Origin of the sequence: Nocardia sp. NPDC050799, assembly GCF_040654015.1 — a bacterium.
Classification (GTDB): domain Bacteria; phylum Actinomycetota; class Actinomycetes; order Mycobacteriales; family Mycobacteriaceae; genus Nocardia.
In genome coordinates this window covers 1-55,379 of sequence record NZ_JBFAHF010000042.1, presented here as the reverse complement: position 1 = coordinate 55,379, position 55,379 = coordinate 1, and the positions used below count along the sequence as shown (strand labels likewise).

The window sequence follows — 55,379 nt, the reverse complement described above, 5'->3', positions numbered from 1 at the left end:
TCAACCAACTACCGGAGACCTCGCCACATCACCAACTTCTCAACCCGGACAACGGGTTCCATCCCACACCATCGGGCTTATGAAACGCGGCCTAGTGTTCCGCGCCTGAAATCCGTTGGCTAGTCGTAGGATTCGTCGGTGGCGAGGACGGGGCGGCCGAGATCGGGTCCGGAGTTGGTGGTGACCGAGGCGCAGCGTCGGGAGTTGGTGCGGGGTGCGCGGTCGGCGACATCGACGCAAACGTATGCGTTGCGGTGCCGGATCGTGCTGGCGTGTGCGGAGCCGGGTGCAGCGAACGCGCATGTGGCGGCAGCAGTAGGTGTCACGCCGATGACCGTGGCGAAGTGGCGTAAATGGTTCATCGAACACGGCTTGGCCGGGCTCGCCGACGAGCCCCGGCCGGGCCGGCCGCCGTCGATCCTGCTGGACCGGGTGGAGCAGGTGCTGGCGTTGACCCTGGAGCAGACTCCGCGTGATGCCACGCATTGGTCGCGGTCGTCGATGGCTGAGCCGATGTGGTCTACGTCGAGCCGGTCGAGGGTGGTTGAGCCGGTTGGCCGCGGTGTTCTCGACCGACAAACCCCCGGTGATCGGACCTGTCCGAAGCGTGCGGGAAACGGATCTGACGTTGTTGGACCAGTTCGGCAACCCGACGTTGGCATCCTCTGGTGCCGCACCTGAGCTGGTCGCCGCCGTCGATCGCTCCTCGCTCCAGAACGCCTCGGCCGATCGGAAAGCCTGCGGCGTACTACCGCGACTACAGTCGTGAGGCTCCGCACAACTTGTTCGTTCGCTCGGATCAGTTGCCGGTAGGGGGTGGATGGCCGTCGGCTTCGCAGCTGCATTTCGGTCCTGCGCCTGCAGGTGGCACGCCCACGCAGTATCAGGAAGCGCGGTATCCGGGCGCGCGCATCGAGGACTTGACCTCTGAGCTCGGCCCCACGACGACCAGGTCATGGTCTGCCAGCGCAGGCTCGCCGAATGCGTTCTCCACCTCGGTGGGAAAGTGGAGGCACTCGACCGTCTGGAGCGGTTGCGCGGACACATGGAGTCGCGCTACGGCGAGTCGGATCGACGGGTGGTCGAGCTGGCGGGAACCATTGCGGCTATCCGGTCGTGACGTCGCTGCCCGTGGATCCGCCTTTACGAAGCACCAGCAGGCACGCGCCGCTGCGGTGGGCCAGCACCGTGGGTGCCGCCACTCTCTTCGGCGCGGTCGGTCAAGCGTTCGCCGACGTCGAATATGCGGTGAAGGCCTTCTTCGAACGGGATGGCGGAGGGGGATGAGAATAATCCCGCTGAACGATGGAACCGATCGGGGTGCTCCGATGTCCAACCGGATGAAGGATCGAAGATTCCGTCAACTGGGGGTAGGCGAATGGCGAAGCCCCTTCTGGGTAGCGCCGACCTGCTGGACATACCGCTGAATAGCGGCTCGATCAACGGAAGTGGGGAATTTCAGCGGTCGAATCACGATAGAGCCGGGCGTTTTCCGCACGCCGCACCCAGGTGGGGGAGGTCGCCACACTCTTGTCTGTACTCCGTGGCCGGCCATCCGAGCCTGGACAGATTGACCGGAATCGCAGCTACCGGCGCGTGAACAAGGGGTTATCCGGGCCCGGTGTGAGACCCGGAGTGGGCGTGCGGCGAGGGCCCCGCCGTGGTCACAGCGGCGGGCGGCGGTCGATGCGACCCCGAGGATGCGGCCTGTGCACTGGTGACAAGAGAATGCTGTCGAAATGTCGTGGGAGCACAAAGTTTTAACGATGCTCAACGTATTCGTTGCTGGATATGAACCGCTTCAGTATTGTGATTCGCGCCGACTTGTTTCGTAAATCGACGACTGTGCCGAGAATGTGGAGTGTCCTGCTGATCCGCGTTCGACGTGTGAGCCGACTCATCGGTGAGACGCCCTCCGGGTCCGGAATATCGATAAATGGGAGTGTGTCAGATTGGGGGGCGAGATGTCCCGACACGGCGCGGAGCTCGCGGGCATGGTCGACGCGATCGCGCGAGGACTGCCGGCCTTTGCTCCCGTCGGCTGGCGGCGGCTCGAGGCGTGGTTCGCAATGACCGTCGTGTGCCGGTCTGCGGTCCTGCTGGCCGATACGGATGCGGGGCCGGTGCGGTGTGCTGTGCCGGAGACGGTGTGGGATGCGGTGCGGCAGCATCGGGCGGTATCGGCCGAATCCGGCGACGGGCCGTGGTGGCGGTTGCTGGTGCGACTGGACGGGGAGGACGTCGAGACCCACCGCGACGACGGTGCGGAACCGTTCCCAGGGGAGCAGCTGTTCGCCCCTGAAGCCTATCTAACCGATCTGGAACGGTACCCGCGGCAGCGGCTGCCGGTGTGGCTGGCGGCCTACCTCCGGCGCGGCGCCGGACCGGCCCGGACACCGGAGCGAGCGGCGGCGGCCGTAGAGAATGACCGCGGCACCGGCGTGCGCGCGGCTGCGGTGGGCGGCGAATTGCCCGACCTCGCGGTGCTTTGGGCGCGGTGGGTGGTGTTGTCCGCTGCCTTCGTGGCGGCCGGGCTGGAGCTGGGGCCACGGGTGGGGCCGTCGGTCGGTGTGTTCGAGGGAGCGGGGCGCAGTGGTTCGACACTGACTCTGCTGCCCCACGATCGGGCGGTGCTCTCGGGTGGTGTGTGGGAGGCGCCGATGCTCGACGCCGTCTACAATTTCGGCGCCGAAATGCCGAATCTCTTCGCCGGCGCACCGAAATGGGTGGCCGACCCGGTACTCAACCCACGGGCTGCGACCGGGCTGCTGACATTCTGTTATTGGTGGCACGATGGGCGCTGGCATCGCGGCGAATCCGACCCGGTCCCGCAGTGCGTACCGGCGATTCCGGCGGTGTGGACGGTGGAGGCGGTGGCCGGGGTCATCGGCAGTGTGGCCGGCGCCGGGGCCGCCGGGGCCGAGGAACTGGTCCTCGCCGGGCAAGACCGGTCGGTGACCCGGGCCGTCGTCGAGCGGGCCTTCGGATCCGCGGATCGGGTCGATCTCGACGGCGCCCTGCTCCAGTTCACCATGGCGGGGCTGGAGGCTGCCGATGGTGATGGGAATCCCCGGGCCGAGCCGGAAGCACCAGCGGCGGAGGATGTTCGGGACAAGGATGCCACCGGTGCGGAGGCGACCACTCGTCACGGGGCCGAGAGTGCCGGGCCGGGAGAGGAACGCGCCGCCGCGGCCGCGGGCGCTGCGATCTCGGCGGAGACCGCTATCGGAACGGTGCGGCAGCACATTCGACGGCATGGCCACGATACGACCGGCTATCCGCTATCGACGCTGCGGGCCGAGCGTGTCGGCATGGTGTGGGTGGTGCGGGCGCCGGCGCCGGACGGTGACATCGCCTTGGACCGTGCGGTGTTCTATGTCGCCCCGGATGCCGTGGTGGAGCGTTCGACCTCGTCGGTGCCGTGGGCGGTATTCGCGCCGCGGGTCGAGGAACGATTCCGGCGGCGCCGGGCCGGTCCGGCGGATTCGGGCGAGTAGCGGTATGGCCGGCGAAATCGAGCTGGATCCGGGTGAACTGCTGCGGCAGTCTGCCCGGCTGGCCGAACTCGGCGCGCAGGTCGGCCGTGCCTGCGCCGACCTGCGTGATTCACTGGACTTCGCCCACGGGTGCTGGGGTGACGACTATATGGGCGACGCGTTCGCGAAGGACTTCACCCCCAATGCCGAGCAGTTGCTGGCCGGTCAGCAGGCCATGGCGGACGGCTTGCGCGATACCGCCGCGGCGATCCGCAGTGCCGCTGACCGATTCGCGATGGACGATCGGGAGTCCGGTCGGCGCATAACGCAGACGCCCGGCCCCGGCGACGAGACGCGTTTCGCGTCGGCTCGCGATACCGAGCCTTCCCTGCCCCGGACGGTGACCGAGCCCCAGGCGGCTCCGGACCGCCGAGCGCCGGCGGAATCGGCGACCCCGTCGTGGACGGAGCCCGGTATCGGTGCCGCGCCACCGGAGACAGCACCGACCGGGGTGTCGAATTCCCCTGCCGCTCGAGTGCCGCCGCGGAGTGACAGGCCGTCGGCCCCCGCTACCCAGGCCCCCGGTACCCAGGCCTCCCCTATCTTGGCGCAGCCGCGTGGAACCGGCCCCGTGAACGCACCGAGTCGTAGCAACCCATCCCGCTGGGTATCGGCTCCCGGGGCGACCGGTCTCCCGGCGCCGCGGAACCCGGCGCCGGCCGGACCCAACCGAGTCGACACCGGACCCCGTGCGGAGTCCGCCCGTCCGACGCGTCTCGGTTCCGGCGGAAGCCCCTGGAGCGAACGTTCGCCGAATATGCCGGGCCGGCAGCCGCCGGTCGGGGCGAATCCGCAAAACGGTTCGCCCCCGCCGGGATCCCAGCCGCCGCGTGGCAACGGCCGCCGTCCCGCCAACGAGCGACCTACGGAGAACCTCGATCGTTCGCCCGTGTCGGCCTGGCTGGCGCAGATGCTCGTGCGGTCGCACGGTGTCGAGGTCGCCGGGTTCGATCTGCCGGACCTGGCGGAGCAGCCGGTGCGGGAGTTCGCCGCGGCCGTCGACCGAGTGCTGACGGACTATCCGATGATCGTTGTCGATCGCGTCGCCGTGGCCGAGCTGGGCGACGATGCGGAGCCGGTGCAGTGGCGGCAGGAACGGCGAATATCGGCGACGATCCGGTCGATCATCCTCGACCGCCGTGCGGCGTGCACACCGGGCGGCCCGGTTACCGCGGCGTCGAGCGATATCGCCGCTGCGCAACCGGACAACACCGGCGGCGTGCTCGACGACACCGCCGACGCGCGATCGAGTGATTCTGCTCGAGCACAACCGGAGGACGCCCCTCGCGAGCAATCGGGTGGCACTGCTGTCGGGGAATCGGGTGGTGCTGTAGATGGGGAACCGGCAGCGATTGCCGCCCGGGAACCGGATGGCACGGCCCCCGCCGTGCTGGATGATCCGGCAGCAGGATCCGGTGGTGCGGGGATCTACGCGGAGACCGTTCGTGCTCTCGGTCCGGCGCTGGACAGCGCCGGTGGCGGCGCCGCCGGGGCCGGTGCGCGGCGGGCGCTGGTGGCCGACTACATGAGAGCGGTCGAGGGCCGCTACACGACGCTGGCCGAGCTGGTACGCGGATATCGCCAGTGGCGTGCCGAATTGGCCGGCGCGACGGACGACGCAGGCCGATTCGACGTGCAGCTGGCCATTCGTGCGGGATTCGCCGAGGTCGTACTGCGGGGCGGCGAGGCGAGTGCGCCGGCGCAGACGCTGCATGCGCTGTTGGTAGACGCCGCACATCAGCGGGACTAGGTGGCGCGGGTGTTCGAGTCGACATTGCTGAATCCCGTGGTGGCGCTGCGGGATGAGTTCGAGGGGCTACCGGATTTCGTGCGGTTGCCGATCGAGATGGTGGTGTTCGGGGGGATGCTGCCGAATACGGATATCTCGCAGATGCGGTGGATGGCCGAGGAACTGCGCACCGATGCCGCCGCGCTGGGCGAACATGCCGAGGACGTGAAAAACATTCTCGCGCAGGAGCATTCTATCGGCAGGTTCGGTGACGGGTTCCGCGATGCGTTGGATCAGCAGCAGGACGGCGCGGGCAAGCTGAGTGAGCAGGCTGTGGCGCTGGCCGATCAGGTCGATGCGGCCGCCAATGAGGCGGAGAAACATCTGTGTGTGATGTTCGTCTTCGCGATCGATCTTGCGGTGCGCCTCGTCGGGATGATGGTGGCGGCGTCGGCGTCCGGTCCGGCCGGGGTGGTGGCGGCGGCGCCCTCGGCGCAGGCCAGTCTGCTGGCCGGGCGGGCGCGGGTCGCCGCCATGCGGGCGGCGTGGAAACAGACGTATGAGCGGATCGCGGCGAATACTGCGGCGCGGATGCCGAAGGTAGGCCCGGGGCGGTTCGCGGTGGTGGCGGTAGCCCAGGCGGCGGGGTTCACCGCCGGGGTGGATGCCGGTGTGCAGGGGCTGCAGGTGGCGGCCGGGCATCGCGACCCGCTCCTGATGGGCGCGGACGGTACCAACCCGACCGGGATCGACCTGAGGTCGATCGGATTGGCCGGCTTTGCCGGTGCGGCCGGTGCGGCGGGCGGTATGTTGGCGGCCCGGCACGCGCACACAATCTTCCCGGCGGTGGGCTCCAGCCCGATGCTGGCGGGTCTGGTGCACGGCACCGCGGGTGCGGTGTCCGGTCTGGGTGCCACGGCGCTCGTCGCCGGCTGGCCGCAGCATTACACAGAAATACTGGGCACCCTGGTCAACGGCGGATTCTCCGGTGCGGTATATGGCCGCGCCGGGACGCCGAGACCGGGAGGTGTTGCGCAGACGGTGGACGGCAGCGGGGGTTTTGTTCACCCGGCCGCCGGTTCGTCCTGGGACGTGGGACCTTCGGTAGCGCGCGGGATTTCCCAGCAAGCCCGGGCGGAGTGGGCGGGCGCGGAAGCGGCGTGGACGTCCGGGGATCGGACCGGGGCGACGGTGCGGGATTCGGCGGTCTCGGCAGACGGCATATCCGGTGCGCCCGCGGCGCGCTCGGCTGCCGTGACCACGTCCGCCCCGGATTCGGTTCCGGGAGGCGAGCCGGGGCACGCCGAGAAGCCCGGGTCGGCCGGTCGTACCGATCCGTCCGCGGTGGACCGTCCCGCGTCCGCGTCCGCGGCGGCCCAGCCGGCGGGATCGGTTCCTGGTGTGGTGGAGCGCGCGGAGCCGGTGTCCGCCGCGGCGCGCGCGGAACCGGTAGCCGCCCTGGGCCCTTCGGGTCGTGAGGCCGTGGCCGACCCGATCTGGGCGTCGCCGGATGAGCGGGGAACCGAACCGGGGGTGGCCGCCGCGCACCCGAATCAAGCGGCGGTGGCAGCTGGTCCGGAGTCCGTGGCCGTCCGGGTCGAATCATCGGGCGCCGCAGCAGGTGCAGATGCTGCCGGGACCGGGGGACGCCCCGAGACCACAGGTGCTCCGGGCCGCCCCGCGACGGCGATGCCGGCAGTCCGGGTCGACACGCCGGCAGTCGACGGTGCTCAGCGCAGTCCTGCGGGGGACCGGATGCCGGGGGAGGCGCCCCGGACGGTGTCGGCGGCCGGGGAAACCGCACCACCACCGAGGGGCACGGACACCGCCGCGAACCGTCCGCACGCCTCGACTGCTACTGCCTCGACCAAATCTGCCTCGGCCCGTCCCGCGGCCGAGGCAGGCGCCGCGGGCGATCGCCCGGTGCCGCGTGGCGCGGACGGCGGTACCGATGCCGGCCGGAATGGGATGGGCACCGATGCCGGTCGGGTTCGCTCGTCCGACGACGGACACACCATCAGCGCACAGGCGGGCACCGACGGCGTCGGAAGCGAACTTGCTACGGCGGGTGGGGAGAACACCTCCGGTGAGCGGGTGGGTCGGGCCTTCGATTCGGGCGAAACCATCCGTGAGCCAAGCGCTTCCGTTGACCCCGCCGTCCCGGGTGAGTCGGATGCTTCCGGTGACCGTGCACCCGCCGGCGATGCCGAGTCGGCGGGGGCGGCCGGCGATCGAGTCCCGGAGGGGCCGACGTCGCGCGAGCGCGCCGAGGAGGTCCTGGCCGATTTCCATGCCCGCTCGGCCGAGCACCTTCCGGCGAAACTGCGCTTGTCCAACCTGTCCGACGAGGCGGTGGCCGCGGGGCTCTTCCACGGGGGTGAGCGGGATTCGCTGATCGCGGGGATGGAGATCATCCGGCGCCAGACCGTGAGCGAGCAGATCCCCGGCGGCATGGTGGTGCGGCACACCCAGCTCGAGGGTGCGCTCGAGCTGGCGGCCGGGCGACCGGTGGAGATGCTGCCGGGGCAGGGCAAAACGCTGATGTTCATGCTGCACGCGATGCGGCAGGCGGTCAGCGAGGGATCGGTGCTGCTGGTGACGACCGCCGACGGGCTGGCGCATCGTGAGTTCACCGAGTACCGGCGGGTGCTCGAGCCCTTCGGTATCGATGTGCTGCGGGCCGATCAGGAGTCCGGGTTCGGACATGAGCCCGGTCGCCCCACGATCGTGGTGGCCACTGGCGAGACGGTCGGGCATCTGTGCAATTCCGGTCGGGAGGCGCCGCCGCGCAGCGTGGTGATCGATGAGATGGACGCCGTCGTCGACCGCGGCGAGAAGACGTTCATCCGTTCGGAGAGCCAGTCCGAGGCGGCCGCGCGGCCGACTGCTCGGGCAGTGTTCGATGCCCATGATTTTCTGGCCGACGCGCTGGCGAAGGGGCAGTTGTCACATGCAGATTTCGGTCTGAAACGCCTCGTCGAAGAAGTCGATGTCGAACTGCCCGGCGGAACCTTCGAGATCGGGGCCGACTACTGGTACGACGGGCAGGCGAGTCTCACCCCTGGTGGGGTGGAGAAGGTGCAGGCGCTACCGGGCGGGCAGCGCTGGCTGCAGGACATGGGGCGCTCGCGGCTGGAGATGGCTGCCGCCGCCGAGTTCACCACCCGCAACAAGACCCACTATGTGATGGATCAGGGCAAGATCGTCATCATCGATCAGGGCGAACACGGCCTGCAGCGCAATCCGAAGACCTCGAGTGAAACCCGGTGGAGCGCCGAGGAGGGCAAGGCCGGTCTCGCCCAGGCCGTGGAGGCCAAGGAAATCCGCGCCGCCGAGGCGATCGGGATGAGCGCCGAACAGCACGGGATCGTGCTCCGCGCCGACACCGACTCCGCCACAAGTATCACTGCCGCCGAGATCTACGGCACCGATCGCTTCTTCGACCACGTCACGGGCGCCTCGGGCACCCTCGCCGACCTCGGTGGCGTCCTGAAAACCGTTTACAACCTCGACGCACCGCACCGCGTCGACCCCTACAACCCCCTTCGGCTGGTCGAGGGCACCCCCGAGGTGCACGAGAACACCCGGGCCAAACTCCACGCTCTCGCCGAATCCGCCCACACCATGTGGGACGGCGGCCACGGCCGGTTCCAGGAAATCCTGTGCCACCGTAACGATCTGGTGGAAAAGCAGGTGAACGCGCTGGTGCGGGCCGGTGTGCCGCGCGAGGCGATCGAAGCCGTCGACGCCACCCGGATCGCGAAGTGGGGTGCGGACTGGGAAACTCGGCTGCAGAACGTTTTCGACGCCGCCGGTGCGCAGGGCAAGATCCTGGTGATCAACCGGCAGGGCCAGCGCGGCGTCGATATCTCTCCCTCCGACGAGGTGCTCGCCCAGGGCGGCATGCACGTCTGGATGACAGAGGTCCCCGAACAGTCCTACATCTACGAGCAGGGCAAGAACCGTACCGCGCGCAACGGCGCACCCGGCAGCGCGCAGGCATTCATGTCCCCACAGGACGGGATCATCCGCAACGCCGTGCACCTGACCGGGGTCCGCGAAACCGTGGTGTCCTACGAACAGGCCGTCGGTGCACACCGCGCGGACCCGACCTCCGAAACACACCACGCCGTAGTCGAGTCCGCGGACGCGCTGGCCTCGCTCGTACCCGGGCTGCAGGAACGCGCCCACCATCAGCAGACCGCGCAGTTCCTGCTCCGCTACGCCCCCATCGCCGAGCCCGAGGCGCTCCTCGAGGCGGTCACACCGTGGCATCCGGACAACGCCGACCGCGCGGGGCCCGACACCCCCGCCGACCGCGTGCGCAGGCTGGCCGGGCTGCTCGGTGTTCCCTCTTCCGCACTTGCCGCTGCGGCAGCGTCCATGCCCGAAGACGACGCGATCAGCGGGGACAACGATTCCCACACCGACAGTACGCATGCCGACACCACCGACGCCGTCGGCGCACATCGTGGCTCCACCCCTGTCGCCGATGCTGTTCGGGACACAGGCGCAGCCGCGGACGAAGCTACTCGCATCGCCGGAACTCGTACCGCCGAGCAGGCTGATCCGCTTCGCGAACTCCTGCAACGCGCCGCGGTCCCACCCGCAGCGGTCGAAGCTCTGCACCAGTACATCGACGCCACCGCACCCGGCCGAGCCGTCCGGTACGCGCTGCTCACCGACGAACAGGCCCTCGACCGCCTCACCTCGCGCCGCGCACAGCTCGCCGCAGCCCTCGGCTGGGATGCTGCGGATGTCGAAGGCGCCGAGGGCCTGCGCCAGGTCGGCGATGCCGCAACCGCCGCCCAGCGCGAACTGGCCCGGGCGCTGACGGCGGCGGCCGATCCCGGGCCAGCCGCCGAGCGAGGCCCCGGACTCTCCTCCGACGTGTCTCCCGCACTCGCCGAGGTCGGCATTGCCACGGCCCGCGACGTCCTGGGCGAAGCCCTCATGGTCGAGGTATCCGGCGGAGCGGCGAACCGGCAGTACGGCCCGGAAGCCCAAGCGGCAACCGCCCGCGCCGACCGAACCGTTCCCGACGCGGACGTCGTCGAAGCGGCCGCGCACTATCTCGCCACCACCGCCCTGCTCGACCTGATCACCGCGATCCACCGCCGCAGCCCCAACAAGTGCGTCGACAACGGCGTCACCGGTATGCGCGTGCTCTTCCCCGACAAAGCCGACCACTTCACCATGCCACCGGGCGGACTCGCTTTGCGGGGACGCGACTGGGACACCACTCGACGATCGTTCCGCAACGGCGCACCGCAAGAGTCCCGCTCGCTCGACGACGCCGTCGCCTCGTTGAACCAACGCCCCGGAGGTGCCCAGGTCCTGGTCTACCGGTGGAAGAATTCCGAGGGCCGCAGCACCGACGCCGACAACCATCTCGTCGTACTGGTCAACGACAGTAGCGACCCCGCCCGGCCGAACCTGAAAGCGGTCGACCTCGCCGCATCGCCGGACGGCGACTACACAGGCGATTTCGGCCCCGAACACCTCGCCGACCGCCGCGCCCTGCTCAACCGGGCCGTCCCCTTGGCCACCTGGCAGCGTGAGCAAGAGCGCTACCTCGGCAGGCTGCCCACGGCCGACCGCCGCTTCTGGACCATAGACTTCGACGCGGCCGGTGAACTCGTGCCCACCAGCGACGCCGGCACCGCAGCCAGGACCGAGCGGCCGGAAGCGAGTCCGGAACAGGAGCGGGCAGTCGAGGAAGCGCCGGCGCCCGTGACCGATGCCCGGACACCACAGCAACCCGACCGGCCACCCGGATCGAGCATCGACGCTTCGAACTCCGTACGCGGCGCGGAGCCCGCCCTTGTCGGTACCCGTCCATCCGAGGACGCAGCCCCTGGCGAGCCCGCGGCAACCGCACGACAGTCGCAGTCCGCGGACGCCGAGATCGAGGCCGGGGCCGATGCCGGTGAGCCGAACTGGCGGGTGCGACGCCTGCGGGACGAGATCGAGCTGACGCGGTACCTGTATCACAAGGAGGAGACCAAGCAGGCGGCGCGGGCGATGATCGTCCGCATGCGCGAGGTGCTCACCGCATTGCACCCGGATGCCACCGCGGACCAGATCGAACGTGCATTCCTCGCACCGGAGCGAGTCATGGACGGGATGGTGCCGCGCTCGGTGTCGTTGGATGAGCTGCTGGCGGACGGAAACCTCCGACAGCTGATGCAGGCGTTGTACAACCCCCTCGTGCGCCGGGGTGATCTGGTGCCGGAGTTCGAGGGGACCGAGTTCGCCGTGCCGATGCTGTATGCCGGTCTCGCGCGCTTGATGAACGAACGCGGTAACCAACAGAGCTGGGAAGAAAGAGCCCGGGAGCTGGGACTCGATGATGTCGCCCTGCGGGAGGTCCGAGACCGGATCACCGGTGGCGACCCGCAGCGTGATGTCGGCGAAGGGGAGCTGAAGGACATTGTGAATCAGGCCCACGATGCCCCCGATCTCGACGACATCGTGGCCGAACGCGCCTGGAGCAGTGCGGAGGAGCGCGAGTTCGGCCTGCGGCAGCAGGCGCGCCTGGGGATCACCGTCCAGGACTGGGCGCTGCTGGGAATGCCATTGTCACCCTGGGAAATCCAAGTGATACCCGGTGAACTGGTGGCACTGCGCAAGAGCCGGCTCGACCCCCGCCGGGAACTGCGCCGCGACGAGCACGGACTCGTCCGCGAGGATATCCTCGAAGACCGCCTCCGCTTCGAGGATCGGCTCCGCAGTGGCAGCGGAATCACCGATACCGTCAGGCCCGTGCGCTTTGTCATTGCCACGTACGCCTATGACGACAACGGTCGCCGGATGCGGGACGAAACGGGCGATGCAGTGGTCACCGATGTCTTCGTCTACCGCGACGCCGGAGTGGTCGATGCCGAAACCGCCCTGGCGCTCGACCCCGGTGAGTTCGCCGTTCCGCTCCCCTGGGGAACCGGTTCCTCGAAGGTGACGTTCGACAAGGAAGGCCGGTTGTTCCGGGAACTCGCTGTCGAACAGGGCATCCCGCTGCTGGCCGGGATCTCGGGCACTGCCGCCCGGTTTGCTTCCGCATTCCGGTGGCTACGACCAGCGGGCGTCGGCCCCGTGGATTTCGCCGGGGCGATTCTGGCCAAGCTGTCACCGATCCACCATTCGATGTACGAGCAGCTCCGCGGTATGCAGTTGGCCGGTCTGCGGCTGCCGCTGGTCGACGAAGCTGTATCACGGGCCCGCTACGGCGCTATGAACGAGATGTTCGCGGCCCTGTCCGAACAATTCGACCGCCCTCCGCTACACCGTGTCCCCGAGATCGCCCCGTTCACTCCGCCCGATGACGACGGCACACCGCGAGCGACGACCGAACGCGATGAGATCGGGTCCCCCGGAGCGATCGGACGCACACGGAACGAGCCGGGTGGGGACGATGCCGGGTCACCTGGGTGGATCGGGAGCAGACCCTCCGATTCCGCCCCTCGTCCGGAGGAGTCGTCGAGTGGTGAGTCGCGGGGACTCGATCCGGTGGGACCGGTCGATGCGCGATCGGGACTGCCGGCTTATGTCGAGCCCGATGACGACCTGTATCGGCGGGCGAAGGAAATTCTGGCGGATCACTGGGGGAGTGGAACCGATCCCGGTGATCTTGTACCACTCCGGCAGGTGAATCGGCGTGCGGGTCGCTCGGCGCGGGTTGCCGGTGCCACGGCGAGCCTCGCGGCCAGGAATGCCCTCCACGTCCAGAATCTGAGCGGCAACGAGCTGCGGACCCTGTTGCGGGCGTGGCCCGAATTCGTCGGTAGAGCCGGCGGGTTTCCGCGAGAGGTACGCGATCAGGCCAATCGGTGGGCCCTGGCCAGGGCGATTGCCGGGTTCGAGGATGCGGAGTCCGCTGATCGGCTGTCTCGCCGTGATCGGGCCCTGCGGGACCATGTGTTCAATGCCCGGGATCTGTTGGTCAGAGCGAGAAACCGCGCAGTGACGTTGGATACGCCCGGGGTCCCGGCGCCCTCGGTGCTGCTCGAATGGTTCGATGCCGAGGACCCGGGTGCCGGATCGGCCATCGTCTCGATCGGTAGTGCGGACCCGGTGGCGGAGGCGTGGCATGTGGACGGGTCGGCCGGGAATCTGCGGCGGCTCGATCAGCGTGTGCAGTTGGCGGCCAACCATTACGAGGTGGCCGCCCGGGCGAATCCGGATCGGCCGGTACGGGTCGTGGTGTGGTCCGGGACCGACGGCCATCGCCTGGCAGCCGATATGGCGGCGCTGACCACCGTGCCCGCACCGGCGCCGGTGGTACGGACCCAACTGGTCGTCCACGGCGAGGGCGGTCGCGCGGCGAAGAAGGCACTGTCGTACGAGGCGATTACCCGGGCCGTCGACTCGGTGGTCGTCTGTGGCATATCGAATATCACCGCGCTCGGTGATCGGCCGGCGGACCTCGAATCGCATACGAAGCTGTACTTCGGAACAGCGTCTCAGCCGGGTAGCCCCGCCGAGCCGGTGCCCTGGGCGGGCACGCAATTCTCCTGCCGGTTCCCGTTGGGAAACTTCGGTCAGGCGAACAGCCTGGCGCGCAGCGCACGCATCCGGATGCTGCCGGATCTCAAGCTGGCGTTCGAGTTCGGCAAGCCGCTCGCCGATGAATTCTTGAGCTATATCGACGAGCGCGTCCACGTGCCGACGGAAGCACTGGGAAACCTGGGCGCGATTCTGGCCGATCGTCCGGACCTGCTGGCGCTGTACAGCCCGTCGGCGCGACCGGTCGGTTTCGCGCACTACCTGCGGCGCGGAGCGGGCAGCCGCCCAGAGTCGCCCTACGACGACATCCTGCCCCGGGATCCGAGCACCGGCAGGCCGACCCCGGACGCGACCGAGGCGGATCGTGTGCTCGCCGCGGCGGCAATCGCCGAATACGAAGGCCGGCCCGCCGACCCCACGGTCCTGCTTCATCGCGGGCTTCCGGACGACTTCATCCGGGCGGCCGAACTGGCCCGCCGCAACCGGGACTGGTGGCAGAACCTGACCAGCGAACACCAGCGCGCCATGGTGGCCGCCCACCCGGAGGTCATCGGGAACGCACCGGGAATTCCGTCCGGGGTGGCCACCTACGCCAACGAGTACCAGCGCCGGCGGACCTGGTCGGACATCCGTACAGACGTTGTCACGGCGGGTGTCGGCAAAGGCTTCGGGATAGGCATCGGGAAGAGCGACCGATCGGCGGTCTTCCGGAATCTCTATGCTGTCGAGGAGGCGCTGACTCGTGCGGTCGCCGTCCACCGCGATATTCCGCAACCGATCGTGTCCACGACCGCGCTGGACCCGGCAGCTTTCGGCGGCAACGGATCCGGGTCGTTCGTCATCGGCAACAGCACACCTGAAGACGCCGACCACGTGATCTGGTACGTGGACGGCGTGAACACGCGGCTGCAGACGCTGTTGTTCCGCCTGGAGCAGGTGCGGAACCTGTACGAGGAGATGCTGCGAACCGATCCCTCGGCGTCGATCGCGGTGGTGTGCTGGCTCGGATACGAGGCGCCGGCGAACCTGAAGGAGCATTGGGCCGCCACGCCGGCCCTGGCGGCGGTCGGTGGGCAGGCGTTCGCGCGCGATGTCTTGGCCCTGCGTGCGACGTCGGCTGCCACGATGTCGATGATCGGTTACAGCTATGGGTCGGTGGTGGTGTCGGAGGCTACCGTGGGCGGCCGGCTGGACGGCGTTTTCGAGCACGGCGTGGTGCTGGGTTCGCCGGGTCGCGGCCGGCGCTACGACCCCACCGCCGACCGCAGCTGCCGGAACAGATGGGTGATAGCGCAATCCGGCGATCCGATCCCCGCGCTCGGTGCGACCAGTCCCGACCTGCACGGCCGGCAGGTCGGTGTCCTGCCCCTCGGCCTGGGTGTCGACCCGGCGACCGATCCGACGGCGGTGCGGTTACGGGGCGAACGGTGCTTCCCGGACACGCTGATGAGTCCCGACTACGGCCACATCCAATATTTGGGCTATGCGCTGCCCGCGGCGGCTCAGCCCAACGAGTCGCTGCACAATCTGGCGCTGGTCCTGACCGGCCGGGGTGAGGAGGCACTTCGCGAACAGCGCCGTCCCGTCGTCGACGATCCGCCGTGGACGCACAACCTGCATGCCCCCCTGATCGACCCGGCCGCCGACCGTCGTGCGCCGCAACTCGATCCGCCACCGGCGCTGATCGGGCGACGGCCCAGCCGCCGGAATCCGGTCACCGATACCGCGAGCGAACTGTCCGGGCGGACACCGACGCCGTGGAGCAGGACGCGACTCGGGGCGGATCGGGCCCCGATGCCACGCGATGATTCCGGGCAGCGGGGGCCGGTGACGGGCAACGGTCTCATCGGCAGTCGTCCCCCGTCCGAACCCGCCACCGGCCAGGAGGAACCCGAGGACGGTGTGTCGTACCGGTCGACGCACACCCCCGAATTCGTCGCCGACCCGGAAGCACTGCCCATCGACGTCCGGGTGATGATGCACCACTTCCTCGGCCGGCCTGCCGTCGCCACCGCCGGGCCTGCCGGTGCGATCGGGCGGCGACCGGGTTCGGAGCCGGGCCCGGCGCAGGCGGTGGCCGAAAACTTCCCGTTGCCCGGAAGATTGGACCGGAAAACCCGCCCGCACACCGCCGAGACCGCCGCGGAACTCGACCGGCTCGCCGAATTCGCCCAGGACCAGGCCGACTGGGCCAACACCGTGCTCGCAGATCTTCGTGGGCTCGAGCATCCCCCCGGCCCCGCCGATTGGGAGCGGGAGTTCTGGAAGATCACCGACCAGCGCACCACGACCACTGCCTCGGAGGCCGGACCGGACGCTTTGTCCGAAGCGATCGACCGGCCCCGCCGTACCAGACTCGGGGAGATTCCCCGCTACGGTGAAGGCCCGATATGGATTCCGGGGAGGCGAACGCCGATCGGATTGCCGACCTGGGCCCAGGGAACCTTCGCCGCCGCTGGTGCCCGGGCCCTGCGGCGATTCACCGCCGAGGGCGTCACGGGAGACATCCTCGAAACCCGCGTTCGCCTCACCGACGGCACGACCGCCCTCGGACGAAGGCTCATCCGCGGCGAAACCGCCGAAAACCTCGCAGAAGAAATCCGGCAGCGCCGCGCGGAACGTACGGGGAAACCCCCCTTCGAGGGACCGGCCCTGGCTCCTGGCCAGGTGTTCTCCGAAACGTCCGCCCAGGAAGAACGCACGCGAATCCTCGCCGACGCATTCGCCCAGCTCGCCGTGCCCGGCGAATTCACCACAGCCACCTGGGCCGAGATCGCCTACAAACTGTTCCACGCACCACAGCGAAAATCCGGGTCCGACGCGGTCATCCGGTCCTTCATGGCTGCTGTCGGAGTCCACCACCTCGGCCGGGTCCCCGATTTCCCCCACGATATCGATCTACTCGCGATGGTGACGAGCCAGGACGAATTCATCGCCCTCATCGTCGAACACGGCAACATCACCGGTGGAACAGGCAGCCGCCCGAGTACCGAGCCGGTCGGCGACGCCGCCGCGCCCGGCGGCGCGATCGGTCGGCGACCGAGTGACGATGCCGCGGCTGGAGCGGATCCCGGACCGGAGTGGGCGGCGGTCGAGGGCCTGCGGCGCGATGTGTTCGTAGTGCATACCACGATCGCCGATATCGGTATCGCTCTGCAGGCGGAGTTGCGGGCGTTGCCCGGCGGCGAGGACCACAGCGTGGTCGGGTTCGATCGGGCCGATGCGGATGTGGATATCGGCGAATTGCGGGTGTATGCGCAGGCGGTGCTGGATATCTGCACAGTCTTCCCCGGGCATACGAAGCGCTTGATCGTGCTCGATCGACACGACTTCGCGCGACACATCAGGACGTACGACTCTTCTTATCCCGCAGCGCGTCGGCGGTCGATCGTCCTGGATCTCCGGACCGGTCGATTGAGAGGCGAACCCAAGCGTTTCCCCATGGCGATCTCCCCGCTGGGGGAGCGTCGCGGTGATTCCGGAGAACGCGCGAGATATCTGTGGGCGGTGCGTGATCTGCTGCCGCATTTCGGTATTCCGGGTTGGAAGTACGCCGACCAGCTGGTGCTGCCGACGCTGATGGAATCCTTCGAGCAGGACTTCGCGGAGACTGCGCGGCCGGTCGAGAGACAGCGCGGTCCGCATCGGGAAGCATTCGATGATTGGCGGGTCCTGCAGGGGCTCGGCAGAGGCTACTTGATGCACCCGTTCGTCGGGGAGTACACAGTGGCCGTCGGGGTGGCTGCGGCATTCGCCGAGGGCCGTGCCATGGCGTACAGCCCCGCTGGGCGGCTGTACGAATTACTGGCTGCTCAGGACGGGATCGAGAAGCGCCCGATCACCGGGGACGCACCGATCGGTGAGCTGCGGGAGGCGACGAATGCCGAGAAGCTCGGGGTGCCGGCGGATCTGGTAGATGAATTCTCCGGCATCGGCGCCGATGCAGATCTCGGTGATCCGGATGCCGTCGCGCAGGTCAACGAGGCAGTGGGGGAGACGTTACAGGGACTCCTGCGTGGTGTCCCGGGACACGAGAACATCAAAGTTCTCGGTTTCGATTCGCCGCGTCTCGACACCGACGTGGTGAAAGAAGTCGCCAGGGCGATGGTCTGGCTGATGCGGACGTATCCGAATACCGATATTCGCGAGGTCGGTTTCGGAAGCCTCCGCTATATCGACGACGAAGCCAAAGCCGGGACCCTGCCGGTGCACGGTGCCGTCCGGTGTTACACCGAGTCGATCGTTTTCGACACCACATGGGCCGAGAGCGCCGGCGAAGTTCGCAAGCAGGCCCGGCGCACGGTCGATACAGGTCTGCATCCCGAGAGTTTCCTGCTGCGGCCGGTCATCGCCTATACCGCACACGAATACATGCACGCACTCGGCGTGGCGGGCAGCTACGACGGCGAAGTGGCCGCCCTCGAAGCCCTGGCCGATCTGTACCTCGCAGAGGAGCGCGGCGTACCGACGTCGGCCCGCTGGCTGGCCTGGCTGCGCACCGCGATCCCCGCCTACGGCTTCGACGAGGCCGGTCGGTTCATAGCCGAAGAATCGGTGGCCGACGGCGGAGCCGATGTAGCCCTCCGCCGCTATGTGCTCGGGCCGCACGCCGAGGTCCGAGCACCGAGCCTGGTCCAGCACGATCTCCTCGTCGAGGCCGCGGCCCGCAACGCGCAGCACGGCCGGTGGGAGTCGGTGCTGGACGCACACAGGCTCCGGCGCAATGAGTCCCTCCTGCAGCGCCGTCGCCGAGCCGACACAGCGGTCGGTGTCGCCGGTGAGGCGTTCGATGCCGCCAGGGCACGGGTTCTCGGTGCGGTGGATACCTCCGGTGATCACGCCGATTCCGATCGGCCGGACAAGCCGCAGCCCTCGGATGCCGGTAAGGGGAAGGGTCCCCGGTCCGGGGAGTCGCGGGGAAACCTGGACGACGGCCTCATCGGCAGCCGTCCCTCGTCTGTACCCCCCGCGCAGCGGTACGGGCCGGGGATCTCCGATGAATGGTCGGAGCTGATCGATGCGGGGACCTCGCGGCTGGAGCGCAACCATGCGATCGGTGCCCGGTTGCAGTCGGCGCTGCGTGCCATCCCCGGCCATGACGATGTGGTCGTGAAGTTCGACGATTCCCGGTTGACACCAGAGGTGCTCGCGGAGTTCGCGCGGGCGTGGGTGACCCTGTTCACCGGATTCCCGGACGTGGATGTTCCGGTCATCGAGCCGTCTGTCCTGTGGGAGGGTGAGGCGGTGTCGGCGTTCGCCTCCGATGATCCGCGGCGTACGCGGGTGGCCGGTTCGTCGGTAGCGCAGGGACCGCCGCAGGTGCTGGCGCTGTATGTGAATCGCCGGTTCTTCCTGAAACCGGACGTTTTCCGGTCGGAATCGGGCAAGACCGGCACACCGGATGATCCGTACGACGACTACTTCCTGGAACACGTGGACCGAGCCGTGGCCGCGGGTGAGCTGTCGGAGATGGTGTCGGTTCGGCCGGCCTACGCGGTCGCCGTGCTGGCATTCGCTGCAGCGCTGGATATTTCGCGTGGCCGTCAGGCTCATCCGGCCGTGGACGAATTGTTGCGCGAGGCATTCGCCGGTACGGGTCGCCCACAGCACGGGCCGGAGTTCCGGCGATGGCAGCTCGAAATGTTGCCGGATGCGTTCGAATGGTCCACGGGTGTACTGGACAAGTCGAAGGCGCTGACGCTGGGGCTACTGAGTACGGAGTTGCCCGATCAGGAGGAAGCACTGCTGACCGGGCTGGCCGGACTGCTGGATGCGGGGGACGGGTCGGCGCCGCGCAGCGTGGCCGCAACCGATACCGACCCCGTGCCCCTGCCCGAACCCGGGAACGCGGCATTGATGCCCGCCATGGTGATCGATGACGAGTGGGCGGCCCTGTCGACCGGGCACGACATCGCGACCCATCTGCGCAATATGCTGTATGCCGAAACCGGACGGCATTTCGAGGTGACCGGGTTCGATTCGGACCTGGACCTGGACGTGTTGCGGGAATACGCGCGGACCGCCTTCGAGTTCCGTGACGATCTGGCGGCCTACAACGTCCCCGAAATTGCCATCGTCGATACCAAGAAGGTGAGCGGCACTCGTTCATTGGGGTATGCCGAACGCGCCTACGACGAAAGGGCGATTCCGCGGCGATATGAATTCGAGCACCCCGACGGGCGTCCGGGCCGGCTCCTCCACGCCATGCGACTGGTGTTGGATCGCAACTACGCCGAGAACGCCGAGAATTTCTGGCGTGCCAAGACTATCGCGGCGGACAACGGCTATCACCCCGATAGCGGCCGGCATCGTCCTGTGCGAGCGGTAGTGTTGCACGAGCTCGGGCATGCAGCCGAATTCGCGGGGCATGGGGTGGCTCGCACACTGATCGCAAATGCGCTGCTGGGCCATTACATCGCGAAACACCTGGGCCCGGCCACGGAAGCCGGCTACCAGCAGTGGCTGCAGAGCAGGCTCTGCGGATACAGCTTCCACGCCGACGGGCAGCTGAACCCGGGCGAAGCGATTGCGGAAGCGTTTGCCGACGTCCGGTCGCGGGGTTACGAGAACGTCGGGGACGAGATCCGGATCATCTACGACCTGACGGTCAACGCCGCCGATAATTCACCGGCCGGGCGGGCGCGTCGATTCCTCGACCGCCGGCGATTCGGTGCCGCGCGGTATCACCGCCGAGCCGGCGGCACGATCACCCGGCGGCCCTCCGAGCCTATGGTCGGCGGCACTGATCCGCACGGAAAAGGCGATACGATCCAGGCTTCGGGAACCGGGCGTGATGGGTCGACCGGATTGATCGGGAACAGACCTGCCGAACCCGACACCCACTCGGCGGGGTCGGCGCCAGGTGATGGCCCGCGGCCGACACCGTGGACGCTCGGGCGACCCGGTTCCAGTGGTTCCCTGCAGGAAAACGACACCACAATGCCGGGTTTGCGACGCTGACCGGCCTCGAGCGGTGTGACGAGCAGGCTGACCGGCACCCCGATACAGGTCAGCAGGCCCAGATGGCCGCTCGCGTCCGCCGCGCTCACCCCGGCACATTCGTGCTTATGGTGTGGCTTGGTGTCCGGGGCCGACGGGCGACGGTGGCAGCCGGCCGATCGGCCACCTCGCCGGTGAGGTGATCGCGGATGATCCGGTGGTCGTCCGGAACCGGAGCACGATCGGCAGCGGCGCCTGCTACAAGGCCCGGGACTTCTCGAAGGTCCTTCATAGAACTCGCCACCAGTGGATCCGTCCCTGCACGCCTGGCTGCAACGGCAAAGTCGAACGCTACAACCGCATCTCACCGAGGAATGTCTCTACGCCCGGGAATGGACCTCGGACTCCAGTCGCGTGTACCACTCTGTGCTCACGCCGGCAAGGACGGCGACCTCCTCGCGCCGCAGCCCGGCGACCCGGCGACGGGCGCTGGTCGGCAGTCCGGCCTGCGCCGGGGTGATTCTGGCGCGCCGACCGGCAAGGAAGTCCCGGTTCTCGGTGTGCGGATCGGCCTCGATCTCGCGGAACAGCCGCTTACAGAGCGAGCGACCCGGTCTACTCGGACAGCAGTCCCACTTGGACGACCCACTCGTCGGCCACGATTTCATCGACGGCGCACGAGGGAAAACTTGCCATGAGCAGCGCGGCGGCGACCACGGCCGTACCGCAACTCCTGATCGTCCTCGATCGTGTTGCAGGCGCGATGCCGGAGCAAGCCCGGGACATGACGCGGGCGATCGAACGGGCCCGGGACGCCCGGCGGCTCGAGCAAACCGCGGTCGACCGGATCAACGCACGTCGACAGTTCGCCAGGCGGCGTCCCAACCCACGAGTGAGGCGCCGCGGCGAGGGCGCGTTCCGGTCGCTCGCGACTCGGCCTTCGTCGAGGCTCTCGTGCTGCGGATCGGTGCCGCCGCGGCTCCCTGATCAGCTCGTCAATAATAAATAATAATTTAGTATTGACACCGCCGGGCGTGGTGGGTGACTCTGTCGAAGCAAAGTTGCCCAGGCGAGACATCGAGGTCACATGCAGGTCAAGAGGAAGTGGGGCGCCATCCTCGGCGCGGTGCTGATCGCCGCGACCGTCGCGGGCTGCGCGGGCAAGGTCGGCGAGAACGGCCGCGTCGGGGTCGTCTACCTGAACGCAGAGGGCTACTACGCAGGCGTCGCGAAGGGCTTGAACGAGACGTTCACCGAACTGCCCGACGCGCCCCAGCTGCTCGCGTCCAACATCCAGTCGGACGCCTCCAAGGAGAGCACGTTCGTCGATACGGTCGCCTCGGTGAAGGCCGACGCGCTGATCATCTCGCCGGCTTCCGCGACCGCCTCCGTCCCCGCACTGAGGCTCGCGCACGAGGGCGGCGTCCCGATCATCTGCTATAACACCTGCATCGAGGACGATGCCGCCCGTGAGCTGGTTTCCGCCTACGTGCTCGGCGACCCCAAGGAGTTCGGTGCCGCTTCGGGACGCCAGATGGCGGCCTACTTCCGGGAAAAGGGCATCACCGCACCGAAGGTGGCGGTGATCAACTGCGAACAGTTCGAGGTGTGCATCCAGCGCCGGATCGGGTTCGAGGAAGCGCTCACCGCGGCGGCTCCCGGTGCCACCATCGTGGCCAACCAGCAGGGGCTGACCCTCGACGAGGCAGTCCAGCGCGCCGAACAGATCCTCACGGCCCAGCCCGATGTCGACGCGTTCTACGGTGAGGCCGGTTCGCAGATGATCGGCGCGGCACGCGCTGTCCGAGCCCGGGACAAGGCCGGTGCCGTGGCGGTGTTCGGCGGCGATATGTCGACGCAGGCGGCCGGCATGCTGCGGGAGGGCACCATCCTCAAAGGTGTCACCGATATCTCCGGTATCAAGGTCGGCGAACTGGCGGGCCGCGCGGCCGTCGACGTCATCGATGGCAACCCGCCCACCGAGTTCGTGATCCCGGCCCCGGTCGACGAGTACGTCGGACCGCAGGCCGCCGCGGACTGGATCGAGACGCATCCGGATGGGATCCCGTGACCTCCGCAGCCGCCGCGAACCCGCCCCACACCCGGAAGGACACCATGGATCAGCACACGGACGATCCCGCCGTTGTCGTCGAGATCGAGGGATTGACCAAGCACTACGCCGGTGTGCAGGCCTTGACCGATGCCTCTGTCACCATTCGCGCCGGTGAGGTGCGGGCACTGCTCGGCCGCAACGGTGCGGGCAAGTCGACGATGATCCGGCTGCTCGCGGGTGTCGAAACCGCCGACCGGGGGACCATCCGCGTCGGTGGTGAACCACTCGGCAACGGCGGCGTCCGACGGTCGACGGCGCTCGGCATCGAGACCGTCTACCAGGAACTGAGCCTGGTCCCGGAACTGACCGTCGCGGAGAACATGTTTCTCGGTGTCTGGCCCCGCACTGCCGGTCGCGTCGATTACGACACCATGTGCCGCGAAACCGCCGCCGTGCTGGAGGAACTCGCACTCGATATCGATCCGCTCAGCCGGGTCGAGTCCCTGCCACTCGCCGAACAGCAGCTCGTCGAGATCTGCCGTGCCGTCCGGCGCAAGCCCCGGCTGCTCATCCTCGACGAACCGACCAGTGCGCTGGCCGCCGCCGAGGTCCAGGTGGTGCTGCGGACCGTCGAGCAGATCGCGGCGGCCGGAGTCGCCGTCGTGTACGTGAGCCATCGCCTGGACGAGATCCGGCAGGTCGCCTCGACCGCGACCGTTATGCGCGACGGCCGGGTGGTCGAAACCGTCTCGCTGGAGGATATAAGCACCGCCGATATCGTGGCGCTGATGGTCGGCTCCGCCGCGCCGGCCGTGGCGGAACGCACCGAGCGTGCCGTGGACCGCTCCGGGACGCCGCTGCTCGCGGTGCGGAACCTGGTGCTGCCGCCGATGATCCGCGAGGTGTCGTTCGATGTGCATCCGGGCGAAGTGCTCGGAATCGCCGGCCTGATGGGCTCGGGTCGCAGCGAACTACTCCGCGCTGTCGCGGGATTCCATCCGATCTCGTCCGGCTCCGTCGCGGTGGCCGGGACCGAGGTCCGCAGTGTCAGCGCGGCCCGGATGAAGGCTTTGGGAGTCGGCATGACGCCCGAGGACCGCAAGGGCGCGGGCATCGTGCCGTTACTCGGTGTCGACGAGAACATGCTGATATCGGACTATCGGACCGTCAGCTCCGGACCGACCATCGTGTACCGCCGGTTCCGCGAGGCGGCCGCCGACCTGATCTCGCGGCTGTCGATCGCGACTGCCCGCACGGAGACCCCGATCGTCAACCTCAGTGGCGGCAACCAGCAGAAGGCGGTCATCGGCCGCTGGCTGCACGCGGGCAGCCGGATCCTGCTGCTCGACGAACCCACCCGTGGTGTCGATGTCGCCGCGAAGTCCCAGATCTACCGTCTCGTCCGGGAACTCGCCGACGGCGGCGCCGCCGTGGTGTTCGTCTCGGGTGAACTCGAAGAGCTGCCCCTGGTCTGTGACCGGGTGCTCGCTCTACGTGGCGGCGAGATCACCGAGGAGCTCACCGGCTCCGATATCACCATCGCCTCCGTCCTCGCCGCCGCGATGGCGGCCTGACCACCACGAAGCCAAGACGAGAAGAGGACCCCGTGGTCATCACCAAGAACAATCTCCGGCCGGGTGATTCCCGCACCGCACGCGGCCGGCTGGGCTCGCGTAGTCATCAGCTCAACGAAATCGGCCTCGTGGTGGCGATCGCGGCGCTCTACGTGGTGCTCGGTCTGACCGCGTCGGGCTTCATGGACGGCTCGAACCAGCTGGGCATCCTGCGCGACGCCGCGACGATCGGCATCGCTGCCTGGGGTGTCACGCTGGTGATCATCGCGGGCGATATCGACATCAGCATCGGTCCGGCCGTCGCGTTCGCCTCGGTGCTGGTCGCGATGGGCAGCACCCAGTGGGGATTGGGTGTGTTCGGTGCCGTGCTCCTCACCCTGGTGCTCGGTGCCGCGTGGGGTGCACTCGCCGGCTGGCTGCGGGCCACCTTCAACGTGCCTTCCTTCATCGCCACCCTCGGCCTGTGGAGCGTCCTCGGCGGTCTCGGCCTCTATCTCACCGACGCCCTGCCCGTGGTGCTCCCCGACAGCGGTCTGTTCGACCTGCTGGGCGGTTCCATCCTCGGTATTCCGACGTCCGCGGTGGTGATGCTGATCCTGTTCGCCGTGTTCGTCTATATCGCCAAGTTCACCGCGTACGGTCGTTCGGTATACGCGATCGGCGGTAACGCGGCTGCCGCCCAGCTTGCCGGCATCAACCTCACCAAGGTGCGCATCCTGCTGTTCGCGACCACCGGCCTGCTCTCGGCGATCACCGGCGTACTGCTCGCTTCCCGGCTCGGTGCGGGTTCCGGCAGCGCGGGAGCGGGCCTGGAGTTCGACATCATCGCGGCCGTCGTCATCGGCGGTGCCGCACTTGCCGGCGGTCGCGGCACGATGCTGGGCACCCTGCTCGGCGTCGTCTTCATCACCGTGATCGGCAACGGACTCGTCCTGCTCGGGGTGAACTCCTTCCTGCAGGACGTCATTCGCGGCGTCATCATCGTCGGCGCCGTCCTGATCAACGCGCTCGTCGTCCGCCGCGGCGCCGCAGCCACCCGCACCGCATGACCGGCTCTCCCATCGATACGGGCTCGGTACCGGCGTGCACCGCACGGTCCTGCCCCGGCCGCTCACAGGAGGAATTGTGACCACAACCGAACCGGGGACCCGGACCGTTCCCGAGACGATGCCGGGCATCTACCTCCCCGGCAACTCCACCACCGAGATGCGGCAGGTCCCCGTGCCGACGCCCGGTCCGGGACAGCTGCTCGTCGAGGTCGGCGCCGCGGGCATCTGCGGTACCGACATCAGCTACATCTACCGTGAGTACAAGACCCACCGCGGGATCGACGGCCCCGCGTACCGCGGGGTCGTCTCCGGCCACGAGCCGTCCGGTCGTGTCGTCGCCGCCGGGCCCGGCTGCGGCCGGTTCGGCGTCGGCGACCGGGTCATCGTCTACCACATCGCCGGTTGCGGACTCTGCGACAACTGCCGCCGCGGTTTCTACATCAGCTGCACCGCGGCGTCCCGGGAGTCGTACGGCTGGCAGCGCGACGGTGGCAACGCCCGCTACGTTCTGGCCGAGGAGCGCACCTGTGTGCCGCTGCCCGCGGAACTGTCCTACGTCGACGGTGCGCTCATCGCCTGCGGATTCGGCACCGCCTACGAAGGACTGCGCCGCATCGGCGTCAGCGGGGAAGGCGACCTGCTGGTCGTCGGTCTGGGACCGGTCGGTCTCGCGGCCGGCATGATCGGCCGCGGGATGGGCGCTCGTCGCGTGGTCGGCGTCGAACCGTCCGAGGTGCGCCGGGGGTGGGCCGACTCACTCGGTATCTTCGATACCACCGTCGCACCGAGCGAAGCGGACGCCGAACTCGACCGGCTCACCGGCGGAGCCGGTTTCGCCTTCACCATCGACGCGTCCGGGTCCGCACCCGGCCGGTCCACCGCGGTCGAGCACGCGGCCGAATGGGGTCACGTCTCGTTCATCGGCGAGGGCGGCCGCTTCGACAGCGAGGTCTCCGACACGTTGCTGCACAAGCAGTTGACGCTGCACGCGTCGTGGGTGACGTCCCTGCAGGCGATGTCGGACCTTGCGACCAACCTGGTCGCGTGGGGCCTGCGTCCCGAGGCCGTCGTCAGCGACCGGTTCACTCTCGACAAGGCGGATCAGGCCTTCGCCCTCGCCGCGGGTGGCAGCCGCGGCAAGGTCGTCTTCGTCTCGGATTCACTACAGTGACCCAGCCGCCCTCCCCCGGAACCCTCGTCGAGATCGATGCGGGTTCCGCGGGTCGTCCCGACATCGTATGGCTCGACAACGCGGTGTTGCGGCTCGGGTTCGTTCCGGCACTGGGCGGGCGGCTGCTCTCGGTGCGATTGCACGGCCGGGAAACCCTGTGGCGCAACACCGAACTGCTGGACGAGAACCTGCATCCGGTGCCGCCGCATATGCCCGCGCCGGTATCGGGGCCGATGAGCGTCTGGAACAACTACGGCGGCGACAAGACGTGGCCCGCGCCGCAGGGATGGTCCGGCCCGGCCGAGTGGGCGGGCCCGCCGGATCCGGTGCTGGACTCCGGCCCGTACGACCGGCGGGTGGAGCGCATACCCGGGGCGGTGACGCTGACGATGACCAGCGGCCACGACCCGCGCACCGGCCTGACCCTCACCCGGTCCGTCACGCTGCGGGACGGGCAGAGTTGCTACGACGTGCGTCTCGAAGCCCGCAACACGTCCGCAGAGCCGGTGCGGTGGGCACTGTGGAACGTCACCCAGCGCGCCGCCGGCGAGCCCGGCCGCGGCGGCGTGTACGTCGGCGTCACCGACGGGGACCACCGGGCGGTACCACTCGCGGTCGGTACCGGAGTGCCCCGGCACGAGGCTCTCGGCACCGATCGGGTCCTGGTGCCGCACCAGGATGTCGTCGGCAAAGTCGGATTTCCCGGCGCGAGTGGATGGCTGGCGCACGGCGCGCACGGTATCACCACCACCCAGGCCTTCACCACCGATCCGGGCGGCGACTACCCGGACGGCGGATCCCGGGTGGAGGTGTGGATGGAACACCCGCTGGGCGAACCGATCGAGCATCTCGGCGGTCTGCACCCACGGGCACGGATCGTGGAGATCGAACTCCTCGGCCCGTCGACGACCCTGGCGCCGGGCGAACACACCGCGCTCGAGTACCGATGTGCGACCGCCACCGGCGAGGGTGAGGTCCGCGCCGTCACTCCGGTCGGGCACTGGGAGAGCGGCGCCCGGTTCGCCGCGTACGTCGGCGGTGAGCTCCTGGTCGACGGCATCCCCTACGGCAGGGTGCCTGCCGGTGCGGTGATCGCGCTGGACAGCGACCTGATCGATAGCCGGGTCACGCTGCGCGAGAACGGAACCGGAGACGATCACGACCTCGGTACCGCACCCGATCCCGGGCGGGCACACGACCGGAAGGAGACCCCGTGACCACAGGATCCGACACCGGCACAATGCTGATCACCGGCGCGGCCCGGGGAATCGGCGCCGCGACCGCACGCCGGATGGCGACCTCCGGATGGTCGGTTGTGCTGTTCGACCGCGACGAGAAGGTCGCCGATACGGCCGCGTCGATCGAATCCGCGGGCGGCCGGGTACTGGCCTGCCGCGGCGATGTGACCTCCGAATCCGACTGGTCGGCAGCGCTCGCCCGCACCCGCGCGACGTTCGGTCCCCTCGACGCGCTCGTCTGCAACGCGCTCGCCACCGACCACGCCCCGCTGCACGAGATGACGCTCGCGTCGTGGCAGCGGCAGCTGGACGTCAACCTCACCGGCGCCTTCCACGGCGTCCGGGCGTGCCTGCCCGACCTGCGCCGCGACCAGCGCGGCGCGATCGTCATCGTCTCGTCCGTCCATGCCGGCTTCGGCCTGCCCGGGGTACCCGCCTACGCCGCGACTAAGGCCGGACTGACCGGCCTCACCCGGCAGCTGGCCACTGAATACGGTGGTGAGGTCCGGGTGAATTGTGTGCTGCCCGGACCGATCCTGACGGCGCAGTGGGACGGGATCCAGGAAGACGAGCGCGCCGCGAGCGCTGCCGAGACGGTTATCGGGCGGCTCGGTGATCCCGATGAGGTGGCCGGTCCCATCGAGTTCCTGCTCGGCGCGTCCGCGTCCTTCGTCACCGGCGCCACCCTCACCGTCGACGGCGGATGGAGCATCACCAAGAATTCGTCCTGACCGCACCCACGCCGGGGTGTGACAGCCAATTCACGAAGAACGGGGTCGAGGAGAAGAGATGACAGGCTATGCGGGACGTGGGGTCCACGGTTCGACAGTGGAACTGCTCGGTTCTCGAATCGTGGACGGCACGATAGCGCCTGGCGAGGTCCTCGATCTCCGAGAGATCGGCGCGCGGATGGACCTGTCGTTGACCGCGCTACGCGAGGCGATCAAGGTGCTCGCCGCCAAGGGGCTGGTCGATTCCCGTCAGCGCCGCGGGACGTTCGTCCGGGACCGGGCCCAGTGGAACGTACTCGACAGCGATGTGATCCGCTGGCGGCACTCCGCCGGTGACGCGTCCGCGATGCTCGACGAACTCGCCGAGGTACGGGCGATCATCGAACCGTCCGCTGCCGGACTGGCGGCGCTGCGCCGCACCGACGAGGACCTCGCCGACTTCGAACAGTGCCTCACCGATATGGCCGCCGCCGCGACGGGAACCGCCGAGCAGGCCGCCGCCGCGGACCTGGCCTGGCACGAACTGCTGTTGCGGGCCGCGCACAACGAGATGCTGGCCAGTATGAACGTGCTCATCAAACCGGCGCTGATGGTTCGCGATTCCCTCGTACACCACCACACCACCGACGACCCGGTGCCGAGTCACCGCGCCGTCGTCGATGCCATCCGGGCGAGCGATCCCACGGCTGCGGTGGCCTCGACCCAGGCACTGCTCGCCAAGGCCACAGACGACCTGTCGCGCGTGCTCAATCTTCTCGACAGTAAGGAATCAGGGTGAAGATCACGGCTATCGATACCTTCGCAGTCGCGCCACGATGGCTGTTCTGCCGCATCGATACCGATGCCGGCATCGTGGGCTGGGGCGAACCGGTGGTCGAGGGCCGGGCCGATACGGTTCGCGCCGCGGTCCACGAACTGGCGGAACTGCTCATCGGTAAGGACCCGCGCACCGTCGAGGCGCACTGGCAGGTCCTGACCAAGGGTGGCTTCTACCGTGGCGGGCCGGTGCTTTCGAGCGCTGTCGCCGGAATCGACCAGGCGCTGTGGGACATCCTCGGCAAGTCGCTGGACGTACCGGTGCACCAACTACTCGGAGGAGCGGTTCGCGACCGGGTCCGCGTGTACGGGTGGGTCGGTGGCGACGAACCGGACGAGGTCGCCGACGCCGCCCGCGCCCAGATCGAGGCCGGTCTGACCGCACTGAAGATGAACGCGTGCGGACGATTCGACCGGCTGGCGGCGCCCGCCGGACTCGACGGCGTCGTCGAGCGCGTCGGCAAGGTCCGCGAAGCGATCGGCGACCGGAACGACATCGCGATCGACTTCCACGGTCGCGTCGGGGTCGCGGACGCGCGCCGGCTCGTATCGATGCTCGAGCCGATGCGTCCGCTGTTCGTCGAGGAACCGGTACTGCCGGAACTCGGCCACCGGCTGCGGGATGTGGTGGAGTCGACGACCGTGCCGATCGCGACCGGTGAACGCCTGTACTCCCGGACCGAATTCCTTCCCGTGCTCGAATCGGGTGTCGCGGTCGTGCAACCGGACCTCTCGCACGCCGGCGGCATCTCCGAGGTCCGGCGCATCGCGTCCCTGGCCGAGACCTTCGGCGCGCTACTCGCCCCGCACTGCCCGCTCGGCCCGCTGGCCTTGGCCGCCAGCCTGCAGGTCGCGCTCGCGACCCCGAACTTCCTGCTGCAGGAACAGTCCATCGGCATCCACTACAACCAGGGCAGTGCCGAACTGCTCGACTACGTCCTGGACCGCTCCCCGCTGCAGTTCGCCGACGGGCATATCGAGCGTTGGGACGCTCCGGGTCTCGGGGTGGCGATCGACGAGGCCGCGGTCCGCGCGGCCGACGCGGTCGCGACGAGCTGGCACGGGCCGATCTGGTACCACCCCGACGGATCGTTCGCCGAATGGTGATCCGACTCCGCGACCACCGACGACACGCGAACCGACGAAATCGAGGCATCTCATGACCCTGCTCGACGACCTGCGCGAACACCGGCTCCTCGGCATCATTCGTGGCACCGACGCCGCCGCGTCGATCGACACCGCGCTGGCTCTCGCCGACGAGGGCGTCCGGTTGTTCGAGGTTTCCCTCACCTCGGCCGACGCGCTGCGGGTGATCGGAGAGATCGCGACGCGGCTGGATGGACGGATCCAGCTCGGCGCAGGCACCGTCCTCACCCCCGACCAGGTGATCCGAGTGCGGGAGGCCGGCGCCACCTACGTCGTCACCCCGGCCGTGGCGCCTTCGGTGCCCGCGGCGATCGAGAACAGCATCCCGGTGCTCTGCGGTGCCCTGACTCCCACCGAGATCGTCACCGCGGTCGGGCTCGGTGTGGACGCGGTCAAGATTTTTCCGGCGTCCACGATGGGCCCCGGATACTTCAAGGATCTGCGCGCACCGTTCCCCGAGGTCCCGCTCATCCCGGTCGGCGGTGTCGGCGCGGACACCGTACCCGCCTACCTTGCCAACGGCGCGGTCGCGGTCGGTGTCGCGAGCCCGCTGTGCGGCGACGCCCCCGACGGCGGCGACCTGAATGCGCTGCGTGTGCGGGCGCGGTCCTTCCTCGAGGCCGTGCGGGAGCACGTGTGAACGCGACATCCGAGCGCGCGCTCGACGTCGTGACCCTCGGTGAGACGATGGTGGCCGTACGCGTCGCGGGCCATATCCGGTTCGGTGGCGACGCCACGGTGGCCGTCGCGGGCGCGGAATCCAATGTGGCGATCGGCCTCGCCCGTCTCGGTCACCGGGTGCGGTGGGGTGGCAGGCTCGGCGCCGACGAGTCCGGCGAACTGGTGCTGCGCACCCTGCGCGCGGAAAACGTCCTCGTCGACACCGCCTCCCGCGACACCGAACGCGCCACCGGCCTGGTGATGTTCGAGCAGCGGCTGCCGGACATGACCCGCGTCGAATACCATCGCCGCGACTCCGCGGGCTCCCGGATCTGCGCGGCGGATTCCGTCGCGGCACTGGCGGAGCTGCCGCGGATCCTGCACCTCACCGGGGTGACACCGGCCGTGTCCGCAAGTGCCGCCGAGGCCGTGACAGAGGCCGTGCGTATCGCCCGCGAAGGCGGCACACTGATCTCCTTCGACGTGAACTTCCGCTCCCGGCTGTGGGATCCGGACACCGCCGCGGCAGTGCTGCGCCCGCTGGCCCGCGCTGCGGATGTGGTGATCGCGTCCGAGGACGAACTGGATCTCATTGCAGGCGAACCCACAGAACTCATCGACTGCGGGGTTTCGGAAGTGGTGATCAAGCTCGGCGCGAACGGCGCCGCCGCGCACACCGCCGCGGGCGTGACCACCGCCGCGGGACATCGGGTGAGTGTCGTCGACTCGATCGGCGCCGGCGACGCCTTCACCGCGGGATACCTGTCCGCGCTGCTCGACGGCGGCGACACCGCCGAGCGGCTCGCCCGCGGAAACACCCTCGGCGCGTTCGCGGTCTCGAGTCGCGGTGACTGGGAAGGGTTGCCCGGCCGCAACGAGCTGGCTTTGATCGAGGCGGGCTCGGGGGTGGCGCTGCGATGAGCACGGTGGGCGAGTGGACTCCCCTCGGCGTGGCACGGCACGAACTCGGCGAGGGCGCGCGAGCGACGGACGACGGATTCCTGTTCGTCGACCTGCTGGCGGGAGTGCTGCTCGAGACCCTCGGCACGCTTTCCCTGGGGACCGAGGTCGATTCGGCGCACACGGCACGTGAGGTGTTGCGGCTCGACGTCCCGCTCGGTGCCGTCGCGCCGCGTGTCGGCGGCGGCTGGATAGCCGCTGCCGGAACCGGGATCGCGCTACTCGATGTATCGGACCGGGCAGGATCAGGCGCCCCCACCGTCGAAATCGAATGGCTGGCACGGCCGTTCGATGACGCCCCGGTGCCGATGCGGATGAACGACGGTGTCGCCGATCCGCACGGGCGGTTCTGGGCCGGCGCGATGCCCTACGACGGCACGCCGGGCGCCGGGCGGCTGGTGCGGGTCGACCCCGACGGCAGCGTCCGGGTGGTTCTCGACGGGCTCACCATCCCCAACGGCCCGGTCTTCGGCCCGGACGGCGCCACCATGTACCTCGCCGACAGCGCGCGGGGGGTGATCCTGCGGTACCGGGTGGAAGCCGACGGCGGAATCGACAGGCCTGCGGGAGTCTTCGCCACGGTTGACGACGCGAGCCCCGACGGCATGACCGTCGACGCGGACGGGTGTGTGTGGTCGGCACTGTGGGGTGGCCGCCGACTGCACAGGTACAGCCCCGAGGGCGAACTCATCGACGTGGTCCCCGTACCGGTGGCGCAGCCGACGAGCATCGCGTTCAGCGCCCGTGCATCGCACCGGATCGTGGTCACCACCGCGACGCACGGCCTGACCGAACCGGGCCCGCTGGACGGCGCCGCCCTCGTCGCATCGACCACGATCGCCGGGCTGCCCACGGCAACCTTCGGCGCGTAGTATGCCGGCGACATGGCCGATCGCTCCAGCCGCCCGAACCGGGCACCGAAGCCTGTATCGAGGTGGGCCGGGAGGAACGCGCCCCGGCCTCGACTCCGTGTACACGAACGCCACGGTCGCCATAAGGCGCCAGGGTGCGCCCATATGATACGGGCGCTGCTACGCGCCGTAGCCGTCGGTGCCGGCCCGCGAAATCACGATATCGGGGACCACGGCACGCGAGGACAACCGCAGCAGGGCGTCTACCATCTCGACCACATCGTTCACCGCCGGCATCCGCTCGGGTGGGATCCGATCGTGGATCCATGCGCTCTTCTCGGTATCGACGTAGCCGGGAGCGATCGTGGTGGCCGTAATGCCGTTTCCCGACTCCTCGGCATTGAGGGCGGCGATCAGCGAGATTAGCGCCGCCTTCGTATCAGGGCTGCACCCCAGCTCCTGACTGGCAGCCGCCCGGCGGGTGCTGCCGACGATGGCGCTGTGCGCGGGCCTGCAGGGACTCCAGTGCCCTTTGTCGGTTTGGGTACAGCCCAGATAGAGACGGCCCTCGTCCCTCCCCTCGGCTGCTGGCCTGCGGTCTTCTTCCCGGTCGGGCCGAGGCGCGAAGCCGAATACGACCTTCTCGGGAGTGATTCTTCGAGCGCGAAAAGTACCGGTAGCAGCCCATGCTGAGTTGCCGGGATGCTGCGCATGCTGGTCCTATGGGTGGAACCGATGAGGCGCCTGCCGCGTCGAAGTATCTGTAAGGATCCGTAGCTGTATGACTCGACTCAAGCCAGGAGAGCGGTAATGGCGCCCGAACCGATTGCTGCGGATGCCGCTGCGATGGCGGACGCCGCTACATTTCTCCGGCATATCGCGACCACAGTCGGTGATGGGTTTCGCCGCATCGACGCCGAGATCGATGGCATGACCTATTGGGGCGGTCCCGCCGCCCAATCGTTCACTGCCGGATGGCAGGAGGCCAGCGAGGGCGCGGTGACGCTGCTGTCCTCGCTGGAAGCCATGGCCGCTCTGTTGGGAGTGCAAGGCGAACAATTCGCCTCGGTGGACGAAACCCTGGCGGCTGATCTGGCCGGTGACGGGCCGCGTCCGAGCTCGCTCAATATCTGACCAACAGGGGTTTCCGCATGTCACGGCATCACGTCGACACCGATGCGCTCGACGCGCTCAACGCCCAGCTGCGTGGTTTGCTCGGCTTCACCGACGACCAGCTGGTACAGCTGCAGCAACGAATGAACCGGCTACACAACGGCGACGGCACCTCGGGGCCGTGGACCGGCGAAACCGCCGAGGCCGCCCGCACTGCCATGGCCACCTGGAATGCCGGCGCACAGAAAATGCGTGACGGGCTGGCGAAGATGGAAGTGGCCGGCAAGAACGCCTACGACTCCTACACCCAGACATTCGCCGCGATCCTGGCCCGCCTCGACCGGGGCCCCGCCCCAGATGCCGGTGCGCAGTGACGGTGGTCGACGTCGATACCGACGTCTACACCCAGGCCGCGGACGCACTACTCGAGGCCGCAGACGAGTTCATCGGCTCAGTGGACAAGCACTGGTCGAAGCTGGCCGAGACCGGCGCGAACATGACCGGCTCCTATGAGGAGGCACGCACCTGGGCCACCGGCTACGACACCAAGGCCAACGACCTGCTCTCGCAGATCAAGCTGATGGCCGACAACGTCAACGGCTACGGCAATGTGGTCGCCGAGCTGGCCTATCTGCATGCCCTCGGTGACCACAACGCCAATATGAAACCCGGCCCACCGCCGACCCAGCCGCCCGCGCGCCCGTTGAATCTGCTGGTGTCGTGCCGGCCACCGCTGCCCACAGCCGGCGGTCCCGGGCAAGGCCTGGTCGAAAGCAGTATCGGGCTCCTCGACGAAATCGGGATCACCGTCCCCGACGGCGACACCGACAAACTCTGGACAGTCGCCGCGGTCTGGCGCGATATCGCCGCCGAACCGGCCGTGGCCGGGTTCGCCGACGAAATCAAACGCATCGCCGGTATGTTCACGCCGATCACTGCGCCCGAGCTCGACCATATCGACGAAGACCTCACCGCCATGGCGGCCGCAGCCACGGAAATCGTGTCCGGGTTCGGGGCGATGGCCACCACCACCACCGAGCATCATGACGAGCTGGTGGCGATGCGCAAGGAAATCGAAGGGTTCCTTGTCCAGTTCGCGATCGATTCCGCGGTAGAGGCCGCGGTGACCGGCGCGGTCACCGTCGCTGCCTCTTTCGTCACCTTCGGTGCCGCGGCACCGATCGGTGCCGCGATCGGCGGCTCCCGGCTGGCGGCCCTGTGCGCGAAGTACGGGGCGAAGATCAAGCCGTTCATTGCGCTGTTCAAGACCCGTGGTCTCGGACGCGGTTTCGAAGACATTCCGGACTTCTCCAGCCACAAGGCGGATATGGACCGGATATGGCAGATGATCAACAAGAAGGCACCCGGCGGCAGCCGGCCCAGTAAAAGCACCGATTGGTCATTCGGCCCCGAGGACGAGAAGGCCATCCACACCGCGTCGGTGCGCAACCCCGAGACCGGCCTGACCCTCAACGAAAAGTTGAACAGCGGCATGCCTCTGACTCCGGAAGAGCAGCGCCAGGCCGACGCGCTGAGACAGGCCCTTGCCAAGTTGCCCGCGCACGAGGGTCCGGTGGTGCGCCACACCACCCTGAGTCCCGAGGAGCTGGCGCGCTACGAGCCGGGAATGCCGGTCACCGAAAATGGGTTCACATACAGCACCCTCAGACCCGACGGCATCGACCAGCAATTCGTGCAGAGCCAGAACGTTGAGTTTCAGATCGTGTCCAAGACCGGCGTGCGGCTCGGCGAGTACGCCCCACGCCCCGACGACGTGATGTTCCCATCCGGGACAGGATTCATGGTGCACGACAGGATCGTGTTGCCGAACGGCCGCGTCATAATTCAGATGACTGAAATCTAAGAAGGGGCCCCTGTGTTCGAACGATTCACCGGCCGCAAGAAAAAGCCGCCGCTCCTGGTCGGCGAGGACTACTTCAACAGCGAAGAATACGCCCGCAACCAGGCGATATTCGACCAGTTCAACGTCGAGATCAACGCCGCGCGCGCCGCCCGCGCCGCCGATCCGACTCCGGAGCCCGAACTCAGCCCCGAAGCGAAGGCTGAACTGCACGCCCGCGCTACCGAGATGCTTCCCCCGGAGAAACAGAAGTGGACCTGGGACGCCGATCACTGGTACGACGGCGACGGCAATGTCCTTCTCACCCGGGGTGCGGACGGCTGGTACGACCCTTCAGGGGTCCGGGTCTACGACCTGAACTACAACCGGGTCGCTCAGTAGAGACATGGCGCCTTCGCGCGGAGGGATCCATCCGATAACGTCAAGATCCCGACAGCGAAGCGCTCTCCGAACTCCCACAACTCTCCGAGCGGTGGTTTTGTCGGCCACCAGTGACGTCACTCGTCGGTGGATGCTGGTGTCAGTCGGGCTCGTGAAGTTCGTATCGGCGAATTTTGAGGTCGTGATCTTGGTTACGGTGCAAGGATCGGTGTGCTTGGTCTCGGGTCCGGTCCTGGTGGAAGTTAGCCGCTGTGGCACGTCCGAGCTATTCCAGTGCTGCGGTAAAGGCCGCAAGTGCGCGGCTCGTCGAACAGCACGAACCGCACGTATTCGACGGCCGTTTCGGCGGCACCCACCGTCTGGACGGCAATTCGGGCACCATTGTCCATCGGCCAGCCGAAGATGCCGGTGGAGATCGCGGGGAAGGCCACAGTCTCCGCGCCCAGTTCGGCTGCCAAGCGCAGGGATTCGCTGTAGCAGGAGGCGAGCAACGCCGAGCGGTCCTCGGTGGCCGACCAGACCGGGCCGACGGTGTGGATCACCCAGCGTGCGGGCAATCGTCCCGCGGTCGTCGCCACCGCCTGCCCGGTCGGCAGCCCCTTGCCGAGGTGCGCGGCGCGGAGGTCTCGGCACTCCGACAGGATCTCGGGCCCGCCCTTGCGGTGAATGGCGCCGTCGACGCCACCGCCACCGAGCAACGAGGAGTTCGCGGCGTTGACCACCGCGTCAACCTGCTGTTCGGTGATGTCCCCGCGCACCGCTTCTATTTTTGTCATCGGTCCATTGTGCTGGCATGACCGATCACGATGCCATCGGATATGCGTACCGTTCACCCGAGCCAGAGTGACGTCAAAATTCGCCGTCACACCACCGCAGCCGACCCGGCGCCGACGCCCGAATTCACTGGCATAACCAGAGCGGCGCATGGACTGAGCGACTGCGCTCATCACCTCTTCTCGCCGCTCACGCGGAAGTGTCCAAGTGAGGTAGAGCCCAGATAGACAGGCCCTCGTTCGGCATGTCGTCCTGGGCCACTGCAGGTGTTTGCAATGTGATCGATTGCGGCCGTGTGGAGTTGGCAGACTGGGTGTTGTGACGCCAGAGGAAGCACAGGGCGCGATCGAGGGTACCGACGACGCGCGGCGACTGGGTCCGGACGAACTGGGTCCAACGTCCAATCCTGGTCGTGGAGTACGTGCGGGAGGTCGCTGCCGACCGGGTAGCCGAGTTGGAGGACCTGTACCTCGATGTGCGCCCCGGCGAGGATATCGACGCCCATGTCGACCGTTTCCGCGGTCTACCCCATCGTGCGAGCCGGGTCGAGCGAGTACGCGCGGCGTACCGGCTGGTCGCGGATGTAGCTGCTGTCCACGATGAGTCCGGGTGGGTGGTGCAGGCCGCGCGGGTGGTCGTGCAGTTCCATGAGCTGCACGACCACGACAATAGGCCCGAGGACCCTGTGAACATGGCCTACTACGAGGCAGCGTTCGCTGAGAACGTCGAATGGTGGCACCGCCATACCGGGCACAAGGTGCTGTTCTGCTCGTCCAGCTCCCACACCGCCAATGCCCGCGACCGGGGTCTTCCGCCGAACCCGGCGGATGTATCCCGTCACGCGGGTAGCTACCTGCGCGAATGCTTCGGCGCGAGCTACAAGTCGATCGGGATCACCTTCCACAGCGGTGATCTGGCCACCTTCGATGGACGGGATCGCGTGCACGTACCCGGGTCCTCACCGCGGTTGTTCGAGTCGATACTGGGCGCGGTCGGCCTCGACTGTTATCTGCTGGACCTGTCTGCCGCCCAGCCTCCGGCGGTGACCGACCGGCTTACCCGCACGGCCGAATTCAGGATGATCGGCCGCGACTACAACTCCGATGACGGTCACTACATGACCGGCGGGTCCGCCAGGGAATGGTTCGACCTCATCGTGCACTGCCAGCGTGTGACACCCGCCCCGCACGTTGCCTCCCCTCCCCGGATGAGCAGCACGGGCCACGACCCGGCCCTGTCCTGAGAGATGACCCCGACACACCAACCTGGGCGACGTCACTTTCCACCGATATGAACAGCTCACCCACCGACCGGCCGATGACTCCAGTCACCGATAAACGATGCCGGGATTCGCTGTCCTAACCACACTCCACCACTTCGACGCGGGGGTGGCCAATCCTGTGGCTCGATATTGGCCGGCCTGCCGGCGCCATCAGCGGCCCAGTCGAAGGCGGGTCCGGGGGGAACCCACCTTCGTGTGGCGCTGAAGTCCACCGTCTCGGAGCCGAAGCCAGTGCCATCGAAGGAGGCGGTCGCGTCGAACGCGACGCGGCGAAACCCTGCCGGCCCGGTGAATGACGCCTGGTCGAATAGGGTGTCGCCTGCGAAGTTCGTCCGGTCGAACCACGCCGCGTCGGAGAACTGGGCACCGGTGAACTCGGCGTGCTCGGCGAAAGTAGTGCGGTCGAACCATGCGGTGCCGGTGCAAGTTGTGCCCGGGAAGTGGGCGCTGCCGGTGAAGGTCACTCCGTCGAACCACGCCGTGCCGATCCGGGGAGAACGCGCGGGATCTTCGTATTTCTACAACTCGCCGCAGCCCTCACTTGCCACAAGAAACGCTACGAGAGACACCTTCTGAGGCGGTAGAGGACTGGCGCGGCCGGTGCTTCATCGCAGTGGAACACCAGCTGACGCCAGTTATCAGCGACCTTCGACAAATGCCTTGATGCCTTCGAGCCATGTGCGAATAAGTTCAGCCAGTACCTGGTTGTCGATGTTGACCCCCGCCGCCGCCGCGTCCATCGACTCCTGGGCACGGATGCGGGTGCGGTCGGGTCCGAGCTCATCGAACTCGTAGACACCGACCATCGACATCCCCGGCGCGGTCGTGGCCCATGTGAGACGATTCGGACGCTCTGCCAGCGCAAATGCTGAAGCGACCGGCGCGCCGCCAGCGCTCCAGGTGAAAGTACTACCCTCCGTGGGCGGCCCGGATGCGACGACGTCCGATATGTCGGCGCGGATGCTCGGCCAGTTCTCGACATGCGCGAGGGCGTCCCACACGACTTCGCGTGACGCCTCGACATCGATCGTGCCGCCGGCCACTGCCGGAGCAGCAGTGTCCACGGCCGCGGACAAGGCGAATTGGTACGCAGGGCTTTCGATGGTCGTCATGGTGTCGGTCCTCATTGTGTCGGGCTGGGCGGTAGATGAGTTCGCCGAGCTGGGGGATCTGGGGGAGTCGCTGCCGGAGCCGCATGCCGTGCTCGCCATCAGAACCGCGGCGATGACAGCCATTCCGCCGGTCCTGTTTTTGAACTTCATCCGAACGCTCCTGTTTGCGAATGCCGAATTCGAACGTGATTGGGTCGCCGAAATCGAGGCTTCGACGGTTCGAACCGGGTGAGTGGGCCGCTCTGTTCATCGACCGGCCGTATCGTAACAATGTACCGATACACTGTATCGAAACCATCTGCCGCTGTCAACGGATTCTGGAGCGGGGACGACTGGGGCACCTCCCCGGCGATTCGCCCGGCTCCGTTCTGGAGTGGGAGTCGCGTTCCGATGACTACGGTGCAATCGGGGCCGCTTCCCTCTGGTGCGGCCACTCGGGGTCCCCGATGATTGGTGTCGAGATCTCCATAGGCGCGTTTGGCTTGCTCGATCAGGATGGAAGCCTCGGCAGGGTCGCTCTCATCTGACCAGGGGCGTCGCCGTGGGGATCAGTGCAGTTCGGCTCATTCCCGAGCGTGTTCCACATTGCTGTCGACGGACTCGTCGAATCGATGGGGTCCGAGACGTGGATCTGCGCCGCCCTGTCGTCCCCCTCGCCCTCGGCATCGAGTAGATGGGCGTCGCCTGCAAAAGCGACAATGCGACCTTCAATATTGTGTATCGATATTCTGTACGGATACAGAATATGTGGCGCCGGGTATCGTCCGACCGATCCCGTTCTGAACGGAGACGCTGATGAGGTTCGAGCAGACACTGGCTTTGTTATGGGGTGACGACTCCAAGCGGGTCGGGCGCTCCGGCCTGACCATTGCGGACTACATCACGACCGCGACCGCTTTGCTCGACGAAACCGGGGCCGGCGGACTGTCCATGCGAGCCGTTGCCGAGCGTCTCGGCGTTCGAACGATGGCCGCATACAGTTTCGGCAATAAGGAAGACCTCGTCGCACTCATCGTCGACCGCGTATGCCGTGAGGCCTATCCTTCCGGCGCAGGACCCCGCGCCGGGAACTGGCGGACGGGACTGGCTGAGGTCGCTCATGCGAACCGACGGCTCGAACTCGCTCATCCGTGGCTGCCCGAACTCCAGACCGTGCGATCTCTGATGGGGCCGTGTGAACTGCGCAAGCGAGACCTCGAGTTGCATCCGCTGGAGAGCACGGGCCTGAGCGATCTCGAGAAGGACCAGGTCCTCACTCAGCTCCTGCTGCACGTCTCCGGAACCACGCGAATCGAGACAGCTCTCCAGCGTGAGCGTGCCGACAGCGGCCTCACTGATGACCAGTGGTGGCGAGTCGTGATGCCGATTCTGGAGAGCATTGCTGATCCGGCAGAGTTCCCGATCGCCGCGCGGGTCGGTTTGGCAGTGCAGGCCGACAGGAACGGGCAGCTATGGGGAGAGGCCACGTTCGGGTTCGGGCTCGAGCGCCTCCTCGATGGCTTCGCCACTTTGATTGCTCGGCACACAGCGAATCAGGACTGACTTCGCGTTGACCAGCGGATGCGCGTGGCGTCAACTGCCGCCGTCGTTCGGGTGAGCGTTCCGTCCGCACGTCGTCGGTTCATGGTGTGGGCGCAGGCCGGGGTATTCGATGCGCTGCTCCGGGAGATCCTCGACCGGCTCGGAGCCGCCGACGAGCTCGACCGAAGCGCGGCGATCTTGGACGCGGCGATAGGTCCGAACCCAGAAGTGCCGGCCGGGCGCGGCACCCACACGGCCGGCCCCGCGACCACGAGCCGGACACCTGGCCGGCGCCCGCGCCGGCAGCGCATCTCTGATGCTCGGCGCACTCGACCTCCTCCGGCGCGTGTCGTCGAAAACAGTCGCCGAGGCCTTGGCCGAGGAGTGGTCTGTGCTGCTCACGTCGATCGTTCGGGACCGGCACCCGTTCGACGGGAAAGGGCATAGGCTGACGTCCGTGGAGCTGCTCGTCGGTATTGATATGGGGACAGGGAGTAGTAAGGGGGTGCTCGTGCGACCGGATGGAGTGGTAGTTGCCGAGCATCAGGTGGGTCACGAGATGTTGTTACCGCGGCCGGGGTGGGCCGAGGTCGACGCAGTGGGCTTGTGGTGGGCGGAAGTGTGCGCGATCAGCCGCACACTGATGGCCGCCGTACCGTCCGGGGCGCGGATCGCCGGGATGTGTGTCAGCGGTGTCGGTCCGTGCCTGGTGTTGTGCGATGAGGATCTCGAGCCGGTACGGCCCGCTATCCTGTACGGCATCGACACTCGGGCGTCGGTGGAGATCGCTGAACTCACCGAGTTGTTCGGCGCGGAGAAGATCCTGTTGCGGACGGGCAAATCGCTGTCGAGTCAGGCGGTCGGCCCGAAGATCGAATGGGTGCGAAAGAACGAGCCGGAGGTGTTCGCCCGTGCGCGCCGCTGGTACGGGTCGAATTCTTTCGTCGTGGCGAAGTTGACCGGTGAGTATGTTCAGGACCATCACACGGCCAGCCAATGCGACCCTTTGTATTCGATTCGCGACTTCGATTGGAATGCCGAATGGGCCGGGCGAATTCTGGGCGCACTGCCGCTGCCTCGGCTCGTGTGGCCGTCGGAGGTCGTCGGCGTGGTGACCGCGGAGGCGGCCGCGGAGACCAAGATCCCGGCGGGCACGCCGGTCGTCGCGGGCACCGTGGACGCCTATGCCGAGGCATTCAGCGTGGGTGTTCGCGATCCCGGTGATCTCATGCTGATGTACGGATCGACAATGTTCCTGGTGCAGGTGCTGGAGACGTTTCATACGAACCCGGCGCTGTGGACGACGACGGGTGTGCAGGAGGGCACTTTCGCGCTCGCGGCGGGGACATCGACCGCGGGTAGGCTGGCCGACTGGCTGCAGAAGGTGACGGGCGGAGCCTCTTTCGACGTATTGACGGCCGAGGCCGCGGCCGTGCCGCCGGGCTCGGAGGGTTTGCTGATGCTGCCCTATCTGGCCGGTGAGCGCACGCCGGTATTCGATCCGGACGCGCGCGGCGTCGTGGCCGGACTGACGCTGCGGCACGGGCGTGGGCATTTGTTCCGCGCGGCCTACGAGGGCATTTCTTTCGGGATCCGCCAGATTCTGGAAATGTTCGACAACGCCGATTCGCCGGTGTTGCGGGCGGTCGGAGTCGGCGGGGGGCTGCGCAGTCCGGTGTGGGCGCAGGCGCTCAGCGATATCACCGGGTTGACCCAGCTGCAGCCGGAACAGACCATCGGCGCGAGTTACGGTGACGGGCTGCTGGCCGCTATCGGGGTGGGACTGGTCGCACCGGAGACGGATTGGACGCGGATAGCCCGCGAGATTCCGCCGAACCCGGAATACCGCGAGCGATACGACGCCCTGTACGAGACGTGGCTGCAGCTGTACCCGGCGACCCGGGATCAGGTGCATACCCTGGCTCGCCTCAGCTGACCGCGTAACCACCGTCGATCGGGACGTCGACACCGTTGATCATCGACGCGAGGTCGGAGGCGAGGAACAGCGCTGTCGCGGACACCTCCGCGGGTGCGGCGAAACGGCCCAGCGGGATGCGGGCGAGCATCGGCGCCGCCTTCGCTTCCTCGCCCCAGACTTTGCGGCCCATATCGGTGAGCACAATGGTGGGGCACAGGGAGTTCGCGCGCACGCCATCGGGTCCGAGTTCGAGTGCCAGCACCTTGGTCGCCATCACCAGACCTGCCTTCGACGTGCAGTACGCGTAGTGCTCGGGCAGTGCGCGCAGGGCGGCCGCGGAGGCGACGGTCACGATCGAGCCGCCGCCGGCCCGGGCCATCGCCGCACCGACGGTGGCGGCGAGCAGCGCGGGGGCGCGCAGATTGACGGCGAGGACCTCGTCGAACGATGCGGCCGTCAGATCGGTGACCATCTCCGGATGTGAGATCCCCGCATTGTTCACGAGCACGTCGAGCCCGCCGAAGACCGCGGCGGCCGCCGCGGCCAGCCTGGTAGGAGCGCCCGGATCGGCGAGGTCGGCGGCCACCGCCGCAACGGGGACTCCGTACTGCTCTTCCAGCTTTTCGGCCTGAACGGCCAGTGTGCCGTGGTCGCGACCGGACAACACCAGCGACGCCCCCGCATCCGCGAAAGTCTCGGCGATATCGGCCCCGATGCCTTTCGACGCACCGGTGATCAGTACGCGCTTACCGTCGAGACGAATCGAGTTCACGAACTCTCCAAAAGCTGTTGTGCGGTCGATGGATCGGTGACGAGCTGGTTGAAGTATCCGGCGCGCGCCCCGGCGAGAATCGGGGCCACCTTGTCCGCGCCGACGGCCACGGCGATCCCCACCGGAATTTTCGACAGCACGGACAATTCCACGGCGATCAGCCGTTCGCGACCGGGGAAGTCGACGGGTTCGCCTTCCCGGTTGTAGAACCGCGAACACACATCGCCCACCGCTTCGCGCAGGGATGCGGAGGTGGTGGGAACGAACTGTGGTATGTCATCACGCAGCAGCGGCGGTGCGCCGACACCCATGAGTGCGCACCGCGCCCGCGGCCACAGATTCAGTACGCGCTGAATGGACGGATCGGCATGCAGGGTGTCGTAGAGATCGGGTCCGGGAAGGGCGGGGGCGAACAGGTAGTTCGGCCGGCCGCCGAGTTTGTTGGACATGAGCCGGGTGATCTCGTTGGTCTGATACCACTCCTCGGGCTGATCGTTGCCACCGACGGTGGGAGTGACGAGGACACCGGGGATGCGTTCGAGGTCGAACTGCGCCACTTGGTAGACGGTGCGTCCCGACGAGACGAGCAGCACGTCCCCGGGGACCAGCCCGACTTCCGAGAGTGCGCGTGAGACAACGGGTGCGAGGTAGCTGCCCATCACCTCCACGGTCGGCTTGGCCGGAGTCGGCGCGGGTAGCGGTGCGGACAGATACACCCGTCGCAACCCGATCGCGTCGGCGAGCGTGCCCGCGAGATCGCCGCGGTCGTCGGCATGGGGTGCGCGAACTTCGATGTGGACGATGCCCTGGCGGCGGGCTTCGGACAGTAGCCTGCTCACGGTGGCCCGGCTGATGCCCAGCTTATGGGCGACCTCGGCCTGGGTGGCGTCCTCGTCGTAGTACATTTTCGCGGCCGCGTAGAGCAGCGACGGCGCGAAGCGGCCACTCTCGGCGCCTGTCGGCGCACGAGTCTCGGAGCTGCTGTGCATAGCGGAAGTATCTCATTGCACATCAGTTCACGCCAATCGTTCTGTGAACATTCGTTCTGGACGTATGTGCCCCCCTCGGTTAGTGTGATCGCGAACATAGGGATGAAGGGCAGTGGTGATGACGGAGACGATGCAAGCGGTGATCTGCCACGGTCCCGAGAACTACCGGCTGCAAGAGGTGCCCGTTCCGGTACCGGGGCCCGGTGAAGCGCTGGTCCGGGTCGAGGCAGTGGGCATCTGTGCGAGCGATCTGAAGTGCTATCACGGTGCGGCGAAGTTCTGGGGCGATGAGAACCGCCCCGCGTGGGCCGAGACGGAAGTGATCCCCGGCCACGAATTCGTCGGCGAAATCGTGCAGATCGACGCCGTGGGCACCGCCCGCTGGGGCGTCGAGGTAGGAGACCGAGTGGTCTCCGAACAGATCGTGCCGTGCTGGAAATGCCGGTATTGCCTGCGCGGGCAGTACCACATGTGCCAACCGCACGACCTCTATGGTTTCAAGCGCCGCACCCCGGGCGCTATGGCGGAGTTCATGGTCTTTCCCGCAGAAGCGCTGGTGCACAAGGTGTCCAAGGACCTTCCGGCCGCACACGCCGCATTCACCGAGCCGCTGTCGTGCTCGCTGCACGCCGTCGAGCGGGCGGGTATCACCTTCGACGATGTCGTGGTGGTGGCGGGTTGCGGTCCGATCGGTCTCGGGATGGTGGCCGGTGCGCGGGCGAAGAGTCCTGCTCATGTCATCGCGCTGGATATGGCGCCGGAGAAGTTGCAGCTGGCTCGTGAGTGCGGCGCCGATATCGTGATCAACATCCGCGACGAGGACGCCCAGGCGATCGTCATGGAACTCACCGACGGCTATGGCGCCGATGTCTACCTGGAAGGCACCGGTCATCCCTCCGCTGTGCCGCAGGGCTTGAATCTGTTGCGCAAGCTGGGTACCTACGTCGAGTACGGCGTCTTCGGCAGTGATGTCTCCGTCGACTGGAGCATCATCAGTGACGACAAGGAGCTCGATGTGCGTGGCGCGCATCTGGGCCCGCACTGCTGGCCGGCTGCCATCCGCATGCTCGAGTCCGGCATCTTGCCGATGGACAAGATCTGTACGCATCAGCTGCCGCTCAGCGACTTTCAGAAGGGTCTCGATCTGGTGGCCAGCGGAAGCGAGTCGGTGAAGGTTTCGCTGATTCCGTCCTGACCTGCCGAAAAAGTTCGATGAGGAACAGATATATGAGCAGAAATCAGTTCTCGCGCCGGGACATGCTGCGGGCCCTGGGCGTGGCCGGTGCGGCCGCCGCGGCGCTGCCGGCGCTCTCGGCCTGCGGCGTGGGTGGCAGCTTCGAAGCCGTCAACGGTGCGGGCGAGGTGAGCGGGCCCTTCGATTGGCGCGCTGCGGAAGGGACGACACTGCACCTGTTGCAGACGCCGCACCCGTACCAGCAGTCGCTACAACCGCTGCTCGCCGAGTTCACCCGGCTGACCGGCATCACGGTCGACATCGACCTGGTGCCGGAGGCCGACTACTTCACCAAGTTGAACACCGAATTGGCCGGTGGCACCGGCAAACACGATGTCTTCATGCTGGGCGCGTACTTCATCTGGCAGTACGGTCCCCCCGGTTGGCTGGAGGATCTGGCCCCGTGGATCGCCAACTCCTCGGCCACCAGTGACACGTACGACTTCGAGGACATCTACGAAGGCCTGCGCACCTCCACCCGATGGGATTTCGAACTCGGCAGTCCGCTCGGCACCGGCGGACAGTGGGCGATCCCGTGGGGCTTCGAGAACAACGTGGTCGCCTACAACAAGGCCTATTTCGACCAGCGCAAGATCAAGTTACCGGACACCTTCGACAACTTCATCCAGCTGGCCGTCGATCTCACCGACCGTTCCCAGCACCGGTACGGCATCGCCACCCGCGGATCCAAGTCGTGGGCCACCATCCACCCCGGCTTCATGACGCAATTCGCCAGGGAGGGCGCGAAGGATTACGAACTCGTCGACGGCCGGCTCGAGGCCGCCATGGCCTCGGACGCCTCGGTGAACTTCACCGAGAAGTGGATCGAAATGCAGCGTCTGGCCGGGCCTACGTCGTGGACCACCTACGACTATCCCCAGGCCACCGGCGACCTCGGTGACGGCACCGCGATGATGGTCTACGACGCCGACAGTGCGACCTATCCGAAGAACAAGCCGGGCGCCAGTGCGCAAGCAGGCAATATCGCCTGGTATCCGGGTCCCGCCGGACCGGGTGGCAACTACAACACCAACCTGTGGACCTGGTCGCTGGCGATGAACGCGCAGTCGAAGAACAAGCGTGCGGCCTGGTTGTTCATCCAGTGGGTCACGGGTAAAGAGGCCCTCTCGAAAGCCGTGCAGGGTGGGATCTTCGCCGATCCTGTGCGCAAATCGGTTTTCGACGGCGTGTTCAAACAGCAGCTCGGTGGGATGCCCGGCTACCTGGACGCTTTCGAGACGGTGATCGGCAGCTCGAAGATCCAGTTCACGCCGCAGAAGAAGTTCTTCGACACCACGGAGGATTGGTCCGTCGCGCTTCAGGACATCTACGGCGGTGCGAACGCCCGGTCCCGCCTGACCAGCCTGGCCAAGACCTGTACGTCGAAGGTCAATCTCTGACCCGGCGTGGGTCGAAGAAAGGGAGGTCGACATGACCACTCAATCGGTTCGTCCACCGTCACATGCCGACCCGGTACAGCCGGGCTCAGCGAAGCGAACTGACCCTCCGGAGGTTCCGCGGTGGCGGCGGTCGCTGCGGCCGTACCTGCTGTCGGTTCCGGCGGTGCTGATCGTGGTGGGGATTCTCTACCCGTTCGTGATCGGCGCGTATTACTCGGTGCTCAACTACGCCGCGGTGAACCCTGATCCGATCTTCGTCGGAATCCGCAACTACGCCAGTGTGCTGGGTGACGTCGAATTCTGGACCAGTGTCCGGGTCACCGGCACCTTCGCGATCGTGGCCACCGCCGTCGAGACGGTCGTCGGCGTCGGCATCGCCCTCTTGCTCAACCGCTCCAGCATCGTCGGGCGGATTTTCGAGAAAGTGCTGATCCTGCCGCTGATGATCGCGCCGGTGATCGCGGGCGTCATCTGGAAACTGATGTTCAACCCGCAGTTCGGCGTGCTCAACCACATCCTCGGTCTCGGATCCACCTTCGACTGGCTCAGCAGCGGCAATGCCCTGTGGTCGGTGATCCTGGTGGATCTGTGGATCTTCACCCCGTTCGTCGCGATCCTGGTGCTCGCCGGCATCCGTTCGCTGCCCAAGGAACCGTTCGAGGCCTCGGCGGTGGACGGCGCGAGCTGGTTCTACATGTTCCGCAAACTCATGCTGCCGATGCTGTGGCCCTACATCCTGGTCGCGGTCATCTTCCGCTTCATGGACAACCTCAAGGTTTTCGACGCGGTGTACGTACTCACCTCGGGAGGCCCCGGCGTAGCGACGCGGACTCTGCAGATCGGCGCCTTCGAGGACTCCATCATCAACCTCGATTACTCCCGCGGCAGCACCTACATGTTCCTGCTGTGGGTGATCGTGTTCATCACCGCACGCCTCCTGGTGAGCGTGCTCGGAAAGGCGCAGCGTCGCGCTGCCGGAGCGGAGTCGTAGATCATGGCCAAAGAACTCTTACCCGGGCAGCGCCGTTTCACCCCGGCCTCCGTGGGCGCGGATATCGTGCTGATCGGCTGGTTCATCTTCTCGCTGTTCCCGATCGTGTGGATGGTCCTGCTGGCGTTGAAGACACCGGCGCAACAGACCACCACCTACTTCACATTCAGTCCCACCTTGGAGAACTTCAGTACGGTGCTGAGCCAGAAGGGCACCGAACTCACCAGCGTGGACTTCAAGGCCGCGCTGGTCACCAGCCTGATCAACTGCGGTGGCGCGGTGATCGTCTCGCTGGTCATCGGTATTCCCGCAGCCTATGCGGCGGGCAGGTGGCAGTACAAAGGCTCCAACGACCTGATGTTCACCATGCTCTCGTTCCGGTTCGCTCCCGAACTGATGGTGATCGTTCCGCTGTTCGTCATCTACAACCAGATCGGCCTGTTCGACACCAAGGTCGGCATGGTGTGGGTGCTGCAATTGGTGACGATGCCGCTGGTGGTGTGGATTCTTCGGTCTTATTTCCAAGATCTGCCGGAGGATCTGGAACAGGCCGCACTGCTGGACGGATACACCCGTCGTCGGGCCTTCGTGATGGTCGCGCTGCCGCTCGTGCGGCCGGGTATCGCCGCCGCGGCACTGCTCGCGTTCATCTTCGCCTGGAACAACTACGTGTTCCCGCTGATCCTGGCCGATAGCAATGCCGGCACCGTTACCGTGGCGATCACGAAGTACCTCGGCGGTGGTGGGCAGGCGTACTACAATCTCACCGCTGCTGCCGCGGTGATCGCGGCATTACCGCCACTGATTCTGGCGCTCACCATCCAGCGATACCTGGTGCGCGGCCTCTCCTTCGGGGCGGTGAAATCCTGATGGCGGATCTGACGGTCAACGGACTCACCAAGCACTACGGGAAGGCGGTCGGCATCGACGATGTATCGCTCGATATCGCCGACGGCGAATTCTTCGTCATCCTGGGTCCATCGGGTGCGGGTAAGACCACCACGCTGAAGTCGATCGCCGGGCTGGTCCAGGTGGATAGTGGTTCGGTACATATCGGCGGTGCGGATCTGACGGAGGTCGAGCCGTACCACCGCAATGTGGCGATGGCGTTCGAGAGTTACGCCCTGTATCCACAGCAGACGGTGGCGCAGAACCTTTCCTCCCCGCTGCGCTCCGGGCGCACCGGGAAGTACTCCGCGGCCCAGCAGCAGGAGCGGGTCGATGCCGTCACAGTGACGCTCGGCATCGACCATCTGCAGCAGCGGTTCCCACGGGAACTGTCCAACGGGCAGCGTCAGCGTGTGGCTCTGGGCCGAGTGCTGATCCGGCCCGCGGACGTCTACCTACTCGACGAACCGCTGTCTCATCTGGACGCGAAACTGCGTGCGGCCATGCGCGCGGAACTGCGCGAGCTCGGGCGGATGTCGAAGACGACGACCGTCTATGTCACCCACGACTACCAGGAAGCCCTGGCGCTGGGCGACCGAATCGCCATTCTGCGCGACGGAAAGCTGGTGCAGGTGGATACGCCGGAGGTAATCTGGCGCGAGCCGGTCGACACCTTCGTGGCCAAAGCGCTCGGTCAGCCGGAGATCAATATCGTCGAGGCGGTCGTCGACGGTGGCGCGCTGCGGGTGCCCGGAAGCAGTATCGAGATTCCGGTGCCTACCGAACTCGGCCTCGGCACGGGCAGCGGTGTCCGGCTCGGCATCCGCCCCTGCGATATCACCCTCGCCGCCGTAGCAAGCACTGCACCCGGGGTGGCGAACCTGACCGGCGTGATCACCCTGACCGAACGACTCGGGCGCAGTATCGAGGTCTCCGTCGATATCGGCGAAGCGTCGCTGATCGCGCTGTCCTCGGGCGGACCGCATATTCGCGAGGGCGCCACCGTGGTGGTGACGGTACCGCTGGCCGATGTGCTCATCTTCGAAGCAGGCGAACGCGGCAGCGACAGTCTCCGTCTCGGTGCTGCCGCATCTAATTCCCAGGAGCGGCGATGACAGTCGAAACCAGAACCGGGTCGGCGGCGCAGCGGTTGACCCTCGAGCGCCTCACCAAGACCTACACCGCGCGCGGCCGGGAAAGCTTCCAGGCGGTCAAGGGCATCGAGCTCGATATCGAACCCGGTGAACTCGTCGCATTGCTCGGTCCTTCGGGCTGCGGCAAAACGACCACTCTGCGCATGATCGCCGGTCTCGAGACGGTGACCAGCGGCGACATCCGCATCGGCGACCGCACCATCACCGACCTGCCACCCGGGAAGCGCGGTGTGGGGGTGGGCTTCGAGAGCTATGCCCTGTATCCGCCGCTGTCGGTGCGGCAGAACCTCGGCTACGGGTTGAAGGCGCGTAAGGTCGCGGGCGCCGACCAGCTCGTCAGCGATATCGCGCAGCGGTTGGAACTGCAGGATGTGCTCGACCTGCGGCCCGCGAGCCTGTCCAGCGGGCAGAAGCAACGAGTCGCGCTGGCACGGGCGCTGGTCCGGAATCCGCCGGTGCTGCTGCTGGACGAGCCGCTGTCGCATCTGGACGCGTCGGCCCGGCAGCGGGTCCGACGCGAATTGAAGGTCCTGCAACGGGAATTCGGCTACACCACGATCGTGGTCACCCACGACCAAGTGGAGGCGCTGAGCCTGGCCGACCGGCTCGCCGTCATGGACGGCGGCATCATCCAGCAGTTCGGCACACCCGACGAGGTTTTCGACGATCCGGCGAATCGCTTCGTCGCCGGATTCGTGGGTGAGCCGCAGATCAACATTGTCGACGGCGTGGTCCGCCGAGACGGTGCGGGCACGGTCGTCGAGATCGGCGGCGGCACGGTTCCGGTCGCTGTCTCGGCGGTCGGTGACGGTCGGCAGGTCCAGGTCGGTATCCGGCCACAGGACAGCAGACTTTCCGCCGAACCGGCCGGTCCCGGCCAACTGACGGCGTCGGTGCGCTATTTCGAACATTTGATGGAGTTCGGCCGCGCGGCATTGGATGTGCCCGGTGTCGAGGAGCCCGTACTGGTCGAGACACCAGCCCAGCAGAACTTCGCGGTGCACCAGCAGGTCGCGCTGTCGGTGCCGCCGGAACGGGTGTACCTGTTCGATCCCGACTCCGGACAACGATTGCGATAGAGGACACCTGATGACGCGGCTGTACAACGACCCGGCATCGTTCACCGACGACATGCTGGCCGGATTTCTCGACGCCAACGCGGGATACGTCACCGGTGTCCCCGGTGGGGTGGTCCGCGCGTCGCCGACCCGGCCCGGCAAAGTCGCCGTGGTCGTCGGTGGGGGAACGGGCCACTATCCCGCGTTCTGCGGGCTGGTGGGCCGCGGTTTCGCTGACGGCGCCGTGGTCGGGAATATCTTCACCTCCCCCTCGGCAGCCGCCGTGGCGTCGGTGGCCAGAGCGGCCGACGGGGGCGCGGGGGTCTTGCTGACCACCGGCAACTATGCGGGCGACGTGATGAACTTCGGCTTGGCGGTCGAACAGTTGGAAGCCGAGGGGATCCCGGCCCGCTATCTGGCCGTCACCGACGATATCGCCAGCGGACCAGCCGACGATATCGGCGCACGCCGTGGCATCGCGGGTGATTTCACGGTATTCAAATGCGCGAGCGCGGCGGCGGAGGCGGGCTATGACCTGGACGGTGTGTTCCAGGTCGCGGCCTCGGCCAACGACAACACGCGGACACTCGGCGTCGCCTTCGACGGTTGCACTCTGCCCGGTGCCTCGGCGCCGCTGTTCACCGTCGAGCAGGGGACCATGGGACTGGGCCTCGGAATCCACGGCGAACCGGGCGTCGCCACACACGAGCTGCCCAGCGCCGCCGAACTCGCCGAACTGCTGGTGACCGGGGTGCTGAAGGAAAAGCCAGGGGGCACCGGTTCCCGAATCGCGGTGATACTCAACGGACTCGGGCGCACCAAGTACGAGGAATTGTTCGTGGTGTGGGCCACCGCGGCCGAATTGCTGCGCACGGCGGGCTACACCGTGGTCCAGCCGGAGGTCGGCGAGTTGGTGACCAGCCTCGACATGGCAGGTTGCTCCTTGACCGTGATGTGGCTCGACGAGGAGTTGGAACGGTTCTGGACCGCGCCGGCGGACACCCCGGCGTATCGCCGGGGAAGCATCATCGAGGTTCCGCCGGCGACTCGCCGCAGCGCCGTCACCGACACCTACCATCACCCGGATTTCGCGGCGACCGCAGACGATGCCGCACGGCAGGGCGGCATCGCCATCGCCAAGGCGCTGCACGCTGTAGCGTCGGCAATGGTCGAGGCGGAAGCGGAATTGGGTCGCATCGACGCGATCGCCGGTGACGGCGACCACGGGCGAGGCATGGTTCGGGGCACGGCCGCGGCCTGCGCGGCCGCCGATGAGGTCGTCGCACGCGGAGCAGGTCAGGGCGGTGTGCTCAGGGCGGCCGGTGACGCGTGGGCCGCGCAGGCGGGCGGCACCTCGGGTGTGCTGTGGGGGGCGGCGCTGACGGCACTGGGGGAGCGGCTCGGTGATGTCGGCCGCCCCACCGACGCCGATATCGTCGCCGGACTGCGCGCAGCCTACGACTCGCTCGCTCGTCTCGGTAAGGCCCGGCCGGGCGACAAGACCATGCTCGACGCCCTGCTCCCGCTCATCGAAGCGGCCGAAAACGGTGCGTCCTGGCACAGTGCGGCCGCCGCCGCCGAGTCTGCCGCACGCGCGACCGCCGAATTGCGCCCCAAGGTCGGCCGGGCGCGTCCGCTCGCAGAACGCAGTATCGGCAGCCCCGACGCGGGCGCGATCTCACTGGCGATGTGCGCGCGAGTCGTCGCCGACCTCTTCGAACCACTCGTCACAGAAGGAGCGCACCGATGACCGAATCGTTCAGAATCGTGGTGGGGTGCGATGACGCCGGGCTCGAGTACAAGAACGCCCTCAAGGCCGATCTCGAGGCAGACGACCGGGTCACCGAAGTGATCGATGTGGGCATCGGAAACGGTGAGCACACCGCCTATCCGCACGTTGCGGTCACCGCCGCGCGAACGATCGCCGCCGGCGAAGCCGATCGCGCACTGCTGGTCTGCGGCACCGGCCTCGGTGTTGCGATCAGCGCGAACAAGGTACCGGGGATTCGCGCGGTCACCGCGCACGACAGCTTTTCGGTGGAGCGTTCGGTACTGAGCAACGACGCGCAGGTGCTGTGCTTCGGGCAGCGCGTCGTCGGCCTCGAACTGGCTCGTCGGCTGGCCAGGGAATGGCTCGGATATCACTTCGACCCCGAGTCGGCTTCGGCGGCGAAGGTCGCCGCCATCGGCAGCTACGAAAAATCCTGATCCGCGTACGTACGGCCGGCTGCCCCGCCGCCGGCCGATCTGTTGATTGGAGGATGTTCATGACGCGACAGCCGACCGCCGAGGGCGAGTTCTCCGTCGAACCGTGGACGACCGGATCGACCGAAGTGGATCCCTCCTGCACGGCTGCCCGCAGCGGGTCGCCGGACGCGACAGCGGCTTCGTGTGTATGCGATAGCGCGCACTCGGATACCTGTTCAGCCGGGGGGATTCGATGACGCTGGTGGCCGGGGTGGATTCCTCGACACAGACATGCAAGGTCGTGGTGCGCGACGCCGACTCCGGTCGCTTGGTCCGCCACGGTGCCGCAGAGCACCCGCCGGGTACAGAGATCGACCCGGAGTGCTGGTGGAATTCGTTACAGCTCGCCATCGAGCGAGCAGGCGGGCTCGACGACGTGGCTGCGGTGTCGATCGGCGGACAGCAGCACGGCATGGTGTGCCTCGACAAGGACGGCCGGGTCATCCGGCCCGCCTTGCTATGGAACGACACGCGGTCGGCCGGCGCGGCCGACGCGCTCATCCGGGAACTCGGTGCGGGCGACCATGCGCTCGGCGCTCACCGCTGGGTCGAGGCTGTCGGCACGGTGCCGGTGGCATCGCTGACCGTCACCAAACTGCGGTGGCTGGCGGACCACGAGCCCGGCAATGCCGCTCGAATCGCGGCGGTGGCGTTGCCGCACGACTGGCTCACCTGGTGCCTGCGCGGCGCCGGGTCCCTGGACGATCTGGTGACCGACCGCTCCGACGCATCGGGGACCGGTTACTTCGATGCGGTGTCGGGAACCTACCGACGTGACCTGCTCGCACTGGCTCTGCGGCGCCGCGAGGAAGATGTCCGTTCCATATTGCTGCCCCGCGTCAACGGTCCCCATGAGCAGGCCGGCCTGGGATGTTCTCGACTCGGTCTTTCCCGCACGGTTGTCGGGCCCGGGTGTGGTGACAATGCCGGGGCGGCGTTGGGGCTCGGCTTGGATGTCGGCCAAGTTTTCCTTTCTCTGGGTACCTCCGGTGTGGTAGCTGCGGTTTCGGAGCATCGATCGGTCGATCCAACCGGCTCGGTGGCCGGATTCGCCGATGCCACCGGCAAATTCCTGCCACTTGCCTGCACACTCAATGCCACCCGGATTATCGACACCATGGCCACGGTGCTCGGTGTGAACCACGACGAATTCGATGCGCTGGCACTGGGCGCCGCCCCGGGTGCAGGCGGAATGGTCCATGTGCCCTACCTTCAAGGAGAGCGGACACCGAACCTCCCCCACGCCACCGGCGTGCTCGATGGCATGACTCTGTCCTCCATGACAAGGGAGAACTTCGCGCGCGCATCAGTCGAGGGTCTGCTCTGCCTGATGGCTGACGCATTGGAAGCTATTCGCGGACAGAGCGTTTCGATCGAGCGGATCACTCTTATCGGCGGTGGTGCCCGGTCGGCCGCGGTACGTGAAATCGCCCCGTCCGTACTCGGGGTCTCCGTGCATGTCCCGCAGCCCGGCGAATATGTTGCCGACGGTGCCGCACGGCAAGCGGGCTGGGTATTGTCCGGTGGAAACCAGCCACCGCTCTGGCCGGTGTCCGACATCGGAACCTACACCGCACAGGAGAATTCGGGGGTGCTCGCCCGTTATCGGCGAATTGCCGCCGAGGTCGCCGGCTTCTAGGCCGCGTTTCATAAGCCGTGGCCGGATAACCACAGGTTGATTGCGGCGACGCGGACCGTGGCCAGGTAACGGACAGCGAGTTTGTCATAG

38 protein-coding genes and 5 pseudogenes are annotated in these 55,379 nt (G+C 67.4%); 35 read left to right on the top strand and 8 right to left on the bottom strand.

Annotated features, from left to right (window positions below; genetic code table 11):
- Window positions 1–119: 119 nt before the first annotated feature.
- Window positions 120–362 (bottom strand): hypothetical protein, encoded by a 243-nt coding sequence (locus tag AB0H42_RS30845; protein ID WP_357062485.1) that lies wholly within the window; start codon window positions 360–362, stop codon window positions 120–122.
- On the opposite strand from AB0H42_RS30845, the pseudogene AB0H42_RS30840 reads away from it, so the two are divergent.
- The 6 genes and pseudogenes from AB0H42_RS30840 to AB0H42_RS30815 form a co-directional block, all read left to right on the top strand.
- Window positions 304–450 (top strand): annotated as a pseudogene (locus AB0H42_RS30840) (helix-turn-helix domain-containing protein); the annotation flags it as partial. The gene AB0H42_RS30845 and the pseudogene AB0H42_RS30840 sit on opposite strands and share 59 nt — an antisense overlap.
- A 25-nt stretch (window positions 451–475) precedes the next feature.
- On the top strand, window positions 476–769 hold the full coding sequence (locus tag AB0H42_RS30835) for a DUF3048 domain-containing protein (protein WP_357062483.1): 294 nt from the start codon (window positions 476–478) through the stop codon (window positions 767–769).
- Between the two features lie 1,225 nt (window positions 770–1,994).
- The gene (locus AB0H42_RS30830; RefSeq protein ID WP_357062481.1) at window positions 1,995–3,497 is read left to right on the top strand and encodes a hypothetical protein; all 1,503 of its coding nucleotides are present in this window, start codon (window positions 1,995–1,997) and stop codon (window positions 3,495–3,497) included.
- Window positions 3,498–3,501: 4 nt separating this feature from the next.
- Window positions 3,502–5,286: a hypothetical protein gene (locus AB0H42_RS30825; protein ID WP_357062479.1), complete on the top strand. Its 1,785-nt coding sequence runs from the start codon at window positions 3,502–3,504 to the stop codon at window positions 5,284–5,286.
- 9 nt (window positions 5,287–5,295) lie between these two features.
- A complete protein-coding gene (locus AB0H42_RS30820) occupies window positions 5,296–20,727 on the top strand; it encodes a hypothetical protein (protein ID WP_357062477.1) in 15,432 nt (5,143 codons plus the stop codon).
- 226 nt (window positions 20,728–20,953) lie between these two features.
- A pseudogene (locus AB0H42_RS30815) lies at window positions 20,954–21,111 on the top strand (IS481 family transposase); the annotation flags it as partial.
- Here AB0H42_RS30815 and AB0H42_RS30810 read toward each other — a convergent pair.
- Window positions 21,111–21,284 (bottom strand): annotated as a pseudogene (locus AB0H42_RS30810) (transcriptional regulator); the annotation flags it as partial. The pseudogenes AB0H42_RS30815 and AB0H42_RS30810 sit on opposite strands and share 1 nt — an antisense overlap.
- A gap of 509 nt (window positions 21,285–21,793) precedes the next feature.
- On the opposite strand from AB0H42_RS30810, the gene AB0H42_RS30805 reads away from it, so the two are divergent.
- From AB0H42_RS30805 to AB0H42_RS30755, 11 genes are all read left to right on the top strand, one after another.
- Window positions 21,794–22,777 carry a substrate-binding domain-containing protein gene (locus AB0H42_RS30805; RefSeq protein ID WP_357062476.1) on the top strand — a complete coding sequence of 328 codons (984 nt, stop codon included), beginning with the start codon at window positions 21,794–21,796 and terminating at the stop codon, window positions 22,775–22,777.
- 44 nt (window positions 22,778–22,821) lie between these two features.
- The gene (locus AB0H42_RS30800) at window positions 22,822–24,333 is read left to right on the top strand and encodes a sugar ABC transporter ATP-binding protein (RefSeq protein ID WP_357062474.1); all 1,512 of its coding nucleotides are present in this window, start codon (window positions 22,822–22,824) and stop codon (window positions 24,331–24,333) included.
- Between the two features lie 32 nt (window positions 24,334–24,365).
- Entirely contained in the window at window positions 24,366–25,382 is a 1,017-nt protein-coding gene (locus tag AB0H42_RS30795; RefSeq protein ID WP_357062473.1) for an ABC transporter permease, read from the top strand.
- Between the two features lie 76 nt (window positions 25,383–25,458).
- Window positions 25,459–26,553 carry a zinc-binding dehydrogenase gene (locus tag AB0H42_RS30790; RefSeq protein WP_357062472.1) on the top strand — a complete coding sequence of 365 codons (1,095 nt, stop codon included), beginning with the start codon at window positions 25,459–25,461 and terminating at the stop codon, window positions 26,551–26,553.
- The gene (locus AB0H42_RS30785) at window positions 26,550–27,770 is read left to right on the top strand and encodes a DUF4380 domain-containing protein (RefSeq protein ID WP_357062471.1); all 1,221 of its coding nucleotides are present in this window, start codon (window positions 26,550–26,552) and stop codon (window positions 27,768–27,770) included. Before AB0H42_RS30790 ends, AB0H42_RS30785 begins: the two co-directional genes overlap by 4 nt.
- Window positions 27,767–28,522, top strand: coding sequence for an SDR family oxidoreductase (locus AB0H42_RS30780; protein ID WP_357062469.1), 756 nt, complete (start codon window positions 27,767–27,769; stop codon window positions 28,520–28,522). The genes AB0H42_RS30785 and AB0H42_RS30780 overlap by 4 nt, the downstream gene beginning before the upstream one ends.
- Window positions 28,523–28,580: 58 nt before the next feature.
- A complete protein-coding gene (locus tag AB0H42_RS30775) occupies window positions 28,581–29,300 on the top strand; it encodes a FadR/GntR family transcriptional regulator (RefSeq protein ID WP_357062467.1) in 720 nt (239 codons plus the stop codon).
- Window positions 29,297–30,445 (top strand): galactonate dehydratase, encoded by a 1,149-nt coding sequence (gene dgoD, locus AB0H42_RS30770; RefSeq protein WP_357062466.1) that lies wholly within the window; start codon window positions 29,297–29,299, stop codon window positions 30,443–30,445. Before AB0H42_RS30775 ends, dgoD begins: the two co-directional genes overlap by 4 nt.
- A 52-nt stretch (window positions 30,446–30,497) precedes the next feature.
- Window positions 30,498–31,124 carry a bifunctional 4-hydroxy-2-oxoglutarate aldolase/2-dehydro-3-deoxy-phosphogluconate aldolase gene (locus AB0H42_RS30765; protein WP_357062465.1) on the top strand — a complete coding sequence of 209 codons (627 nt, stop codon included), beginning with the start codon at window positions 30,498–30,500 and terminating at the stop codon, window positions 31,122–31,124.
- Window positions 31,121–32,065 carry a sugar kinase gene (locus AB0H42_RS30760; RefSeq protein ID WP_357062463.1) on the top strand — a complete coding sequence of 315 codons (945 nt, stop codon included), beginning with the start codon at window positions 31,121–31,123 and terminating at the stop codon, window positions 32,063–32,065. The genes AB0H42_RS30765 and AB0H42_RS30760 overlap by 4 nt, the downstream gene beginning before the upstream one ends.
- Window positions 32,062–32,976 (top strand): SMP-30/gluconolactonase/LRE family protein, encoded by a 915-nt coding sequence (locus AB0H42_RS30755; RefSeq protein WP_357062461.1) that lies wholly within the window; start codon window positions 32,062–32,064, stop codon window positions 32,974–32,976. The genes AB0H42_RS30760 and AB0H42_RS30755 overlap by 4 nt, the downstream gene beginning before the upstream one ends.
- Before the next feature lie 159 nt (window positions 32,977–33,135).
- Here the strand turns inward: AB0H42_RS30755 and AB0H42_RS30750 are convergent.
- Window positions 33,136–33,393 (bottom strand): annotated as a pseudogene (locus tag AB0H42_RS30750) (short-chain dehydrogenase); the annotation flags it as partial.
- A 372-nt stretch (window positions 33,394–33,765) separates the two neighbouring features.
- Between AB0H42_RS30750 and AB0H42_RS30745 the strand changes: the two are divergent.
- From AB0H42_RS30745 to AB0H42_RS30730, 4 genes are read left to right on the top strand one after another with little or no spacing between them, the layout of a single operon-like run.
- The gene (locus tag AB0H42_RS30745; protein ID WP_357062459.1) at window positions 33,766–34,089 is read left to right on the top strand and encodes a WXG100 family type VII secretion target; all 324 of its coding nucleotides are present in this window, start codon (window positions 33,766–33,768) and stop codon (window positions 34,087–34,089) included.
- A 17-nt stretch (window positions 34,090–34,106) separates the two neighbouring features.
- Window positions 34,107–34,442, top strand: a complete 336-nt coding sequence (locus AB0H42_RS30740) for a WXG100 family type VII secretion target (protein WP_357062458.1) — start codon at window positions 34,107–34,109, stop codon at window positions 34,440–34,442.
- Entirely contained in the window at window positions 34,439–35,932 is a 1,494-nt protein-coding gene (locus AB0H42_RS30735) for a hypothetical protein (RefSeq protein WP_357062456.1), read from the top strand. Before AB0H42_RS30740 ends, AB0H42_RS30735 begins: the two co-directional genes overlap by 4 nt.
- A gap of 12 nt (window positions 35,933–35,944) precedes the next feature.
- Window positions 35,945–36,310, top strand: coding sequence for a hypothetical protein (locus AB0H42_RS30730; RefSeq protein WP_357062455.1), 366 nt, complete (start codon window positions 35,945–35,947; stop codon window positions 36,308–36,310).
- A 242-nt stretch (window positions 36,311–36,552) separates the two neighbouring features.
- On the opposite strand, the gene AB0H42_RS30725 is transcribed toward AB0H42_RS30730, so the two are convergent.
- Window positions 36,553–37,086, bottom strand: a complete 534-nt coding sequence (locus AB0H42_RS30725; RefSeq protein WP_357062453.1) for an O-acetyl-ADP-ribose deacetylase — start codon at window positions 37,084–37,086, stop codon at window positions 36,553–36,555.
- A gap of 410 nt (window positions 37,087–37,496) precedes the next feature.
- Between AB0H42_RS30725 and AB0H42_RS30720 the strand changes: the two genes are divergently transcribed.
- On the top strand, window positions 37,497–38,327 hold the full coding sequence (locus AB0H42_RS30720) for an erythromycin esterase family protein (protein ID WP_357062451.1): 831 nt from the start codon (window positions 37,497–37,499) through the stop codon (window positions 38,325–38,327).
- A 56-nt stretch (window positions 38,328–38,383) separates the two neighbouring features.
- Here AB0H42_RS30720 and AB0H42_RS30715 read toward each other — a convergent pair whose 3' ends face one another.
- On the bottom strand, window positions 38,384–38,830 hold the full coding sequence (locus tag AB0H42_RS30715; protein WP_357062450.1) for a pentapeptide repeat-containing protein: 447 nt from the start codon (window positions 38,828–38,830) through the stop codon (window positions 38,384–38,386).
- Window positions 38,831–39,004: 174 nt separating this feature from the next.
- On the bottom strand, window positions 39,005–39,478 hold the full coding sequence (locus AB0H42_RS30710) for an SRPBCC family protein (protein ID WP_357062448.1): 474 nt from the start codon (window positions 39,476–39,478) through the stop codon (window positions 39,005–39,007).
- On the opposite strand from AB0H42_RS30710, the gene AB0H42_RS30705 reads away from it, so the two are divergent.
- From AB0H42_RS30705 to AB0H42_RS30690, 4 genes and pseudogenes are all read left to right on the top strand, one after another.
- A complete protein-coding gene (locus tag AB0H42_RS30705; protein WP_357062447.1) occupies window positions 39,468–39,710 on the top strand; it encodes a hypothetical protein in 243 nt (80 codons plus the stop codon). The genes AB0H42_RS30710 and AB0H42_RS30705 overlap by 11 nt on opposite strands.
- Window positions 39,711–40,273: 563 nt before the next feature.
- The gene (locus AB0H42_RS30700; RefSeq protein WP_357062446.1) at window positions 40,274–41,020 is read left to right on the top strand and encodes a TetR/AcrR family transcriptional regulator; all 747 of its coding nucleotides are present in this window, start codon (window positions 40,274–40,276) and stop codon (window positions 41,018–41,020) included.
- Between the two features lies 1 nt (window position 41,021).
- Window positions 41,022–41,209: pseudogene (locus tag AB0H42_RS30695) on the top strand (transposase); the annotation flags it as partial.
- A gap of 247 nt (window positions 41,210–41,456) precedes the next feature.
- A complete protein-coding gene (locus AB0H42_RS30690) occupies window positions 41,457–42,935 on the top strand; it encodes an FGGY-family carbohydrate kinase (RefSeq protein WP_357062445.1) in 1,479 nt (492 codons plus the stop codon).
- Here AB0H42_RS30690 and AB0H42_RS30685 read toward each other — a convergent pair.
- Both AB0H42_RS30685 and AB0H42_RS30680 read right to left on the bottom strand, forming a co-directional pair.
- A complete protein-coding gene (locus tag AB0H42_RS30685; protein WP_357062443.1) occupies window positions 42,928–43,689 on the bottom strand; it encodes a glucose 1-dehydrogenase in 762 nt (253 codons plus the stop codon). The two genes, AB0H42_RS30690 and AB0H42_RS30685, sit on opposite strands and share 8 nt — an antisense overlap.
- Window positions 43,686–44,678, bottom strand: a complete 993-nt coding sequence (locus AB0H42_RS30680) for a sugar-binding domain-containing protein (RefSeq protein WP_357062441.1) — start codon at window positions 44,676–44,678, stop codon at window positions 43,686–43,688. Before AB0H42_RS30680 ends, AB0H42_RS30685 begins: the two co-directional genes overlap by 4 nt.
- A gap of 118 nt (window positions 44,679–44,796) precedes the next feature.
- Here AB0H42_RS30680 and eltD point away from each other — a divergent pair, with 118 nt between their 5' ends.
- The 9 genes from eltD (at window position 44,797) to xylB (ending at window position 55,289) form a co-directional block, all read left to right on the top strand.
- A complete protein-coding gene (gene eltD, locus AB0H42_RS30675) occupies window positions 44,797–45,873 on the top strand; it encodes an erythritol/L-threitol dehyrogenase (protein ID WP_357062439.1) in 1,077 nt (358 codons plus the stop codon).
- Window positions 45,874–45,905: 32 nt separating this feature from the next.
- The gene (locus AB0H42_RS30670) at window positions 45,906–47,312 is read left to right on the top strand and encodes an extracellular solute-binding protein (RefSeq protein ID WP_357062437.1); all 1,407 of its coding nucleotides are present in this window, start codon (window positions 45,906–45,908) and stop codon (window positions 47,310–47,312) included.
- Window positions 47,313–47,343: 31 nt separating this feature from the next.
- Window positions 47,344–48,303: a sugar ABC transporter permease gene (locus AB0H42_RS30665; protein WP_357062435.1), complete on the top strand. Its 960-nt coding sequence runs from the start codon at window positions 47,344–47,346 to the stop codon at window positions 48,301–48,303.
- 3 nt (window positions 48,304–48,306) lie between these two features.
- On the top strand, window positions 48,307–49,173 hold the full coding sequence (locus tag AB0H42_RS30660; RefSeq protein WP_357062433.1) for a carbohydrate ABC transporter permease: 867 nt from the start codon (window positions 48,307–48,309) through the stop codon (window positions 49,171–49,173).
- Window positions 49,173–50,306 (top strand): ABC transporter ATP-binding protein, encoded by a 1,134-nt coding sequence (locus AB0H42_RS30655; RefSeq protein WP_357062431.1) that lies wholly within the window; start codon window positions 49,173–49,175, stop codon window positions 50,304–50,306. Before AB0H42_RS30660 ends, AB0H42_RS30655 begins: the two co-directional genes overlap by 1 nt.
- Window positions 50,303–51,424 (top strand): ABC transporter ATP-binding protein, encoded by a 1,122-nt coding sequence (locus AB0H42_RS30650; RefSeq protein WP_357062430.1) that lies wholly within the window; start codon window positions 50,303–50,305, stop codon window positions 51,422–51,424. Before AB0H42_RS30655 ends, AB0H42_RS30650 begins: the two co-directional genes overlap by 4 nt.
- Window positions 51,425–51,434: 10 nt before the next feature.
- On the top strand, window positions 51,435–53,153 hold the full coding sequence (locus AB0H42_RS30645; RefSeq protein ID WP_357062429.1) for a dihydroxyacetone kinase family protein: 1,719 nt from the start codon (window positions 51,435–51,437) through the stop codon (window positions 53,151–53,153).
- Window positions 53,150–53,611 (top strand): ribose-5-phosphate isomerase, encoded by a 462-nt coding sequence (locus AB0H42_RS30640; RefSeq protein WP_357062427.1) that lies wholly within the window; start codon window positions 53,150–53,152, stop codon window positions 53,609–53,611. The genes AB0H42_RS30645 and AB0H42_RS30640 overlap by 4 nt, the downstream gene beginning before the upstream one ends.
- A 232-nt stretch (window positions 53,612–53,843) precedes the next feature.
- Window positions 53,844–55,289, top strand: coding sequence for a xylulokinase (gene xylB / locus AB0H42_RS30635; RefSeq protein WP_357062425.1), 1,446 nt, complete (start codon window positions 53,844–53,846; stop codon window positions 55,287–55,289).
- The last annotated feature ends 90 nt before the right edge of the window (window positions 55,290–55,379 follow it).

Bases quoted from the DNA above. Each gene is read 5' to 3' on its own strand.
- AB0H42_RS30845 (WP_357062485.1), bottom strand. From the start codon at position 362: ATGAACCATTTACGCCACTTCGCCACGGTCATCGGCGTGACACCTACT.
- AB0H42_RS30835 (WP_357062483.1), top strand. From the start codon at position 476: ATGCCACGCATTGGTCGCGGTCGTCGATGGCTGAGCCGATGTGGTCTA.
- AB0H42_RS30830 (WP_357062481.1), top strand. From the start codon at position 1,995: ATGGTCGACGCGATCGCGCGAGGACTGCCGGCCTTTGCTCCCGTCGGC.
- AB0H42_RS30825 (WP_357062479.1), top strand. From the start codon at position 3,502: ATGGCCGGCGAAATCGAGCTGGATCCGGGTGAACTGCTGCGGCAGTCT.
- AB0H42_RS30805 (WP_357062476.1), top strand. From the start codon at position 21,794: ATGCAGGTCAAGAGGAAGTGGGGCGCCATCCTCGGCGCGGTGCTGATC.
- AB0H42_RS30800 (WP_357062474.1), top strand. From the start codon at position 22,822: ATGGATCAGCACACGGACGATCCCGCCGTTGTCGTCGAGATCGAGGGA.
- AB0H42_RS30775 (WP_357062467.1), top strand. From the start codon at position 28,581: ATGACAGGCTATGCGGGACGTGGGGTCCACGGTTCGACAGTGGAACTG.
- AB0H42_RS30765 (WP_357062465.1), top strand. From the start codon at position 30,498: ATGACCCTGCTCGACGACCTGCGCGAACACCGGCTCCTCGGCATCATT.
- AB0H42_RS30755 (WP_357062461.1), top strand. From the start codon at position 32,062: ATGAGCACGGTGGGCGAGTGGACTCCCCTCGGCGTGGCACGGCACGAA.
- AB0H42_RS30745 (WP_357062459.1), top strand. From the start codon at position 33,766: ATGGCGCCCGAACCGATTGCTGCGGATGCCGCTGCGATGGCGGACGCC.
- AB0H42_RS30740 (WP_357062458.1), top strand. From the start codon at position 34,107: ATGTCACGGCATCACGTCGACACCGATGCGCTCGACGCGCTCAACGCC.
- AB0H42_RS30725 (WP_357062453.1), bottom strand. From the start codon at position 37,086: ATGACAAAAATAGAAGCGGTGCGCGGGGACATCACCGAACAGCAGGTT.
- AB0H42_RS30705 (WP_357062447.1), top strand. From the start codon at position 39,468: ATGGTCGTCATGGTGTCGGTCCTCATTGTGTCGGGCTGGGCGGTAGAT.
- AB0H42_RS30710 (WP_357062448.1), bottom strand. From the start codon at position 39,478: ATGACGACCATCGAAAGCCCTGCGTACCAATTCGCCTTGTCCGCGGCC.
- AB0H42_RS30700 (WP_357062446.1), top strand. From the start codon at position 40,274: ATGAGGTTCGAGCAGACACTGGCTTTGTTATGGGGTGACGACTCCAAG.
- AB0H42_RS30680 (WP_357062441.1), bottom strand. From the start codon at position 44,678: ATGCACAGCAGCTCCGAGACTCGTGCGCCGACAGGCGCCGAGAGTGGC.
- eltD (WP_357062439.1), top strand. From the start codon at position 44,797: ATGACGGAGACGATGCAAGCGGTGATCTGCCACGGTCCCGAGAACTAC.
- AB0H42_RS30670 (WP_357062437.1), top strand. From the start codon at position 45,906: ATGAGCAGAAATCAGTTCTCGCGCCGGGACATGCTGCGGGCCCTGGGC.
- AB0H42_RS30665 (WP_357062435.1), top strand. From the start codon at position 47,344: ATGACCACTCAATCGGTTCGTCCACCGTCACATGCCGACCCGGTACAG.
- AB0H42_RS30660 (WP_357062433.1), top strand. From the start codon at position 48,307: ATGGCCAAAGAACTCTTACCCGGGCAGCGCCGTTTCACCCCGGCCTCC.
- AB0H42_RS30655 (WP_357062431.1), top strand. From the start codon at position 49,173: ATGGCGGATCTGACGGTCAACGGACTCACCAAGCACTACGGGAAGGCG.
- AB0H42_RS30650 (WP_357062430.1), top strand. From the start codon at position 50,303: ATGACAGTCGAAACCAGAACCGGGTCGGCGGCGCAGCGGTTGACCCTC.
- AB0H42_RS30645 (WP_357062429.1), top strand. From the start codon at position 51,435: ATGACGCGGCTGTACAACGACCCGGCATCGTTCACCGACGACATGCTG.
- AB0H42_RS30640 (WP_357062427.1), top strand. From the start codon at position 53,150: ATGACCGAATCGTTCAGAATCGTGGTGGGGTGCGATGACGCCGGGCTC.
- xylB (WP_357062425.1), top strand. From the start codon at position 53,844: ATGACGCTGGTGGCCGGGGTGGATTCCTCGACACAGACATGCAAGGTC.